Annotated in this window: 55 protein-coding genes and 1 riboswitch (1 of these 56 cut by a window edge); of the genes, 29 read left to right on the top strand and 26 right to left on the bottom strand. The window is 58.0% G+C overall.

The features are described from left to right. The 6 genes from rhtA to ybiO form a co-directional block, all read left to right on the top strand. Positions 1–660 carry the 3' portion of a threonine/homoserine exporter RhtA gene (rhtA, locus tag USF70_RS02535; RefSeq protein WP_023334998.1) on the top strand. Its footprint begins 228 nt before the window's first position, so 660 of the gene's 888 nt are visible here — the last part of the coding sequence; the start codon falls outside the window, past its left edge; it ends in the stop codon at positions 658–660. Between the two features lie 299 nt (positions 661–959). Further along, positions 960–1,463 (top strand): DNA starvation/stationary phase protection protein Dps, encoded by a 504-nt coding sequence (gene dps / locus USF70_RS02530; protein ID WP_010428924.1) that lies wholly within the window; start codon positions 960–962, stop codon positions 1,461–1,463. Between the two features lie 362 nt (positions 1,464–1,825). Then, positions 1,826–2,569 (top strand): glutamine ABC transporter substrate-binding protein GlnH, encoded by a 744-nt coding sequence (gene glnH, locus USF70_RS02525; RefSeq protein ID WP_033144999.1) that lies wholly within the window; start codon positions 1,826–1,828, stop codon positions 2,567–2,569. A gap of 84 nt (positions 2,570–2,653) precedes the next feature. Continuing rightward, complete coding sequence (gene glnP, locus USF70_RS02520; protein WP_003858462.1) at positions 2,654–3,313, top strand: glutamine ABC transporter permease GlnP; 660 nt, start codon at positions 2,654–2,656, stop codon at positions 3,311–3,313. Continuing rightward, positions 3,310–4,032 (top strand): glutamine ABC transporter ATP-binding protein GlnQ, encoded by a 723-nt coding sequence (glnQ, locus tag USF70_RS02515; protein WP_087822220.1) that lies wholly within the window; start codon positions 3,310–3,312, stop codon positions 4,030–4,032. The genes glnP and glnQ overlap by 4 nt, the downstream gene beginning before the upstream one ends. 124 nt (positions 4,033–4,156) lie before the next feature. Further along, a complete protein-coding gene (gene ybiO, locus USF70_RS02510) occupies positions 4,157–6,370 on the top strand; it encodes a mechanosensitive channel protein (RefSeq protein ID WP_320735240.1) in 2,214 nt (737 codons plus the stop codon). A gap of 48 nt (positions 6,371–6,418) precedes the next feature. Here ybiO and rlmF read toward each other — a convergent pair whose 3' ends face one another. After that, positions 6,419–7,330, bottom strand: coding sequence for a 23S rRNA (adenine(1618)-N(6))-methyltransferase RlmF (gene rlmF / locus USF70_RS02505; RefSeq protein ID WP_240607940.1), 912 nt, complete (start codon positions 7,328–7,330; stop codon positions 6,419–6,421). 243 nt (positions 7,331–7,573) lie between these two features. Between rlmF and mcbA the strand changes: the two genes are divergently transcribed. From mcbA to ybiJ, 3 genes are all read left to right on the top strand, one after another. Then, positions 7,574–7,840, top strand: coding sequence for a DUF1471 family periplasmic protein McbA (gene mcbA, locus USF70_RS02500; protein WP_032661263.1), 267 nt, complete (start codon positions 7,574–7,576; stop codon positions 7,838–7,840). 122 nt (positions 7,841–7,962) lie between these two features. After that, the gene (locus USF70_RS02495) at positions 7,963–8,229 is read left to right on the top strand and encodes a DksA/TraR family C4-type zinc finger protein (protein ID WP_033144995.1); all 267 of its coding nucleotides are present in this window, start codon (positions 7,963–7,965) and stop codon (positions 8,227–8,229) included. Positions 8,230–8,514: 285 nt separating this feature from the next. Beyond that, positions 8,515–8,775, top strand: coding sequence for a DUF1471 family protein YbiJ (gene ybiJ, locus USF70_RS02490; RefSeq protein WP_023310874.1), 261 nt, complete (start codon positions 8,515–8,517; stop codon positions 8,773–8,775). Positions 8,776–8,891: 116 nt separating this feature from the next. Here ybiJ and ybiB read toward each other — a convergent pair whose 3' ends face one another. The 3 genes from ybiB to rhlE all read right to left on the bottom strand — a co-directional run bounded on the left by ybiB (position 8,892) and on the right by rhlE (position 13,853). Then, positions 8,892–9,854 (bottom strand): DNA-binding protein YbiB, encoded by a 963-nt coding sequence (gene ybiB, locus USF70_RS02485; protein WP_167818304.1) that lies wholly within the window; start codon positions 9,852–9,854, stop codon positions 8,892–8,894. A gap of 353 nt (positions 9,855–10,207) precedes the next feature. Continuing rightward, positions 10,208–12,373, bottom strand: coding sequence for an ATP-dependent DNA helicase DinG (gene dinG, locus USF70_RS02480; protein WP_167818305.1), 2,166 nt, complete (start codon positions 12,371–12,373; stop codon positions 10,208–10,210). 97 nt (positions 12,374–12,470) lie between these two features. Then, the gene (gene rhlE / locus USF70_RS02475; RefSeq protein ID WP_320735239.1) at positions 12,471–13,853 is read right to left on the bottom strand and encodes an ATP-dependent RNA helicase RhlE; all 1,383 of its coding nucleotides are present in this window, start codon (positions 13,851–13,853) and stop codon (positions 12,471–12,473) included. Positions 13,854–14,060: 207 nt separating this feature from the next. Here rhlE and cecR point away from each other — a divergent pair, with 207 nt between their 5' ends. The 5 genes from cecR to USF70_RS02450 are packed head-to-tail and all read left to right on the top strand — an operon-like array spanning position 14,061 to position 19,701. Further along, positions 14,061–14,738 carry a transcriptional regulator CecR gene (gene cecR / locus USF70_RS02470; protein WP_064672132.1) on the top strand — a complete coding sequence of 226 codons (678 nt, stop codon included), beginning with the start codon at positions 14,061–14,063 and terminating at the stop codon, positions 14,736–14,738. Continuing rightward, positions 14,735–15,730, top strand: a complete 996-nt coding sequence (gene hlyD, locus USF70_RS02465) for a secretion protein HlyD (protein WP_320735238.1) — start codon at positions 14,735–14,737, stop codon at positions 15,728–15,730. Before cecR ends, hlyD begins: the two co-directional genes overlap by 4 nt. Continuing rightward, positions 15,723–17,462, top strand: a complete 1,740-nt coding sequence (locus tag USF70_RS02460; RefSeq protein WP_320735237.1) for an ATP-binding cassette domain-containing protein — start codon at positions 15,723–15,725, stop codon at positions 17,460–17,462. The genes hlyD and USF70_RS02460 overlap by 8 nt, the downstream gene beginning before the upstream one ends. Further along, on the top strand, positions 17,452–18,585 hold the full coding sequence (locus USF70_RS02455; RefSeq protein ID WP_045142921.1) for an ABC transporter permease: 1,134 nt from the start codon (positions 17,452–17,454) through the stop codon (positions 18,583–18,585). The genes USF70_RS02460 and USF70_RS02455 overlap by 11 nt, the downstream gene beginning before the upstream one ends. 9 nt (positions 18,586–18,594) lie before the next feature. After that, positions 18,595–19,701 carry an ABC transporter permease gene (locus tag USF70_RS02450; RefSeq protein ID WP_023310860.1) on the top strand — a complete coding sequence of 369 codons (1,107 nt, stop codon included), beginning with the start codon at positions 18,595–18,597 and terminating at the stop codon, positions 19,699–19,701. On the opposite strand, the gene USF70_RS02445 is transcribed toward USF70_RS02450, so the two are convergent. After that, a complete protein-coding gene (locus tag USF70_RS02445; protein WP_320735236.1) occupies positions 19,663–20,073 on the bottom strand; it encodes a YbhQ family protein in 411 nt (136 codons plus the stop codon). The genes USF70_RS02450 and USF70_RS02445 overlap by 39 nt on opposite strands. A gap of 133 nt (positions 20,074–20,206) precedes the next feature. On the opposite strand from USF70_RS02445, the gene USF70_RS02440 reads away from it, so the two are divergent. Genes USF70_RS02440 through USF70_RS02430 form a run of 3 tightly spaced genes read left to right on the top strand, consistent with a single transcriptional unit; the run spans position 20,207 to position 23,165 of the window. Then, complete coding sequence (locus USF70_RS02440; RefSeq protein WP_023334979.1) at positions 20,207–20,968, top strand: endonuclease/exonuclease/phosphatase family protein; 762 nt, start codon at positions 20,207–20,209, stop codon at positions 20,966–20,968. Next, positions 20,965–22,203: a cardiolipin synthase ClsB gene (clsB, locus tag USF70_RS02435; RefSeq protein WP_033144984.1), complete on the top strand. Its 1,239-nt coding sequence runs from the start codon at positions 20,965–20,967 to the stop codon at positions 22,201–22,203. The genes USF70_RS02440 and clsB overlap by 4 nt, the downstream gene beginning before the upstream one ends. Next, the gene (locus USF70_RS02430) at positions 22,203–23,165 is read left to right on the top strand and encodes a lysylphosphatidylglycerol synthase transmembrane domain-containing protein (protein ID WP_033144983.1); all 963 of its coding nucleotides are present in this window, start codon (positions 22,203–22,205) and stop codon (positions 23,163–23,165) included. The genes clsB and USF70_RS02430 overlap by 1 nt, the downstream gene beginning before the upstream one ends. A 105-nt stretch (positions 23,166–23,270) precedes the next feature. Here USF70_RS02430 and USF70_RS02425 read toward each other — a convergent pair whose 3' ends face one another. The 6 genes from USF70_RS02425 to moaA form a co-directional block, all read right to left on the bottom strand. Continuing rightward, entirely contained in the window at positions 23,271–23,978 is a 708-nt protein-coding gene (locus USF70_RS02425) for a Bax inhibitor-1 family protein (protein ID WP_033144982.1), read from the bottom strand. Between the two features lie 64 nt (positions 23,979–24,042). Further along, positions 24,043–24,495 (bottom strand): molybdopterin synthase catalytic subunit MoaE, encoded by a 453-nt coding sequence (moaE, locus tag USF70_RS02420; RefSeq protein ID WP_087822208.1) that lies wholly within the window; start codon positions 24,493–24,495, stop codon positions 24,043–24,045. Position 24,496: 1 nt separating this feature from the next. Continuing rightward, positions 24,497–24,742 (bottom strand): molybdopterin synthase sulfur carrier subunit, encoded by a 246-nt coding sequence (gene moaD / locus USF70_RS02415; RefSeq protein WP_025757247.1) that lies wholly within the window; start codon positions 24,740–24,742, stop codon positions 24,497–24,499. After that, positions 24,735–25,220: a cyclic pyranopterin monophosphate synthase MoaC gene (gene moaC, locus USF70_RS02410; RefSeq protein WP_008501142.1), complete on the bottom strand. Its 486-nt coding sequence runs from the start codon at positions 25,218–25,220 to the stop codon at positions 24,735–24,737. Before moaC ends, moaD begins: the two co-directional genes overlap by 8 nt. Positions 25,221–25,223: 3 nt before the next feature. Next, a complete protein-coding gene (gene moaB / locus USF70_RS02405) occupies positions 25,224–25,736 on the bottom strand; it encodes a molybdenum cofactor biosynthesis protein B (protein WP_024908761.1) in 513 nt (170 codons plus the stop codon). A 24-nt stretch (positions 25,737–25,760) separates the two neighbouring features. After that, positions 25,761–26,750, bottom strand: a complete 990-nt coding sequence (gene moaA / locus USF70_RS02400) for a GTP 3',8-cyclase MoaA (RefSeq protein ID WP_064672124.1) — start codon at positions 26,748–26,750, stop codon at positions 25,761–25,763. Next, positions 26,738–26,871: riboswitch (molybdenum cofactor riboswitch) on the bottom strand. It overlaps the preceding gene by 13 nt. Before the next feature lie 225 nt (positions 26,872–27,096). Here moaA and yvcK point away from each other — a divergent pair. Continuing rightward, entirely contained in the window at positions 27,097–28,005 is a 909-nt protein-coding gene (gene yvcK, locus USF70_RS02395; protein ID WP_039261383.1) for a uridine diphosphate-N-acetylglucosamine-binding protein YvcK, read from the top strand. A gap of 543 nt (positions 28,006–28,548) precedes the next feature. On the opposite strand, the gene uvrB is transcribed toward yvcK, so the two are convergent. Beyond that, positions 28,549–30,564, bottom strand: coding sequence for an excinuclease ABC subunit UvrB (gene uvrB / locus USF70_RS02390; protein ID WP_029742168.1), 2,016 nt, complete (start codon positions 30,562–30,564; stop codon positions 28,549–28,551). Between the two features lie 752 nt (positions 30,565–31,316). Between uvrB and USF70_RS02385 the strand changes: the two genes are divergently transcribed. Beyond that, a complete protein-coding gene (locus USF70_RS02385; protein WP_232938409.1) occupies positions 31,317–32,039 on the top strand; it encodes an ABC transporter ATP-binding protein in 723 nt (240 codons plus the stop codon). Here USF70_RS02385 and bioD read toward each other — a convergent pair. The 4 genes from bioD to bioB are packed head-to-tail and all read right to left on the bottom strand — an operon-like array spanning position 32,002 to position 35,629. Continuing rightward, positions 32,002–32,703 (bottom strand): dethiobiotin synthase, encoded by a 702-nt coding sequence (gene bioD / locus USF70_RS02380; protein WP_232938410.1) that lies wholly within the window; start codon positions 32,701–32,703, stop codon positions 32,002–32,004. The genes USF70_RS02385 and bioD overlap by 38 nt on opposite strands. Then, on the bottom strand, positions 32,696–33,451 hold the full coding sequence (gene bioC / locus USF70_RS02375) for a malonyl-ACP O-methyltransferase BioC (RefSeq protein WP_232938411.1): 756 nt from the start codon (positions 33,449–33,451) through the stop codon (positions 32,696–32,698). Before bioC ends, bioD begins: the two co-directional genes overlap by 8 nt. Beyond that, the gene (gene bioF, locus USF70_RS02370) at positions 33,435–34,592 is read right to left on the bottom strand and encodes an 8-amino-7-oxononanoate synthase (RefSeq protein WP_320735235.1); all 1,158 of its coding nucleotides are present in this window, start codon (positions 34,590–34,592) and stop codon (positions 33,435–33,437) included. The genes bioC and bioF overlap by 17 nt, the downstream gene beginning before the upstream one ends. Then, entirely contained in the window at positions 34,589–35,629 is a 1,041-nt protein-coding gene (bioB, locus tag USF70_RS02365) for a biotin synthase BioB (protein ID WP_023310845.1), read from the bottom strand. The genes bioF and bioB overlap by 4 nt, the downstream gene beginning before the upstream one ends. Positions 35,630–35,715: 86 nt before the next feature. Here bioB and bioA point away from each other — a divergent pair, with 86 nt between their 5' ends. Both bioA and USF70_RS02355 read left to right on the top strand, forming a co-directional pair. Then, the gene (gene bioA, locus USF70_RS02360) at positions 35,716–37,005 is read left to right on the top strand and encodes an adenosylmethionine--8-amino-7-oxononanoate transaminase (RefSeq protein WP_414464285.1); all 1,290 of its coding nucleotides are present in this window, start codon (positions 35,716–35,718) and stop codon (positions 37,003–37,005) included. Between the two features lie 48 nt (positions 37,006–37,053). Further along, complete coding sequence (locus USF70_RS02355; protein WP_008501131.1) at positions 37,054–37,530, top strand: kinase inhibitor; 477 nt, start codon at positions 37,054–37,056, stop codon at positions 37,528–37,530. 97 nt (positions 37,531–37,627) lie between these two features. Here USF70_RS02355 and hutH read toward each other — a convergent pair whose 3' ends face one another. From hutH to hutI, 5 genes are all read right to left on the bottom strand, one after another. Then, entirely contained in the window at positions 37,628–39,148 is a 1,521-nt protein-coding gene (gene hutH / locus USF70_RS02350) for a histidine ammonia-lyase (RefSeq protein ID WP_063440577.1), read from the bottom strand. After that, a complete protein-coding gene (gene hutU, locus USF70_RS02345; protein ID WP_196354695.1) occupies positions 39,148–40,833 on the bottom strand; it encodes a urocanate hydratase in 1,686 nt (561 codons plus the stop codon). The genes hutH and hutU overlap by 1 nt, the downstream gene beginning before the upstream one ends. A gap of 127 nt (positions 40,834–40,960) precedes the next feature. Continuing rightward, complete coding sequence (locus tag USF70_RS02340) at positions 40,961–41,695, bottom strand: histidine utilization repressor (RefSeq protein WP_023310841.1); 735 nt, start codon at positions 41,693–41,695, stop codon at positions 40,961–40,963. A 19-nt stretch (positions 41,696–41,714) separates the two neighbouring features. Continuing rightward, a complete protein-coding gene (gene hutG / locus USF70_RS02335) occupies positions 41,715–42,653 on the bottom strand; it encodes a formimidoylglutamase (RefSeq protein ID WP_320735234.1) in 939 nt (312 codons plus the stop codon). Further along, on the bottom strand, positions 42,650–43,873 hold the full coding sequence (gene hutI / locus USF70_RS02330; RefSeq protein WP_320735233.1) for an imidazolonepropionase: 1,224 nt from the start codon (positions 43,871–43,873) through the stop codon (positions 42,650–42,652). The genes hutG and hutI overlap by 4 nt, the downstream gene beginning before the upstream one ends. A gap of 226 nt (positions 43,874–44,099) precedes the next feature. Here hutI and USF70_RS02325 point away from each other — a divergent pair, with 226 nt between their 5' ends. Beyond that, complete coding sequence (locus USF70_RS02325; RefSeq protein WP_033144970.1) at positions 44,100–45,383, top strand: putative acyl-CoA thioester hydrolase; 1,284 nt, start codon at positions 44,100–44,102, stop codon at positions 45,381–45,383. A gap of 77 nt (positions 45,384–45,460) precedes the next feature. Here the strand turns inward: USF70_RS02325 and pgl are convergent, their stop codons facing one another. Then, positions 45,461–46,456 carry a 6-phosphogluconolactonase gene (gene pgl, locus USF70_RS02320; RefSeq protein WP_033144969.1) on the bottom strand — a complete coding sequence of 332 codons (996 nt, stop codon included), beginning with the start codon at positions 46,454–46,456 and terminating at the stop codon, positions 45,461–45,463. A gap of 140 nt (positions 46,457–46,596) precedes the next feature. Here pgl and USF70_RS02315 point away from each other — a divergent pair, with 140 nt between their 5' ends. Further along, positions 46,597–47,415, top strand: coding sequence for a pyridoxal phosphatase (locus USF70_RS02315; protein WP_320735232.1), 819 nt, complete (start codon positions 46,597–46,599; stop codon positions 47,413–47,415). On the opposite strand, the gene modC is transcribed toward USF70_RS02315, so the two are convergent. The 4 genes from modC to USF70_RS02295 form a co-directional block, all read right to left on the bottom strand. Continuing rightward, positions 47,416–48,474, bottom strand: coding sequence for a molybdenum ABC transporter ATP-binding protein ModC (gene modC, locus USF70_RS02310; RefSeq protein ID WP_320735231.1), 1,059 nt, complete (start codon positions 48,472–48,474; stop codon positions 47,416–47,418). A 2-nt stretch (positions 48,475–48,476) separates the two neighbouring features. Next, positions 48,477–49,166, bottom strand: coding sequence for a molybdate ABC transporter permease subunit (gene modB / locus USF70_RS02305; protein ID WP_033144966.1), 690 nt, complete (start codon positions 49,164–49,166; stop codon positions 48,477–48,479). Next, the gene (gene modA / locus USF70_RS02300; RefSeq protein ID WP_069303833.1) at positions 49,166–49,939 is read right to left on the bottom strand and encodes a molybdate ABC transporter substrate-binding protein; all 774 of its coding nucleotides are present in this window, start codon (positions 49,937–49,939) and stop codon (positions 49,166–49,168) included. The genes modB and modA overlap by 1 nt, the downstream gene beginning before the upstream one ends. 178 nt (positions 49,940–50,117) lie before the next feature. Then, on the bottom strand, positions 50,118–50,267 hold the full coding sequence (locus tag USF70_RS02295; RefSeq protein ID WP_023310811.1) for an AcrZ family multidrug efflux pump-associated protein: 150 nt from the start codon (positions 50,265–50,267) through the stop codon (positions 50,118–50,120). A 127-nt stretch (positions 50,268–50,394) separates the two neighbouring features. On the opposite strand from USF70_RS02295, the gene modE reads away from it, so the two are divergent. From modE to galM, 6 genes are all read left to right on the top strand, one after another. Then, positions 50,395–51,183 (top strand): molybdenum-dependent transcriptional regulator, encoded by a 789-nt coding sequence (gene modE, locus USF70_RS02290; protein ID WP_320735230.1) that lies wholly within the window; start codon positions 50,395–50,397, stop codon positions 51,181–51,183. A gap of 67 nt (positions 51,184–51,250) precedes the next feature. After that, positions 51,251–52,723, top strand: a complete 1,473-nt coding sequence (gene modF, locus USF70_RS02285) for a molybdate ABC transporter ATP-binding protein ModF (protein ID WP_262769046.1) — start codon at positions 51,251–51,253, stop codon at positions 52,721–52,723. 201 nt (positions 52,724–52,924) lie between these two features. Continuing rightward, positions 52,925–53,941 carry a UDP-glucose 4-epimerase GalE gene (gene galE / locus USF70_RS02280; RefSeq protein WP_023334950.1) on the top strand — a complete coding sequence of 339 codons (1,017 nt, stop codon included), beginning with the start codon at positions 52,925–52,927 and terminating at the stop codon, positions 53,939–53,941. 9 nt (positions 53,942–53,950) lie between these two features. Continuing rightward, positions 53,951–54,997 (top strand): galactose-1-phosphate uridylyltransferase, encoded by a 1,047-nt coding sequence (galT, locus tag USF70_RS02275; RefSeq protein ID WP_033144962.1) that lies wholly within the window; start codon positions 53,951–53,953, stop codon positions 54,995–54,997. Between the two features lie 4 nt (positions 54,998–55,001). Beyond that, positions 55,002–56,150, top strand: a complete 1,149-nt coding sequence (gene galK / locus USF70_RS02270; RefSeq protein ID WP_029739550.1) for a galactokinase — start codon at positions 55,002–55,004, stop codon at positions 56,148–56,150. Further along, complete coding sequence (galM, locus tag USF70_RS02265) at positions 56,144–57,184, top strand: galactose-1-epimerase (protein ID WP_143347376.1); 1,041 nt, start codon at positions 56,144–56,146, stop codon at positions 57,182–57,184. The genes galK and galM overlap by 7 nt, the downstream gene beginning before the upstream one ends. Positions 57,185–57,363 lie beyond the last annotated feature (179 nt).

Below are 57,363 nucleotides of genomic sequence, written 5' to 3'. Positions count from 1 at the left end.
TATGGACTTTCCCTCGGGGCAATGAACTATCTGTTCTACCTCTCTATTCAGACGATACCGCTGGGGATCGCCGTCGCGCTGGAGTTTACCGGCCCGCTGGCGGTGGCGCTTTTCTCCTCGCGACGTCCGGTCGATTTTATCTGGGTTGTGTTAGCCGTTCTGGGCTTATGGTTCCTGCTGCCGCTGGGCCAGAGCGTCGCTGAGATCGATCTGACGGGCGCAGCCCTGGCGCTGGGTGCTGGCGCCTGCTGGGCCGTCTATATACTTACGGGCCAGCGTGCAGGAGAAGAGCACGGTCCGGCGACCGTCGCGTTAGGTTCCCTGATCGCAGCCATCGTCTTCGTGCCTATCGGCATGGCGCAGGCGACCGAATCTATCTGGCAATGGTCCGTCATGCCCATCGGGCTAGCGGTCGCGATTCTCTCTACCGCACTCCCCTACTCTCTGGAGATGATTGCCCTTACGCGTCTGCCGACGCGCATATTTGGCACCCTGATGAGCATGGAGCCTGCGCTAGCCGCCATTTCCGGAATGGTGTTTCTCGGCGAAACCCTGACATTGACCCAGACGCTGGCGCTCTGCTCGATTATCGCGGCATCAATGGGCTCGACGCTCACCATGCGCCCGGAACCTAAAGTTGAGAAAGTGGATATCAGCTAAGGCCATATATTCTGCATGGCTTCCACGCCATGCAGAATAAAGGCCAGAAAGACAGACGTTATAATTTCTTACACACTTTGTTCTATTTTCGAAATATCCCTCTGCGTTTACATCCCCATCCAGCAATTAAGATTGATCTGTATCAATTTTAAAATTACCCATTTATTTCAATGAATTAAATTCACAAGCCACTTCTCGCTATTAAACCGATAGGCACAGCCAAACCGCAGAGAAAAAATCCGGTGCTATACTTAGTTCCGTAATTACCTGGGACATAAACATCAAGAGGATATGAGATTATGAGTACCGCTAAACTGGTGAAAACGAAAGCGTCTAATCTGCTTTATACCCGTAACGATGTATCGGATAGCGACAAAAAGGCGACCATTGAGTTGCTGAATCGCCAGGTGATCCAGTTCATCGATCTTTCGCTGATCACCAAACAGGCCCACTGGAATATGCGCGGTGCAAACTTTATTGCCGTTCATGAAATGCTGGATGGCTTCCGCACAGCACTCGTGACCCACCTCGATACGATGGCTGAACGTGCCGTTCAGTTAGGCGGCGTGGCGCTGGGTACCACGCAGGTGATCAACAGCAAAACGCCACTGAAGAGTTATCCGCTGGATATCCATACCGTTCAGGATCACCTGAAAGAGCTGGCGGACCGCTACGCGATTGTGGCCAATGACGTGCGCAAAGCGATCGGCGAAGCCAAAGACGAAGATACCGCAGACATTTTCACTGCCGCCTCCCGCGACCTGGACCAGTTCCTGTGGTTTATCGAATCTAACATCGAATAATTCATACGAATTTTCTATCAAACCCTCGCCCTCCGGTGAGGGTTTTGCACATCTATGGTGCACAGTTTTTGTCTGCACACCTGCAAAAGTGAACGAAATGTAATAATCACCTCACACAACCGTTAACGGAAGATTGTTTTTTCGTCAGAATTTACGCTAAATATCTCCCCGTCAGTTGAGCCAAACGAAGCGCACCAAAACGGTGCTCCACTTTGGTGCAATAAAGCCTCATTGCCCCATTTATTGTGCAATGCATGACATCATCCCCTTTGCAAAACAATAGCTTGTAAAGTTGGCACGATTTTTTCATTGTGCCACCTGTTCTCGCAGGGGATCGCCCCGTGGATATAAAAGGAAATGCTATGAAGTCTGTATTAAAAGTTTCACTGGCTGCACTTACCCTGGCTTTTGCAGTGTCCTCTCAGGCTGCCGACAAACTGGTTGTGGCGACCGACACGGCGTTCGTTCCGTTTGAATTCAAACAGGGTGATAAATACGTTGGTTTTGATGTGGATCTGTGGGCCGCTGTCGCAAAAGAACTCAAACTGGATTACACCCTGAAGCCTATGGACTTCAGCGGCATCATCCCGGCACTGCAAACCAAAAACGTTGATCTGGCGCTGGCAGGCATCACCATTACCGATGAACGTAAAAAAGCGATCGACTTCTCTGACGGCTACTACAAAAGCGGCCTGCTGGTCATGGTCAAAGCCGATAATAACGACGTAAAAAGCGTGAAAGATCTCGACGGCAAAGTGGTGGCAGTGAAGAGCGGCACCGGTTCTGTTGATTACGCGAAAGCAAATATCAAAACCAAAGACCTGCGTCAGTTCCCGAACATCGACAACGCGTACATGGAACTCGGCACCAGCCGTGCTGACGCTGTTCTGCACGACACGCCTAACATCCTGTACTTCATCAAGACAGCCGGTAACGGTAAGTTCAAAGCCGTTGGCGAGTCTCTGGAAGCGCAGCAGTACGGTATCGCGTTCCCGAAAGGCAGCGACGACCTGCGCACGAAAGTTAACGGCGCGCTGAAAACGCTGAAAGAGAACGGCACCTATAACGAAATCTACAAAAAATGGTTCGGTACCGAGCCTAAATAATAAGACGTAAAAATGACGTTCACTCGGGGGCGACCTTTCGCCCCTGCTATTTTTGAAACACGGTAACAGTAACAGGAAATTATCATGCAGTTTGACTGGAGCGCCATCTGGCCTGCCATTCCACTCTTGCTTGAAGGCGCTAAAATGACCCTGTGGATTTCGGTCCTGGGTCTGGTTGGTGGGTTGATTATCGGTCTTGTCGCCGGTTTCGCCCGCACCTACGGCGGCTGGATCGCAAACCACATCGCACTGGTTTTCATCGAAGTGATCCGCGGCACGCCAATTGTCGTGCAGGTCATGTTCATCTACTTCGCCCTGCCTATGGCGTTCACCGACCTGCGCATCGACCCGTTCAGCGCAGCCGTCGTCACCATTATGATCAACTCAGGCGCCTACATTGCGGAAATCACCCGCGGTGCGGTGCTGTCGATTCATAAAGGTTTCAGTGAAGCCGGTCTGGCGCTAGGTCTTTCTCGTCGCGAAACGATCCGCCACGTTATTCTGCCGCTGGCGCTGCGTCGCATGCTGCCGCCGCTCGGTAACCAGTGGATCATCAGCATTAAAGATACCTCGCTGTTCATTGTTATCGGCGTGGCAGAGCTGACCCGTCAGGGGCAGGAGATCATAGCTGGCAACTTCCGCGCGCTGGAAATCTGGAGTGCGGTAGCCGTTGTCTACCTGATCATTACTCTGGTTCTGAGCTTCGTTCTGCGTCGTCTTGAAAGAAGGATGAAAATCCTGTGATTGAATTTAAAAACGTTTCCAAGCACTTTGGCCCAACCCAGGTGCTGCACAATATCGATCTGAACATCAAACAGGGTGAAGTGGTGGTGATTATTGGGCCATCCGGCTCCGGTAAATCCACCCTGCTGCGCTGCATCAACAAGCTGGAAGAGATCACCAGCGGCGATCTGATCGTCGACGGCCTGAAGGTAAACGACCCGAAAGTGGACGACCGTCTGATTCGTCAGGAAGCGGGCATGGTGTTCCAGCAGTTCTACCTGTTCCCGCACCTGACGGCGCTGGAAAACGTGATGTTTGGCCCGCTGCGCGTGCGCGGTGCCAGCAAAGCGGCGGCGGAAGCGCTGGCAAAAGATCTGCTGGCGAAAGTCGGCCTGGCAGAACGTGCGCACCACTTCCCTTCCGAGCTGTCCGGCGGTCAACAGCAGCGTGTGGCGATTGCCCGCGCCCTGGCGGTCAAACCGAAAATGATGCTGTTTGATGAGCCTACGTCCGCACTCGACCCGGAGCTGCGTCACGAGGTGCTGAAGGTCATGCAGGATCTGGCGGAAGAAGGGATGACGATGGTTATCGTAACCCACGAAATCGGCTTTGCCGAAAAAGTGGCGTCCCGCCTGATCTTTATTGATAAAGGCCGTATCGCGGAAGACGGTAACCCGCAGGACTTGATTGCGAACCCGCCGAGCCAGCGTTTGCAGGAGTTCCTGCAGCACGTCTCCTGATCCATCGCTTTACGCTAAGCCGGGCTTGCCCGGCTTTTTTACGCCAGATTGTTCCCAAAAATCCCCCTCCTCGCCCCGACTTCTATACTTATCATTTTGTTCGACATTTTCACCGGAGGACGCCGTGCCGTGGATCCTGCTGCTGTTGATTAGCCTGTTTAGTGCGCCTTCGTTCGCCGTCGCGATCCCCGGCGTGACCACCGCAACCCCTGCGACCCAGCAAAATACGCCGCCTCCGGAACCCGATGTTGAACAGAAAAAAGCCGCCTACGGTGCGCTTGCCGACGTCCTTGAAAACGACACCTCCCGGCAGGAGCTCATTGGCCAGCTGCGCAAAGCCGCCGCCACGCCGCCGCAGGAGTCGGTGCCAACCCTCACCCCGCCGCAGGTTGAGGAGCAAAAAACGGTGCTGGAAAACGTCACCGACGTGAGCCGCCACTATGGAGAAGCGCTCTCCTCACGCTTCGCTCAGCTGTACCGCAACCTGATTGGCTCCCCGCACAAGCCGTTTAACCCGCAAACCTTTACCGCCGCCGCCACGCAGTTCCTGATGCTGGCGGGTGCGGTATTTCTTTTTTACTGGCTGGTACGCCTGTGCGCGTGGCCGCTGTACCGCAAAATGGGGCAATGGGGTCGCAGGAAGAATCAGCATAAAAGCAGCTGGCTGCACCTGCCGTTGATGATAGCCTCAGCGTTTATCATCGATTTACTGCTGCTTGCGTTGACGCTGTTTTTAGGCCAGATGCTGGCCGACAGGCTGAATGCAGGCAACAAAACCATCGCCTTCCAGCAGTCGCTTTTCCTGAATGCCTTTGCCCTGATTGAGTTCTTCAAGGCGCTGCTGCGGTTACTCTTTTGTCCGCACGTGCCGGAGCTGCGGCCTTTCTCCATTCGGGATGCGAGCGCGAAGTACTGGGCGCTGCGTCTGAGCGTGCTCAGCGGGCTGATTGGCTACGGCCTGCTGGTTGCCGTGCCGATCATCTCCAACCAGGTGAACGTCCAGTTTGGCGCGCTGGCAAACGTCCTAATCATGATCTGCATTACCGTCTGGTCGCTGTATCTGATCTTCCACAATAAAAAAACCATTACCCAAAGCCTGCTGAATCTGGCCGATCGCTCCCTCTCGTTCTTTAGCCTCTTTATTCGCGCGTTCGCCCTGGTGTGGCACTGGCTGGCAAGCGCTTACTTCATCGTGCTGTGCTTCTTCTCGCTGTTTGACCCGGGCAATAGCCTGAAATTTATGATGGGGGCGACGTTCAAAAGCCTGGCCATTATCGGCATCGCGGCCTTTGTGTCGGGGCTGCTGTCGCGCTGGATCTCGAAAACCATCACCCTGTCACCGCAGGTGCAGCGTAATTACCCGGAACTGCAAAAACGGGTAAACGGCTGGATGTCGGTATCGCTCAAAGTGGCGCGCATTCTCACCGTCTGCGTGGCGATTATGCTGCTTCTGAATGCGTGGAGCCTGTTTGATTTCTGGAACTGGCTGCACAACGGTGCGGGTGAAAAAACGGTCGACATCCTGATTCGCATCGCGCTGATTTTATTCTTCTCCGCCGTCGGCTGGACGCTGCTGGCGAGCCTTATTGAGAACCGTCTTGTCTCGGATATACACGGTAGGCCGCTACCCAGCGCGCGAGCAAGAACGCTGTTAACCCTGTTTCGCAACGCGCTGGCGGTCATTATCAGCACCATCACCATTATGATCGTGCTGTCAGAAATCGGCGTGAATATCGCCCCGCTGCTGGCGGGTGCCGGTGCCCTGGGGCTGGCCATCTCCTTCGGCTCACAAACGCTGGTGAAGGATATTATTACCGGCATCTTTATCCAGTTTGAAAACGGGATGAACACAGGCGATCTGGTGACCATCGGGCCGTTAACCGGCACCGTGGAGAGGATGTCCATCCGCTCGGTTGGCGTGCGTCAGGACACCGGGGCCTACCACATCATCCCCTGGTCTTCGATCACCACCTTCGCCAACTTTGTGCGCGGGATTGGTTCCGTTGTGGCGAACTATGATGTGGATCGCCACGAGGATGCAGATAAAGCGAAGCAGGCGCTGCGCGATGCGGTAGAAGAACTGATGCAGATGGAGGATATTCGCGGGCTGGTGATCGGAGAGCCGTCATTTGCCGGCATCGTCGGGCTGACGAACACGGCGTTTACCCTGCGCGTGTCGTTCACCACCCAGCCGCTGAAGCAGTGGACGGTGCGCTTTGCCCTCGACAGCATGGTGAAGAAACACTTCGATATGGCGAACGTGCGGATGCCCGTGCAGACGTATCAGGTATTGCCGCCGCCCGCATCGCCGCTCCCGCCGCAGGAGCCGACGCTGTAACCTGGTTGCCGGGGGGCGGCTTCGCCTTACCCGGCCTACGACGGAGTTCTATTTGCGACGTTTGTTGTTTTCCATAAACGTCCAGGCGATAAAGCGGCTCTGTTTCTGGCCCTGCGCCATCTCTTTTTTCACCACTTTTACGGCGCCCGCTTCGGTCAGCGCGCGGTAGAGCGGCGGCAGGTTATCCCCGCGGGAAACCAGCGTCGTGAACCACTTCACCTGACGGCCAAACTGTTTACTTTCCGCAATCATGCGCAGGATAAACGCCACTTCGCCCCCGTCACACCAGAGCTCCTGCTGCTGTCCGCCGAAGTTCAGCGCGGCATCTTCAGCCTGACCCAGGTTACGGCGCTTGCGCTCGCTGCCCGCACGGGCCGATGCCGCCGAATCATGGAACGGCGGGTTGCACATCGTGGCGTCATAGCTTTCGTTTTTGTGAATAATGCCGTTGAATATCGACGCCGCGTCTTTCTGACGACGCAGGCGAATAGCGCGGCTTAATCCCGGGTTAGCGCTGATAATCGCCTGAGCGCTGGCAAAGGCCTCGTCACCGATTTCGCTTCCGGTAAAGCGCCACTGATATTCATGCGCGCCGATCAGCGGGTAAATCAGATTCGCCCCGGTGCCAATATCCAGAATGGTGGCCTGCTGTGGAACGACACCCTCATTGCCTTCGGCAAGGAGGTCGGCAAGGTGATGAACGTAATCCGCGCGGCCCGGCACGGGTGGACAGAGAAAGCCTTCCGGAATATCCCAGTGAGCCACACCGTAAAAATGCGCCAGCAGGGCTTTGTTCAGCATTTTAACCGCCTGCGGGTCGGCAAAGTTGACCGAGGGCTCACCCGCTGGGGTCTGAACAAGATAGTCCTGCAGCGGCGGGCAGCTCAGGCATAACGCGTTCATGTCGTAGCGGCTGCGGTGGCGATTTCGCGGGTGCAATCCCGGCTTTTGGGCAGTCATGGCATTCTCCTTTAAACAGCGGCGTAAGATACCCTTTGCTGGCCCAACGGTAAATCTTTCTCTGCGCTGTTCAAAAAATCGCCATAAATCAAACACCTTTATGTCTATGATCCGTCAGCGAATTGTCAATTTATATCGTTCAAAAAATAAGCAGATCATCATCAAATATTTGCGCTAAGTCACACTCGTCAGGCTTCTAAACTTAAAGGGAATCACCTGTTGTTTCCTCATGAGGATGTGATTATGAAAAAGTACCTGACCCTTGCTGTTATCGCAGCCGCCCTCGCGACCGCGTCCTTCTCTGCCATGGCCGTCCAGTCGCTGACCCAGAGTACTGACACCAGCCAGCTACGCCCTGCGGGCACCGTTTCGGTAAGCCGTGCCAGTAACCTTGACGATCTGCAGGCTAAGCTCGCCGAAAAAGCCCGTCAGGAAGGTGCAAAAGGATTCGTAGTGAACTCCGCTGGCGGAGATAACCATATGTACGGCACTGCGACCATCTATAAATAACCTGTCTCTTCCGCAAGACTGCATCTGTCCAACGGGTGCAGTTCTCTTCTCCCTTCGCCTTGATTGTTCATTTTTTAACCCCATAGTAAACGTATGGCCTAAACCGATTTCAGGAGGACGCTATGGCTTCCGGCTGGGCAAATGACGACGCTGTTAACGAACAGATCAACAGTACAATTGAAGATGCGGTTGCGCGTGCCCGCGGTGAAATTCCGCGCGGCGAGAGCTTAACGGAATGCGAAGAATGCGGAGAACCTATTCCGGAGGCGCGCCGAAAAGCCATTCCCGGCGTACGGCTTTGCATTACGTGCCAGCAGCATAAAGATTCGAAAAACTCATCTCACTCAGGATATAATCGCAGAGGTTCGAAAGACAGCCAGTTGCGTTGACTTTACTTTACCCAAGCTAACCGAGCCCGCACGTTCCTTTACGCTCACGGTTTTTAGCCAGACGCGTAGCAAAACGTGCCCTTCGTATTGCTTCTGTAAAGCGCATCCACAAGAAGTGTAAAGCGGCACTTTGAATTTATTAATATTCAATAAGTTATTTGTCATTCAATTTTTTTGAGCAACCACGTCAATTCTCTTCGATTTTATCTCTCGTAAAAAACCGTGATACTTATCACATCGACGGAACATCGTCCCCTTAACAGAAACACCTGCGAGAGATTAATTATGAAAACCATCAAATATGCTGTAGCTGCTGTTGCCCTGTCCGCTCTGTCTTTCGGCGCTTTCGCCGTAGAGCCTGTCTCTTCTACTCAGGCACAGAACATGAACAAAGTTGGTGTGGTCAGTGCTGATGGCGCCACCACGCTGGACGGTCTGGAAGCCAAACTGGCTGAGAAAGCCGCTGCTGCCGGTGCAAGCGGATACACCATTACCTCCGCTAACGGCAATAACAAGCTGAGCGGTACTGCGGTTATCTACAAATAATCGACTGAATGAATGCTGTACCCTCGCCATACCCTCTGGTGAGCTGCTCCACCCTCATTGACCCTGTTGTTGTTACCCTTGCTTGCCCGTCCGCCACTGGACGGGCTTTTTTTTGTCTAAAACGCCTGCGCCACGCGTTCAAGCCCGGCCTGAACGGATTCCACTTCTCCGGTAGCCAGCAAACAGCAGGCCATCTGCAGCTTGATCGAATGCGGAACAGGAACATTTCCGGCAAGGCACTGCTCAATCCAGTGGGCTGTAGTATGCGGATCTTTTGCCTCAGGCAGTATCACACCGGTATTCTCTTCCCCGCGCTCAAGAATGGCGCGCGTGCCTGCAGAATCAATCAGCATCACCTGCGGGCAGCGCTGCGGGTTCGCATAAACCTCGCCCTCCGTGCCGTGCATCAGCAATGCCCTTCCGCCAATAGCCTCAAAGAACTGCCCCACGCGCGCCACGTATTCCGGGTGCGAAACGCTGGAGAGACGCAGGGCGGCATCTTCGCCAAACGGCGTGGCCAGTTTCGCCAGCGTGTGCGCGCTGTTGCGCACGCCCATGCGCCAGCGCATATCGAGCTGCTTTTCCAGCGGCGGGCAGAGCGTGCCGACCGGGATATAAACAGGCTGATGACCATCCAGCTTCGCCTGCGCCTGGCCGGCATGACGCGTTGGCTCGATGCCCAGCATCCCGAAAATGGTCTCCGTCAGCACGCGAGTGGGATCTTCGCTAACGCCGTGCACCACCACCGGGAACCCCAGCTTGTGTAACAGGATAGCGAGCAGCGGGGTTAAGTTTGCCTGCTTGCGCGCGCCGTTATAGCTCGGGATCACAATCGGCATCGGTTTCGCCACCGGCGGCGTTAAGCGCAGCGTTTGCGCCTGCATGGCATCATAGAAACCGCGCATCTCCGCTTCACCTTCGCCTTTGATACGCAGCGCAATAAGTATACCGCCCAGCTCCAGCTCCGGTACCTCGCCGTTAAGCATGCGGGTATAAAGCGCACGCGCGGTTTCATGGTCCAGATCGCGGGCGTGGTTTTTGCCTCTGCCTACCTCTTTGATAATTTTACGATAATCCACGGCATCACTCCTGAAAAAATCATCTTGTTAACAATATAGCCCTGTTGAATATCCGGAGGTTAGTTTTTTCTCCAGAATCAAGGTTCTGTTTTTATGACAAAAAAGACATGCTGGACTTATTCCAGCTAGTTGCGATTTCTACAGTAGATTCTTGACGCTTCATTATTTGTCTAAATAAAGAGTGGAAAGTCATTAAGGGTCACGATGAGATATCCAGGCAAGGCAGCCTGTCACCGCGTATACATCGTCTCAGCAAATCCATTGCACGGTGGTTAGCGCTCTGGGGTTCGGCGTACGCTATATCCAAACGAGGACCGCAGTTACCACAGGCCCCGCGATGTCTGGATCGGCCTTTACCTGCGCCCCTTAGCACGGAGGCTTTTCTTGCGCCCGGAAGTCAGTTTGACCGGCGGTTTTTTTACCTCGGGCACCTCCGGCTGTTCGATCGGGAAGATCGGCAGCGCGTTCAGGAGCCGTTGGCCGTAATTTTTGGTGAGCAGACGTTTGTCATAAATCACCACCTCGCCCCAGCAGCCGTGGCTACGAATCAAGCGCCCGACCTGCTGAATCAGGTTAAACGACGCCGCAGGCAAACTCTGCACCTCAAACGGATAGCGGTTGAGGCTTTTCAGCCACTCCCCCTCGGTAATCACCACCGGGCTGTCGATAGGCGGGAAGGCGATTTTATGGATATGCACCTGCGTCAGGTAGTCGCCTTTCAAATCCAGACCTTCAGCAAACGACTGCAACCCCACCAGCACGCTGCGCTCGCCGTTATCAATGCGCTTACGGTGGGTTTCCACCAGCCGGTAGCGCGGCTGATCCCCCTGCACCAGCAGGAGTAAACGCAGATCGGTGACGTGTTCGAGGAAACGCTGCATCGCCCGCCCGCTGGCAAACAGCACCAGCATACCGGGGTACTTTTTACTCTCGACCTGCTCGCGGAAGTAGGCCGCCATTTCCGCGATGTGCTGCTCTTCGTTGTCGATGAGCGGCTCGAATTTCATGCGCGGAATGACCAGCTTGCCCTGCTCGCAGTGGTTAAACGGCGAGTCCAGCGCCACGAAACGGTCGCCCGCTTTCTCTTTTAGCCCGCTCATCTCCTGCAGCCTTGAGAAACTGTTCAGGGAACGCAGCGTGGCAGAGGTGACAACCACGTGCGGCACGCTGCGCCAGATCAGCTTTTCCAGCTGATCGGCCACGCGGATGCCCACGCAGTGGAAAAAGAGGTGCACCTGCCCGTCGCGCACGTCGCGGGTCGCCCATTTGGTGACCGGCGCGCCGGACGCCTGCGCCATCGAGGCCAGCCGCCAGAGCTTGCTCTGCGCTTCGAACATCCCCAGCGCGCGGTTCATCTGCAGCAGAACGCGGTGCAGACGCACCACGTCATGCGAGCCGGTTTTCTCGCTGAGATCGTTTAAGAACATCTCCGCCAGCCCGCGCAGCTTTTCCAGATGTTTCGCCAGCTGCTGGCAGATCTCCATCACCTCTTCCGGTAGCTCACCCATCGCAAAGCGGTGTTCGGCTTCCTGGGTTGCTGGAAGATAAAGATTCAGGATGTTGTTCAGGGATGAAATGAGGCTATAGACCTCTTCACAGTGGTCGCTCAGCCGCTCCGGCACCGCCAGCGGCGGCGTGGTTTTCGGGCGGAACTGCTCCATGCAGGTCGCTACCAGCTTGCAGAAGAGATCCAGCTGCAGGCGGAACCACGGAGCGGTGATTTCGGCGCTCATCTCCAGCGCATCCCGCGCCACGTCCGGCAGATGGTGGCCTTCGTCGAGCACCAGCAGCAGGTTTTTGGGCTCCGGCAGCACCGCTTCGCTCTCCAGCGCCGCCATCACCAGCGCGTGGTTTGCCACAACCACTTCCGCCTCCTGAATCTCGCGCCGGGCGACAAAGAACGGGCACTCGCGGTAGTAGTGACAGTTGCGGTTCAGGCAGCTCGCTTTGTCGGTGCTGAGCCTGCGCCACAGGTCGTCGCTGATGGCCTGGCTGGTGTGATCCCGCAGGCCGTCCCACTTATAGCCGTCAAGCTCGACTTTGAGTTTTGCACACTGCTCCTGCTCGGCCTTATTGTTTGGCGTTAGCTCGTCATCCAGAAACGCGAGCAGATCCTGCTGATTCGGCTCGCTGCTGGCCAGCGCCGCCAGGTTGCGCGGGCACACGTAACGCCCGCGCCCAAAGGCTGCCGTAAACCGCAGGTCGGGGATGATTTTGCGCAGCAGGGGTAAATCCTTGCTGAAGATCTGGTCCTGCAGCGCCACGTTGGCGGTGCTGACCACCAGCGTTTTGTCCTCTTCCCGCGCAATCGCGATGCCGGGAATGAGATACGACAGGGTTTTCCCGACGCCGGTTGGGGCTTCAATCGCCAGATGTCGCCCGTCGTCCCCGGCGAGCGTTTTTGCCACGTCAGCAATCATCTGCCGCTGCGGCGCTCGGGGGATAAAGTCGGGGATCTGCTGCTGTAGCGCCTTATACCATGCGCCAATTTGCGCCTTGAGCGCAGCGGTTAAAGCCATTGGAAAACCTGAAATACTGTATAAACAGCCACTATTGTGGCACTTTCTCTTCGCTGCCGCAAAAAGAAAAGCCCGGCTTTACGACCGGGCTTCCAGATTACTGCGGGTTAGCAGGCTTGCGCGGGCGGCGTCGACGCTGCCCTTCTCCTGCCGGTTTCCCTTCGCCGCTGCGCCACGGGTTTTCACCCGCCGGTTTGCTGTCGTTGTTACGACGCGGCGGTTTGCCGGATGATTTCGGCGCGCCGCCTTCGGCACGACGCGGCTGCTGACCGCGACCGCCGCCCTGACCACGTCCACCGCCGCCCTGACGACCGTTCTGAATCGGCTCGGCTTTGATCGACGGATCCACTTCGTAACCCGGGGTTTCGATGCGCGGGATCTCTTTCTTCAGCAGGCGCTCGATGTCGCGCAGCAGCTTGTGCTCGTCCACGCAGACCAGAGAGAGCGCTTCACCGGTTGCCGCCGCGCGGCCGGTACGGCCGATACGGTGAACGTAATCTTCCGGCACGTTTGGCAGCTCGTAGTTCACCACGTGCGGCAGCTCTTCAATGTCAAGGCCACGGGCGGCGATGTCGGTCGCCACCAGCACGCGGATGTCGCCGGATTTGAACTCAGCCAGCGCACGGGTACGCGCGCCCTGGCTCTTGTTGCCGTGGATCGCCGCACTGCGAATGCCGTCTTTGTTCAGCTGTTCCGCCAGGTGGTTGGCGCCGTGCTTGGTGCGGGTAAAGACCAGCACCTGCTGCCAGTTGCCCTGGCCGATCATCTGGGAGAGCAGTTCCCGCTTGCGCTTTTTATCCACAAAGTGAACGTGCTGCGTCACCTGCTCGGAGGCGGTGTTGCGGCGCGCCACTTCCACTTCCAGCGGGTTATGCAGCAGCTTTTCCGCCAGCGCCTTGATCTCGTCGGAGAAGGTCGCAGAGAAGAGCAGGTTCTGACGACGCGCGGGCAGCTTGGCCAGCACGCGACGAATATCGTGGATAAAGCCCATGTCGAGCATGCGGTCGGCTTCGTCCAGCACCAGAATTTCAACCTGGTCCAGCTTCACCGCATTCTGGTGCTCCAGATCCAGCAGGCGACCTGGAGTCGCAACCAGAACGTCGACGCCGCTGCGCAGCTTCATCATCTGCGGGTTGATGCTTACCCCGCCGAAAACCACCAGCGAACGAATGTTGAGATAGCGGCTATAGTCACGCACGTTCTCACCAATCTGCGCCGCCAGCTCGCGGGTTGGGGTCAGGATCAGGGCACGAACCGGACGACGGCCTTTGGCGTGCGGCTGGTTTTTTACCAGCAGTTCCAGCAGCGGCAGGGTAAAACCAGCGGTTTTGCCGGTACCGGTCTGGGCGCTCGCCATCAGGTCACGGCCCTGCAGAACGGCGGGGATCGCCTGCTGCTGGATTGGGGTTGGCTCAACGTAGCCCTGCTCTGCGATCGCGCGCAGAATTTCCGGGTTCAGGCCAAGGGAATCAAAAGACATAAAAACTCCGAACCGCCCCGACCATCACAGGTGTAGTTTTCAGGGAGATATAACGAATAGGGGAGGACAAAAACCACAATGTCGCGAAGGAGCGGAGTGTAGCAGCTTTTGTGACGTGGCGCATAAAATATCCCTCAGCGTTCCCTCGACGTTAGCGTGAATCAGGCATAATCTTAATCAATCGATTGATTAATTCTTAATGCCGCCATGAATACGACCCCCACAACAACCAAAGGTGAACAGGCCAAAAATCAGCTTATCGCCGCCGCGCTGGCGCAGTTTGGTGAGTACGGGCTGCATGCCACCACGCGCGATATTGCCGCGCTGGCCGGGCAGAACATTGCGGCGATTACCTACTATTTTGGCTCAAAAGAGGATTTATACCTCGCCTGCGCCGAGTGGATCGCCGATTTTATCGGCACGCAGTTTCACCCGCACGTTGAGGAAGCCACCGCGCTGCTCGGCCAGCCGTCGCCCGATCGCGCCGCCGTTCGCCAGCTTATTCTCAATGCCTGCCACGATATGATCCGCCTGCTGACGCACGACGATACGCTCAACCTGAGCAAATTTATCTCCCGGGAGCAGCTCTCCCCGACCGTCGCCTACCAGCGTGTACACGATCGGGTGATTGAGCCAATGCACTCGCACCTGACCCGGCTGATCGCCGCCTATACCGGGCGGGACGCCAGTGATACCGAGACAATTTTGCATACCCACGCCCTGCTGGGTGAAATTCTTGCCTTCCGTCTGGGCAGGGAAACCATCCTGTTACGCACCGGCTGGACACAATTTGATGAGGATAAAGCCGCGCAGATTAGTAAGGTCATCGCCTGTCACGTCGATCTGATCCTGCAAGGCTTAACGCAAAGGAGCCTGAAGTCATGAAAAAAACTGTCGCCATCATTCTGGTGGTTGTTGTTTTGCTTGCTGCCGGAGTCGGTGGATGGCTGTGGTATCAGAGCCATCAGGATAAAGGCCTGACGCTGTACGGCAACGTGGATATTCGCACGGTGAACATGAGCTTCCGCGTGGGCGGTCGTCTCGCCTCGCTGAGCGTTGACGAAGGCGATGCCATTAAAAGCGGGCAGACGCTGGGGATGCTGGATAAAGCGCCCTATGAGAATGCGCTGCTGCAGGCCAAAGCGGGGGTGTCCGTCGCCCAGGCGCAGTATGACCTGATGCTGGCAGGCTATCGCGACGAAGAGATCGCCCAGGCCGCCGCTGCCGTTAAGCAGGCGCAAGCCGCCTATGACTACGCGCAGAACTTCTACGCGCGCCAGCAGGGGTTGTGGAAAAGCCGCACCATTTCCGCTAACGATCTGGAAAATGCGCGCTCGTCCCGCGACCAGGCGCAGGCAACGCTGAAGTCCGCGCAGGATAAGTTAAGCCAGTACCACACCGGTAACCGCCCGCAGGATATCGCCCAGGCGAAAGCCAGCCTTGAACAGGCGCAGGCGCAGCTGGCCCAGGCAGAGCTTGATCTGCACGACACCACCTTAATCGCGCCGTCTGACGGCATGCTGATGACCCGCGCCGTGGAGCCGGGCAGCATGCTCAGCGCGGGCAGCGCCGTCTTAACGCTATCCCTGACCCGCCCGGTCTGGGTACGCGCCTACGTTGACGAGCCCAATCTCGGCCAGATGCAGCCGGGCCGCGAACTGCTGCTTTATACCGACGGTCGCCCGGACAAGCCGTATCACGGCAAAGTGGGCTTTGTCTCCCCTACCGCCGAATTCACGCCGAAAACCGTTGAAACACCTGATCTGCGTACCGACCTCGTGTATCGCCTGCGCATCATCGTGACCGATGCGGACGACGCGCTGCGTCAGGGCATGCCCGTCACCGTAAAAGTGAACAACGGGGAACGACATGAATGACGCGGTTATTCAGCTCAACAATCTGGTTAAACGCTTCGCGGGAATGGACAAACCGGCCGTCGCGCCGCTGAACTGCACTATCCAGAAAGGCTATGTGACCGGGCTGGTCGGTCCGGACGGCGCGGGAAAAACCACGCTGATGCGGATGCTGGCGGGGCTGCTGAAGCCGGATGAAGGAAGCGCCAGCGTGCTCGGTCTTGACCCGATCGAGGATGACGGAGCCCTTCACGCCATGCTCGGCTATATGCCGCAGAAGTTTGGCCTGTATGAAGACCTGACGGTGATGGAAAACCTGAACCTGTACGCCGACCTGCGCAGCGTCACCGGCGAAACGCGGCAGAAAACCTTCACGCGCCTGCTGGAGTTTACCTCCCTCGGCCCGTTCACCGACCGGCTGGCGGGCAAGCTCTCCGGCGGGATGAAGCAGAAGCTGGGGCTGGCCTGCACGCTGGTTGGCGAGCCGAAAGTGCTGCTGCTGGACGAGCCCGGCGTCGGCGTAGACCCGATTTCGCGCCGCGAACTGTGGCAGATGGTGCACGAGCTGGCGGGCGACGGGATGCTGATCCTCTGGAGCACCTCCTACCTCGACGAAGCGGAACAGTGCCGGGACGTGCTGCTGATGAACGAAGGCGAACTGCTTTATCAGGGCGAGCCGACGACGCTGACGCAGAGCATGGCCGGGCGCAGCTTCCTGCTGCACAGCCCGCAGGAGTCTAACCGCAGGCTGCTGCAGCGGGTGCTCAGGCTGCCGCAGGTCAGCGACGGGATGATCCAGGGCCGCTCGGTACGGGTGATCCTCAAAAAAGAGGCCACCGTCGACGATATTCGCCAGGCGCCCGGCATGCCTGAGATCGAGATGGAAGAGACCGCGCCGCGCTTTGAGGACGCGTTTATCGACCTGCTGGGCGGCGCGGGTACCTCAGAGTCGCCGCTTGCCGCCATTTTGCATACGGTGGAAGGCACGCCGGGCGAAACGGTGATTGAAGCCAAATCCCTCACCAAAAAGTTCGGGGATTTCGCCGCTACCGATAACGTCAATTTTTCGGTAAAACGCGGGGAGATTTTTGGCCTGCTCGGGCCGAACGGCGCGGGAAAATCGACCACCTTTAAGATGATGTGCGGCCTGCTGGTGCCGACGTCCGGCAAGGCGCTGGTGCTGGATATGGACCTGAAGGTCAGCTCCGGCAAGGCGCGCCAGCATCTCGGGTATATGGCGCAGAAGTTTTCGCTGTACGGCAACCTGACGGTCGAACAGAATCTGCGCTTTTTCTCCGGCGTGTACGGCCTGCGCGGGCGGGCACAGAACGAGAAAATCCGCCGCATGAGCGACGCCTTCGCCTTAACCAACATTGCCTCCCACGCCACCGACGAGCTGCCGCTCGGCTTTAAGCAGCGGCTGGCGCTGGCCTGCTCGCTGATGCACGAGCCGGATATTCTGTTTCTTGATGAGCCGACATCAGGCGTTGACCCCATTACCCGCCGTGAGTTCTGGCTGCACATCAACAGCATGGTGGAAAAAGGCGTGACCGTGATGGTGACCACCCACTTCATGGACGAGGCGGAGTACTGCGACCGCATCGGGCTGGTGTATCGCGGCAAGCTGATTGCCCACGGTACCCCGGACGACCTGAAAAATCAGGCCGCCGACGATGAGGTTCCGGATCCGACCATGGAGCAGGCGTTTATCACCCTCATCCACGACTGGGATAAGGAGAATGCCCATGCGCAGTAATGCCATTTCCTGGCGCAGGGTGCGCGCGCTGTGCATTAAAGAGACGCGGCAGATCGTGCGTGACCCCAGCAGTTGGCTGATTGCGGTAGTCATCCCCCTGCTGCTGCTGTTTATCTTTGGCTACGGCATTAACCTGGACTCCAGCAAGCTGCGGGTCGGGATATTGCTGGAGCAGCAGAGTGAGGATGCGCTGGACTTTACTCACGCCATGACCGGATCGCCCTACATTGACGCCACCATCAGCGATAACAGGCAGGAGTTGATCCAGAAAATGCAGGCCGGGAAAATTCGCGGCCTGATCGTCATTCCGGTGGATTTCGCCGCCAACATGGCGCGGGCGAATACCGACGCGCCGATCCAGGTGATTACCGACGGCAGCGAGCCAAACACCGCCAACTTTGTACAGGGCTACGCGGAGGGGATCTGGCAGCTGTGGCAGATGCAGCGGGCGGAAGATCGGGGCGAAGAATTTAAACCGCTGATCGACGTGCAGACGCGCTACTGGTTTAACCCCGCCGCCATCAGCCAGCACTTTATTATTCCGGGCGCGGTGACGATTATCATGACGGTGATTGGCGCGATCCTGACCTCGCTGGTGATCGCCCGCGAGTGGGAGCGCGGGACCATGGAGGCGCTGCTCTCTACCGAAGTGACGCGCGTCGAGCTGCTGCTGTGCAAGCTCATCCCCTACTATTTCCTCGGCATGCTGGCGATGCTGCTCTGTATGCTTGTCTCGGTCTTTATCCTCGGCGTGCCGTATCGCGGCTCGCTGGTGGTGCTGTTTTTTATCACCAGCCTGTTTTTACTCAGCACGCTGGGCATGGGGCTGCTCATCTCCACCATCACCCGCAACCAGTTCAACGCCGCGCAGGTGGCCCTCAACGCCGCCTTTTTACCGTCGATTATGCTGTCCGGGTTTATCTTCCAGATAGACAGTATGCCTGCGGTGATCCGCGCCGTGACCTATGTTATTCCGGCTCGCTACTTTGTGAGCACGCTGCAAAGCCTGTTCCTGGCGGGGAATATTCCGGTGGTGCTGATCGTCAACACGCTGTTTTTAATGGCGTCAGCGGCGATGTTTATTGGGTTGACGTGGATGAAAACCAAACGGCGACTGGATTAAGGAGCGAACATGTTTCACCGATTATGGACGTTGATACGCAAAGAGCTGCAATCCCTGCTGCGCGAGCCGCAAACCCGCGCCATTCTGGTCTTGCCGGTGCTGATCCAGGTTTTACTGTTCCCGTTTGCCGCCACCCTTGAGGTGACCAACGCCACCATTGCCATTTACAACGAAGATAACGGCAAACATTCCGTCGAGCTGACGCAGCGCTTTGCGCGTGCAAAAGCCTTTACCCACATCCTGCTGCTGAAAAGCCCGCAGGAGATCCAGCCCACCATCGACACGCAAAAAGCGCTGCTGCTGGTGCGGTTCCCGGCGGATTTCTCCCGCAATCTGGATACCTTCCAGACCGCGCCGATGCAGCTGATCCTCGACGGGCGTAACTCCAACAGCGCCCAGATAGCCGCCAACTACCTGCAGCAGGTGGTGAAGGATTACCAGCAGGAGCTGATGGAGGGCAAACCGAAGCCCAACAACAGCGAGCTGGTGGTGCGTAACTGGTACAACCCGAACCTGGACTACAAGTGGTTCGTGGTGCCGTCGCTAATCGCCATGATCACCACTATCGGGGTGATGATCGTGACTTCCCTTTCCGTCGCCCGCGAGCGCGAACAGGGCACGCTGGACCAGCTGCTGGTCTCCCCGCTCGCCACCTGGCAAATTTTCGTCGGCAAAGCGGTCCCGGCGCTGATCGTCGCGACGTTTCAGGCCACTATCGTGCTGGGGGTGGGAATTTGGGCCTATCAGATCCCGTTCGCCGGTTCGCTGGCGCTGTTTTACTTCACGATGGTCATTTACGGGCTGTCGCTGGTGGGATTTGGACTGCTGATCTCGGCGCTCTGCTCGACGCAGCAGCAGGCGTTTATCGGGGTCTTCGTCTTTATGATGCCCGCGATTTTGCTCTCGGGGTATGTTTCACCCGTCGAGAACATGCCGGTGTGGCTTCAGGATCTGACGTGGGTAAACCCGATTCGGCACTTTACGGACATCACCAAGCAAATCTATCTGAAGGATGCGAGTCTGGATATTGTCTGGGGAAGTTTGTGGCCGCTACTGGTCATAGCGGCCACGACGGGCTCAGTGGCGTACGCGATGTTTAGACGCAACATTGCGTAGCTTTTTCTCTTTGGTCAGCAGCGAGACCACCGCAGGCCCTGCGAGGATAGCCAGACCGGCCAGGGCCAGCAGCAGGTTGTTTTGCAGCACGCGCGACAGCAGCCAAAGCACGATCATCGCCGCGCCAAAATACCAGGTGGTGGTGAGCTCTTCGAGCACATCACCCACCTCGCGCCAGCGCGCTTCATGATGGCGCTGTAGGAACAGCATCGACAGCACGGTGACGCAATAAAGGACGCATAGCCCCAGGCCAACACGCACCAGCGTGCCGCTCATCCAGCCCATCACCAGTACGGCCACGACCAGTAAATGCAACATTATCTGCCAGCAACTCAGGCCAGTTGCGACACGAACACGTTGTTGCCACTTCATGGCTTCTCTCCTGAAGGATTTTTCTCTGCTTAATCAGACTACCGCACTTTACGGAAAATTCCGTAACGCCGCATCTTTTTGTGACGACGACTACACTTTATTTTCATTGGGATAGTCACTCAGGAAGGAGCTTATGACTCAAAAAATGCAGCATTTCTCGCTTAAGGTGCTGACGATAAACATTCATAAGGGCTTCACAGCATTTAATCGCCGCTTCATTTTACCGGAGCTGCGCGACGCGGTACGCACCGTCAGCGCGGATATTGTCTGCCTGCAGGAGGTGATGGGCGCACACGAAGTGCATCCGCTCCACTTTGAGAACTGGCCCGACACGCCGCACTATGAATTTCTGGCCGACACCATGTGGAGTGACTACGCCTATGGCCGCAACGCGGTCTATCCGGAAGGGCATCACGGAAACGCGGTGCTGTCCCGCTACCCCATTGAACATTACGAAAACCGCGACGTTTCCGTCGGGGAAAGCGAAAAACGCGGCCTGCTTTACTGCCGCATTACGCCGCCAGACCTCGAGCGACCTGTCCATGTCGGCTGTGTTCACCTGGGCCTTCGCGAAGCCCATCGTCAGGCGCAGCTGAAAATGCTGGCCGAATGGGCCAACGCGCTTCCCGAAGGTGAACCGGTGGTGGTAGCGGGCGATTTCAACGACTGGCGACAGAGGGCAAACCATCCGTTGAAAGTGGATGCCGGGCTGGAGGAGATTTTTACTCGCGCCAACGGCAGGCCTGCGCGCACCTTCCCGGTCCGTTTCCCGCTGCTTCGGCTTGACCGCATCTACGTGAAAAATGCCCACGCCAGCAGCCCGACCGCCCTGGCGCTCCTTAACTGGCGACATCTTTCCGACCATGCCCCGCTCAGCGCGGAGATCCACCTATGAAATGTTCCTGGCAGGAAGGCAACCGAATCACGCTGCTGGTCAACGGGGACGAGTATTATCCGGCCGTGTTTAAAGCGATTGACCATGCACAGCAGAAGGTGATCCTCGAAACCTTTATCTGGTTCGAAGACGACGTCGGCAAACAGCTGCACGGCGTGCTGCTGCGCGCCGCCCGGCGCGGCGTCAAAATTGAAGTGCTGCTTGATGGCTATGGCTCGCCGGATCTCAGCGATACGTTTGTGAATGAGTTGACCTCCGCGGGCGTGGTGTTCCGCTACTACGATCCCGGCCCTCGCCTGTTCGGCATGCGGACCAATCTTTTCCGCCGGATGCATCGCAAAATAGTGGTGGTGGACGAGACGGTGGCGTTTGTCGGCGGCATTAACTACTCCGCTGAGCATATGTCCGACTACGGCCCGGAGGCGAAGCAGGACTACGCTATTCGCATTGAAGGCCCGGTGGTGCAGGACATCTTACTGTTTGAGCTGGAGAACCTGCCGGGTAAAGAGGCCGTTCGCCGCTGGTGGAGACGCCGCCATCGCCCGGAAGAGAACCGGAAGCCCGGCGAAGCGCAGGCCCTTTTCGTCTGGCGGGATAACGGCGAGCACCGGGACGACATTGAACGTCATTATCTCAAGATGCTCGCCAACGCGAAGCGCGAAGTGATTATTGCTAACGCCTACTTTTTCCCCGGCTATCGTCTGCTGCACGCCATGCGCAATGCGGCCCGGCGCGGGGTACGCGTGAAGCTGATTGTGCAGGGCGAGCCGGATATGCCGATTGTCAAAGTGGGCGCACGCCTGCTGTATAACTATCTGGTGAAGGGCGGCGTACAGATCTACGAATATCGCCGCCGACCGCTGCACGGCAAAGTGGCGCTGATGGACGATCACTGGGCCACCGTGGGCTCCAGTAACCTCGATCCGCTGAGCTTATCGCTCAATCTCGAAGCTAACCTGATCATTCACGATCGCCAGTTTAACCAGACCCTGCGGGATAACCTGCAGGCGCTGATCGTTAACGACTGCGTGCGCGTGGACGAGTCCATGGTCCCCAAACGCACCTGGTGGAACTTGGGCATCAGCGTGGTGGTGTTCCACTTTCTGCGTCATTTCCCGGCCATGGTCGGCTGGCTGCCGGCGCATACGCCTAAGCTTGCGCAGGTGGACCCGCCGGTACAACCCGAAATGGAAACCCAGGACCGTATTGAAGCGGAAGACGGAGGCAAACCCTGATGTCGAAATCGCATCCACGCTGGCGGCTGGCAAAAAAGATCCTGACCTGGCTATTTTTTATTGCGGTCGCGGTTCTGCTGGTGGTCTACGCGCAGAAAGTTGACTGGGAAGAGGTGTGGAAAGTCATCCGCAACTATAACCGGATGGTGCTGCTGGGCGCTGTGGGGCTGGTTATTGTCAGCTACCTGATGTACGGCTGTTATGACCTGCTGGGCCGTGCCTACTGCGGCCACAAGCTGGCCAAACGTCAGGTTATGCTGGTGTCGTTTATCTGCTACGCCTTCAACCTGACGCTGAGCACCTGGGTCGGCGGCATTGGCATGCGCTATCGCCTCTACTCGCGGCTCGGCCTGCCGGGCGGGACCATCACGCGCATTTTCTCGTTAAGCATCACCACCAACTGGCTGGGCTATATTTTGCTCGGCGGGGTGATCTTCACCATCGGCGTGGTGCAGCTGCCCGCGCACTGGTATATCGATGAGGCCACGCTGCGCATTCTGGGCATCGTACTGCTGCTGATTATCGCCGTTTATCTGTGGGCCTGCGCCTTTGCCAGACGCCGTCATATGACCATTAAAGGGCAAAAGCTGGTGCTGCCCTCGTGGAAGTTTGCGGTGCTGCAGATGGCCGTCTCCAGCGCCAACTGGATGGCGATGGGGGCCATTATCTGGCTGCTGATTGGCGAGGACGTCAATTACTTCTTCGTGCTGGGCGTGCTGCTGGTGAGCAGTATTGCGGGCGTGATTGTGCATATTCCGGCGGGGATCGGCGTGCTGGAGGCGGTGTTTATCGCGTTGCTGGCCGGGGAGCACGTCTCTCAAGGAACGATTATCGCCGCACTGCTGGCGTACCGCATGCTGTATTACTTCCTGCCGCTGGCCCTGGCAACGGTGTGTTATCTGGTGCTGGAGAGTCGGGCGAAAAAGCTGAGAGCGAAGAACGAGAAGGCGTTAGCGAAATAAAAGCAAAACGGCAACGATGTTGCCGTTTTTAGTGTTTGTTCCCTCTCCCGTGGGAGAGGGTCAGGGTGAGGGCACCAGACCGCACCGCCACCCGGCAAAACAACCTTAGCGACGGTTGCCGAAAATTCGCAGCAGCATCAGGAACAGGTTGATGAAGTCCAGATACAGCGTCAGCGCGCCCAGAATCGCGTATTTGCGCAGGTTCGAACTGTCGCGTACGTCGATCTGCTCGCCGATGTTTTTCAGCTTCTGGGTGTCATACGCCGTCAACCCAACGAAGATCACCACCCCGATGTAGGTCACGGCCCACATCAGCGCGTCGCTCTTCAGCCACAGGTTTACCAGCGACGCCAGCACAATCCCAATCAGCCCCATAAACAGCATGCTGCCGAAACCGCTCAGATCGCGCTTCGTGGTGTAACCGTACAGGCTCATCGCGCCGAACATCCCGCCGGTGACCACGAAGGTGCTGGCGATGGAGGAGTAGGTGTAAACGATGAAGATACTGGAAAGCGTCAGCCCGGTTAGCGCCGAATAGAGCATAAACAGCGTAGTCGCCATTCCGGCACTCAGCTTTTGCACCAGACCCGAAAGCACAAACACCAGCGCCAGCTGCGCGATAATCAGCCCAAAGAAGGTGATTTTGCTGGAGAAGATAAACATCATCAGTTCAGGCGTGTTCGCCGCATACCACGCGATAAACGCGGTAAGCAGCAGGCCAACCGTCATCCAGCCGTACACCTGAGCCATATACGTCTGCAGGCCGCTACGGGTCTGCTGTACTATTGAATCGGAACGCGGAAATCGGTCCATGATTCACTCCTGATTAAGTTTAAGTAGACACACACGTTAAGATTAACACATCCACGTAAACCGACTACCAACGGCTGGCGGCTTGTTTATCGCTGTCGCGCGATTCTACCCAGCGGTCACCTTCCGGCGTGGCTTCGCGCTTCCAGAACGGCGCTTTGGTTTTGAGGTAATCCATAATGAACTCCCCTGCCGCAAACGCGCTGCTGCGGTGCGCGCTGGTCACCCCGACGAAGACAATCTCTTCGCCAGGCCACATCTCGCCGATGCGGTGAATAACCGTGACGCGACCAAGCGGCCAGCGGCCCCGTGCCTCGTCGACAATCTCCGTCAGCGATTTCTCGGTCATCCCCGGATAGTGCTCCAGCGTCAGTGCCTTCACGCTGTCACCGAGGTTGTGGTTGCGCACCTTGCCGGTGAAAGTGACGACCGCGCCTTCTTCATCACGTTCCGCCAGCCAGCTGTATTCTGTCCCCACGTTAAAACGCTCGGGACTCACCAGAATTCGGGTTTCAGCCATCTTAGCCCCCCGTAACCGGTGGGAAGAAGGCCACTTCATCTCCTGCCTTCAGCGGATGGGTGAATTCCACCAGCGTCTGGTTAACGGCGGCCAGCAGCTTGCCTTCGTCCAGCGCCAGCGCCCAGCGGTCGCTTTGTGCCGCCAGATGCGCGCGCAGGGCCGCGACGTTTTCGAAGGACGCATCCAGCGTCAGGCTGTCGGTATTCACCAGCTCGCGCACCTGCGCAAAAAAGAGCACCTTAATCATGGCTGTCCACCTTAAAATCACCGGATTTGCCGCCGCTTTTTGCCAGCAGGCGAACCGGGCCAATCACCATATCTTTCTGCACCGCTTTGCACATGTCGTAGATGGTCAGCGCGGCGACTGAGGCCGCCGTCAGCGCCTCCATCTCCACGCCGGTTTTGCCGGTTAAGCGGCAAAGTGACTCAATGCGCACGCGATTATGCTCCGGCTGTGCCTGCAGGTTCACTTCCACCTTGCTCAGCATCAGCGGATGGCACAGCGGAATGAGATCCCAGGTCCGTTTGGCGGCCTGAATACCGGCGATGCGGGCGGTGGCAAAGACGTCGCCCTTGTGATGGCTGCCGTCGATAATCATCGCCAGCGTCTCCGGCAGCATGGTGACGAACGCTTCCGCGCGCGCCTCGCGCACCGTTTCGGCTTTGGCGGAGACGTCCACCATATGCGCTTCGCCGGCGGCGTTAATGTGGGTCAGTTGTGACATAGCTTATTTCTTTAAATGGGGATGGAAATTACACGGACGGGTACGGGCGTCCAGCTGCGGGGCGATGATGTTTTCCCAGGCGGTGCGGCAGGCTTTGGTCGAGCCCGGCATAGCGAAAATCAGGGTTTTGTTAGCCACCCCGGCAACGGCACGCGACTGGAGCGTGGAGGTACCAATCTCTTCAAAGGAGAGCATGCGGAACACTTCGCCGAAGCCTTCCACCTCGCGGTCGAACAGCGGGATCAGCGCTTCAGGGGCCTGATCGCCTGCGGTAAAACCGGTGCCGCCGGTAATCAGCACCACCTGCACCTCATCACTCGCAATCCACTGCGAAACCTGAGCGCGAATGGCGTAGCGGTTCTCCTTCACGATCGCTTTATCGACGATGTGATGCCCCGCGTCATGGGCCGCCTCGCGCAGCCAGTGGCCGGAGGTATCATCCTCTTCGCCACGGCGGTCGGAAACGGTAAGGATAGCAATGCGTGTCGGGATAAATTCTGCGCTTACCTGACTCATCTTCTGATTCCTTCTTAAGCCTGATTACCCGCCGATGTAGGACAGGTTCTGAGTAATACCGGTATTGCCCTGATGCAGGAAGTGGGTCTGTTTTTTATGCGTCAGCGCGTCAGAAATGCGTGCTTCAAGCGCGGCCTGCTGCGCATCGTCTTCCAGCAGATCGCGAAGATCTACGCCGCCGTCGCCGAACAGGCAAAGATGGAGCTTGCCAACGGAGGAGACGCGCAGGCGGTTGCAGCTGGCGCAGAAGTCTTTCTCATAGGGCATGATAAGCCCAATCTCACCTTCGTAATCCGGGTGGCAGAAGACCTGCGCCGGGCCGTCGCTGCGCTGGCGGATTTGATGGATCCAGCCGCGTTTCAGCAGCTCGTCGCGCAGCACCATGCCGGAGATGTGATGGCGACGGAACAGTTCGCTGCCCTCGCCGGTTTCCATCAACTCGATAAAACGCAGCTGTATAGGGCGGGATTTGATCCACGCCAGGAAGGTATCGAGCTGGTGATGGTTCACATCACGCATCAGCACCGTGTTGACTTTGACCTTCTCGAAACCGGCCGCAAATGCCGCGTCGATGCCGTCCATGACCTGCTGAAATTTATCCTGGCCGGTAATGGCGTGGAACTGACGAGCGTCCAGGCTATCGACGCTGACGTTGATCGCCGTCAGCCCCGCATCGCGCCAGTTCGCCACGTCACGCGCCATGCGGTAACCGTTGGTGGTCACCGCAATCTGGCGGATACGTTCGTTTTCACGCACGGCGGCAATGATGTCGGGGAAATCGCGGCGTAGGGAGGGTTCGCCGCCGGTCAGACGCACTTTTTCGGTGCCGAGCTCAGAGAAAGCGCGCGTGACGCGGCGCACTTCATCCACGGAGAGAAAGCCGTTATTGGTGACGCTGCCCGGTTTGTAGCCATCGGGCAGGCAGTAGGTGCAACGGAAGTTGCACACATCGGTAATCGACAGACGTAAGTAATAAAACTTACGCGCGAAAGCATCAGTAAGTTGTGAAGCCATGTACACCTTTCCAGATCGGGAGGCACAGTCATTTCTTTCTGTACCCTGGTGGCAAATTCGCCACGGCCAGAGCGCCATATCTTTCGACACAGGCACAAGGGCTAGAGTGTATGTTTTCAATTTTGAAAACGTGGTTAGGGCGATAGTAGCGCGGAAATTCTGACGACGCCATTATCGCCTCACGCTATATAATTATCTATATAGCGAATCGTTCCTGCATTTTCGCTACAGAATACCTAAAAACCGCATTTTCACATTGATATACGTCATTTTGCATCCGGTGAGGCATCGTCTTTTAGGGGTAGTTAGGTTACTGTTACGCGATCGAACGTGATAAGGAATACGTATGCGCAATCGCACTTTTGCGGATCTTGACCGAGTGGTCGCTCTTGGCGGAGGACACGGCTTAGGCCGGGTTATGTCCTCTTTGTCGTCACTCGGCTCAAGGCTGACAGGGATAGTGACCACCACCGACAACGGCGGCTCAACCGGGCGCATTCGACGTGCCGAAGGCGGCATTGCCTGGGGAGATATGCGCAACTGCCTTAACCAGTTAATTACCGAGCCGAGCGTCGCGTCGGCGATGTTTGAGTACCGTTTTGGCGGTAATGGCGAACTTTCCGGGCATAACCTCGGAAATCTGATGTTAAAGGCGCTCGATCACCTGAGCGTAAGGCCTCTGGAAGCCATCAACTTAATCCGTAATCTGCTCAAAGTGGACGCATTCCTGATCCCCATGTCAGAACAACCGGTTGACTTGATGGCAATCGACGCCGAAGGGCATGAAGTGTACGGCGAAGTGAATATCGACCAGCTCATCCTGCCGCCAACGGAGTTAATGACCTATCCGAGCGTGCCCGCCACGCGAGAAGCGGTGGAGGCCATCGGGGAAGCGGATCTTATCCTGATCGGTCCGGGCAGTTTTTACACCAGCCTGATGCCCATTCTGCTGGTAAAAGAGCTGGCGCAGGCGCTGCGCCGCACCCCTGCCCCGATGGTTTACATCGGTAACCTGGGACGTGAACTGAGCCCGGCGGCGGCGAGCCTGTCGCTGGCTGACAAACTGGAATTAATGGAGCATTACGTCGGCAAGAAAATCATTGACGGCGTAGTCGTGGGCCCAAAAGTGGATGTGTCAGGGATTGGCAATCGTCTGGTGGTGCAGGAGCCGCTGGAGGCCAGCGATATCAAGTATCGCCACGATCGTCACCTGCTGCGCGAGGCGCTGGAGAAGGCGATTCAGGCGCTGGGCTAGGTTCGTTTTGTGCGGCCTGATGCCCTCATAATAATGCCCGCACGGACGACCCCCTCTCCCTTGAGGGAGAGGGCTGGGGTGAGGGGGAACATACGACTCTGGTGGTCATTCCGTTCACTTTATGTTCCTTGCTACTCTGTAACGATATGGCCTGTGAACGTGCCAGGGTGGCTCAATCGCCACCACCCTGGCGACCCGGGCTCCCGGCGGTATATCGCCGCTTCGCGGATTGTTCGCCCCATCCCTGGGGCTCACCCCTTCGGGGCCAGCGCAAGCGCTGTCCAAAATTGCTCCCGGCAATTTTGTCATCGGCTTATTCCTTTCGGCTGATCGGGTACGGGCGGAGGTAACGTCCCTGTAAAGCCCGCCCTCTCGGCGCATCCCTGCGCCTCGCCCCGGCCTGCATGAAACGCCTCAGCGATTTACAGCCAGACCAGAGCATCGCTGATAGCCTTCAATCGCTTTGAAACAACATTATTGCTTCTGTTCAAAAATTACTGGGGATCCCTCTCCCACCGGGAGAGGGAGAAAACAACGCTTTACTCACGATGCCGCGATGAAAAGATCCCGCAGCTGATGAAGCTGGTCGCGGATCTGCGCCGCCTCTTCGAACTCCAGATTCTGCGCGTGCTGCATCATCTGCCCTTCCAGCTCGTGGATTTTCTGCTGCAGCGCTTTCGGCGTCAGCACGACGGTATCCTCTTCCACCACTGAACGCGCCTTGCCGCGACCCTTCGCTTTGGTTTTGGCGATGTTCTGACCCAGCGCCAGAATATCCACCACCTTCTTGTTCAGCCCCTGCGGGGTAATGCCGTGCTCTTCGTTGTAACGCTGCTGTTTCTCGCGTCGGCGCTCCGTTTCGCCAATCGCTTTCGCCATCGACGGGGTGATTTTGTCACCGTACAGAATCGCTTTACCGTTGACGTTACGCGCCGCACGGCCGATGGTCTGGATCAGGGAGCGTTCAGAACGCAGGAAGCCCTCTTTGTCCGCATCCAGAATCGCCACCAGCGAGACTTCCGGCATATCCAGACCTTCTCGCAGCAGGTTGATCCCCACCAGCACGTCAAACTCGCCCAGACGCAGATCGCGGATAATCTCCATGCGCTCCACGGTGTCGATATCCGAGTGCAGATAACGTACCTTCTCGCCGTGCTCTTCGAGATATTCAGTGAGGTCTTCCGCCATACGCTTGGTGAGCGTGGTCACCAGCACGCGCTCGTTGATGGCGGAACGGGCGCGGATTTCCGAGAGCAGATCGTCCACCTGCGTAGCCACCGGACGAACTTCAATAATTGGGTCAAGCAACCCGGTCGGACGCACAACCTGATCGACAACGTCTTCACCGGATTTCTCCAGTTCGTAGTTGCCCGGCGTGGCCGAGACGTAAATGGTTTGCGGCGCTAATGCCTCAAACTCTTCAAACTTCATCGGACGGTTATCCAGCGCTGACGGCAGGCGGAAGCCGTACTCCACCAGCGTCTCTTTACGCGCCCGGTCACCGCGGTACATCCCGCCGATCTGCGGGATCGTGACGTGGGATTCGTCGATCACCAGCAAACCGTCTGCCGGCAGGTAATCAAACAGCGTTGGCGGCGGCTCGCCCGGCCCGCGTCCGGAGAGGAAGCGCGAGTAGTTTTCAATGCCGGAGCAATAGCCCAGCTCGTTCATCATCTCAAGGTCAAACTGGGTACGTTGGCTCAGGCGCTGCTCTTCCAGCAGCTTATTGTTCGCCAGCAGCACCTTACGGCGCTCGGCCAGCTCCACTTTGATCTCTTCCATCGCCTGCACGATACGCTCGCGCGGCGTCACGTAGTGCGTTTTCGGGTAGATGGTGAAGCGCTGGATCACCGACTCAACGTGTCCGGTCAGCGGGTCGAAGAGCGACAGGCGTTCAACCTCTTCGTCAAACAGCTCGACGCGCAGCGCCATATCGTCCGATTCCGCCGGGAAGATGTCGATCACCTCACCGCGTACGCGGAACGTCCCGCGCTGGAACGCCTGATCGTTACGGGCGTACTGCAGCTCTGCCAGACGACGGACGATGGCGCGCTGGTCGATGATCATCCCCTGCGTCAGGTGCAGCATCATCTTGAGATAAAGATCCGGATCGCCCAGACCGTAGATCGCGGAAACCGACGCGACGACGACCACATCGCGACGCTCCAGAAGCGCCTTCGTGGCCGACAGACGCATCTGCTCGATGTGTTCGTTCACCGAGGCATCCTTCTCGATGAAGGTGTCAGAGCTCGGCACGTAGGCTTCAGGTTGGTAGTAGTCGTAGTAGGAGACGAAATACTCCACCGCGTTTTCCGGGAAGAACTCTTTCATCTCGCCGTAAAGCTGCGCGGCCAGGGTTTTGTTGGGTGCCAGCACCATCGTTGGGCGCTGGAGATCCGCAATCACGTTGGCGATGGTGAACGTTTTACCCGAGCCGGTTACCCCCAGCAGCGTCTGGTGCGCCAGCCCGTCTTCCAGCCCCTCTTCCAGACGACGGATCGCCTCAGGCTGATCGCCAGATGGACGGAAAGCAGAATTCAATTTGAACGGTTTACTCATGGGCGACGACCTGATGACGTTATAAGCGGCAGGTGAGTAATTTTACTCGTTGTTGCCAGGAATGCCAGTAAAAAACACTGGATGAAAAACCAGTAGCATGTCAGGATATTTAGCATAGCGCCTGAATGATTAGCGCGATAGCGGCCAAAATTTGGACTGTGACAATATAAAACACCAGTCAGGTCAGGTTATCCCCAGAACTTTTTCTTTTTTAACATTTGTCAAGCCAGGTAATGATAGTTTTGTGGCAACGGGTGACACTTTCATGACGGGAATTGCTTTTATCTAAGCAATTAAATAATAAACGATATTTTCTAAAGCCGCGTTTCGCGCCAATTTGGGCGTAAGCCGCGTCTTCTCTCGCTTATCGCGTGTTTTCTAACTCTAATGCACATGGTTATCCACAGGAATAGTGGATAACTGCTTCCAGCCCATACAGACTGGCGCTCGGCAAATTCCCGGTTTTTCCCACGAGACGGCAGTAAAAAATTTTTATAGCTATTTTTTGATGATTAACAGTTGCGTCATTCATAACCAGTCGATGGGATCTTGCTCACATTTTCATCATTTTGGGTTCTGCACCACAACTCACCACCTCCAGCACCGTCGCTGTGCAATCCGGTTTTTTATAAACCGCTTTCTGGTGATTCATTCCTAAAAAAGCCGTTTTTTTGAACACTTTTCGGTTTCTGGCAGGGGTTTTGCAGATTCAAACATGAGCCTCACCTACACACATTTTTAAGGAGAAAAAGATGTTGAGTCTGCGTGCTGTGAATCAGTTTTACGGAAGCCAACATACGCTATGGAACGTGAATTTGGATTTTCCGCAAGGGATGTGTACAGGCGTCGTTGGCCTGCCGGGGATGGGGAAAACCACCCTCATGAATTGCATCGCCGGGAGAGTGCCCGTTGAAAGCGGCAGCATCATCTGGCACGAGGCGGGCGCGCCGCCGCGCGATTTGCTTAACCTGCCGCCAGAACAGCGTTCAGGACCGGGGATAGGCTATGTCCCGCAGGACAGGCGGATCTTCTCCCAGCTAACGATTGAGGAGAATCTGCATATCGCCATGCGGGCGATGGGGAAACCCAACCGGGAGGCGAAAAGTGACGTTTACGACCTGTTTCCGACGCTCTACGCATTGCGGCAGGCCCGCGCCAATACGCTCTCTCCGGACGATCAGTATCAGCTGGCGCTGGCTAATGCGCTGGTGAACCGTCCGCGCCTGCTGATCCTTGATGAGCCCCTGCACGGCGCAGGACAAAGCTTCGCCCAGAAGCTGGGGCAGCTGCTGGCGCGCTTAAACCGGGAGTTAGGTATGACGGTGCTGCTAGCGGAGCAGCAGCTGTCGTTTATCCGCCGGGTTGCGGACCGTTTCTGCATGCTCTATCGCGGGCGTAACGTGGCGCAGGGCCACGTTAACGAGCTGGATGACGAGCTTATCGCGCACTGGATGTCGCGGGAAGCAAGACGCTGAGATCCAGATAACGCCCGGTGTCGGCATTTTCCGCGCCGTCAGCAAGCCAGGGAATTTCCCCGAGGCACGGGGCGGGAAGTACGCGCCTGAGCGTCGCCAGATACTCCTGGTGTCGTTTACCCGGCGCAACCACGTCGTTGGCTATCCAGCCCGCCAGACGCAGCCCGGCCTGCTGGACGGCCTGCGCGGTCAACATGGCGTGATTGATGCAGCCCAGCCTGACGCCGACGACCAGAATGACCGGAAGCTGCTCGGCCTGCACCCAGTCAGCAAACGTCTGCGTGTCCGAAAGCGGCGTAAACCAGCCGCCCGCACCTTCCACCAGCACCCAGTCGGCCTGGCTTTCCAGCGTCCGTAACCCGGCTGACAGCACGGTGAAATCAATCGGACGATCTTCGTCAGCGCTGATGATGTGCGGCGAGGTCGGCTCGGCAAAGGTGTACGGATTGACCGCTGAATAGGCGAGTTCAAGGGTGCTGTTACGCTGGAGCGCCAGCGCGTCGGTGTTGCGTAATCCTTCCGCCGTCACCTCGCTGCCGGAAGCAACGGGCTTATATCCGGCGGTGTTTTTTCCGAGCAGTCGTGCCGCCTGCAGCAGCGCCGAGCTGGCCACCGTTTTGCCCACTTCCGTATCCGTGCCGGTAACAAAATAACGTTCAGTCACGTTCGATAATCCCATGAAAAAGTTGATAAGAGAGCGGGAAATGCCCCCGCTGCTGCGGCCAGGCCAGCTCCAGACGCTGCAGCTGGCCCCGGGTCAGCGGTTTTTTCTCCCGCCCGGCGTGCAGGTGCGTGGCGCCGATACCCTTCAGCGAACGCATGGCGCTGAACGCATTGCTAAAATTGAGGGTGATGGTCTGCACCGTGCTGCGGTAGCGCCAGCCTGCCAGCGCCTGCGTCACCTGGTCATGCGATAAAAAGCGGTTAGCGTGCGGCTGCTCATCCACCGCTTTCCACGCCTGATTCAGCTCCGGCAGCGAACTTTCCAGCAGGGTAGTAAAGGCCACCTTCCCGCCCGGTCGCGCCACGCGATAAAGCTCGCGCAAGGCCTGCGGCAGGCTGCTGCACCACTGGACCGCCAGATGACTCCAGACCAGATCGAACTGCGCATCCGCCAGCGGGATCGCCTCGATATCCGCCAGCAGATAATGGTCCGCTGCCTGCCGCTGTCGCGCCTCGTCGAGCATCTGCTCCGAGAGGTCGATAGCCGTGACCTGGCTTCCCGTCCCGCGCCAGTAGCGGCTGTTGCTGCCGGGACCACAGCCGGCGTCCAGCACCTGCGGAAAGCGGTTGTCGCCAAGCGCGGCCAGAAGCCCCTGCGCGCTCTGACGCTGCAGTTCATCGTGCTGAGAATAGCTCTGCGCGGCCCGACCAAATGCCGCCGCGACGGCCTGCTTATTCACCGGCGTCATTGAGCGCCTCCAGCAGCGTCTGGATATCCCGAGCGTCATGCGCCGCCGTCAGGGTTAAACGCAGCCGCGCGGTGCCCGGCGGGACCGTTGGCGGGCGAATGGCGGTCACCCACATCCCGCGCTCGCGCAGCGCCTGTGCCAGCGCCAGCGCGCGACCGTTTTCGCCGACAATCACCGGCTGGATGGCGCTTTGCGAATCGGGACTGTGGAAGGGCAGCGCCGCTAACCCCTTGCGGAAGCGGGAGATATGCTCTGCCAGCCGCTGACGACGTTCATCCCCTTCTGCGCTGCGGATCACCGCCAGCGACGCAGACAGCGCCACGGCCTGCGCCGGAGGCATGCTGGTGCTGTAGATCAGGTGTCGGGCAAACTGCAGCAGATAGTCAGCGACGGACTCGCTGCACAGCACGGCGGCGCCGATGGCGCCAAAGCCCTTGCCGAAGGTGACGATCAGCAGCTCCGGCTTCACGTTTTGCTGGTATGCGCTGCCGCGACCTTCGTCGCCCATTACGCCAATGCCGTGGGCATCGTCGACCAGAAGCCAGGCGTTTTGCCGCTTTGCTGCCTCGTGCAGCGCGGCAAGCGGCGCGCTGTCGCCGTCCATGCTGAACACCCCTTCCGTAACCGCCAGCTGTTGTCCGTCGCAGGGTTTATCCAGCAGCGCGGCGAGCTGCCCCGCATCGTTATGGGCAAAGCGGCGCAGCTGCGCCGGGCTTAAACTTGCCGCCTCCAGCAGCGAGGCGTGGCTCAGGCGGTCGGCGACAATACGGTCCTCTTTTCCCATCAGGGCGGTAATGACCGCCTGGTTGGCGGCAAAGCCGGAGATGAACAGCAGCGCGCGCGGGTAGCCGAGCCAGTCGGCAAGCGCCTCTTCCAGCGCCTGATGCGCGGTGGTATATCCGCTGACGTGTCCCGAGCCGCCGCTGCCCACGCCAAACCGCTCCGCACCCTGCTGCCAGGCGCGGATGATGGCCGGATGCTGGCTCAGCCCGAGATAGTCGTTGCTGGAGAAATTACAAAACTGCCGCCCCTCGCGGGTAAGAAAACGGCCCGCGCCGTTTTCCACCACCCTGCGAACGCGAAACGCCTCTGCCGCCCGGCGTTCGTCCAGCGCGGTATTGATGCGTGCCTGCCAGGTCATACGGCTGCCGCGTTGTAGAACTGGTCGGTGTCGGCGTTGAAAATCTGCTGCTCCAGCTGCTGCTGTTGCTCGTTATCGCCCTTCAGCACCTCGGTCTGATGCGGGTTAAGCCCCAGCTTGCGGAACAGCTGAACGTCTTTGTCCTCTTCCGGGTTCGGCGTGGTCAGCAGCTTGCAGCCGTAGAAGATGGAGTTGGCTCCGGCCATAAAGCACATCGCCTGGGTCTGCTCGTTCATCTGCTCGCGACCGGCAGAGAGGCGCACGAAAGAGGTCGGCATCATGATGCGCGCCACCGCGATGGTGCGAATAAAATCAAACGCATCCACGTCGTCGTTATCCGCCAGCGGCGTTCCCTTAACCTTCACCAGCATGTTGATCGGCACGCTTTCCGGCGGGGTCGGCAGGTTCGCCAGCTGCAGCAGCAGGCCCGCGCGGTCTTTCACCGTTTCGCCTAAGCCCACGATACCGCCCGAGCAGACCTTGATCCCCGCGTCACGCACTTTATCCAGCGTGTCCAGACGCTCCTGATAGGTCCGCGTGGTGATGATGTTGCCGTAAAATTCCGGCGAGGTGTCGAGGTTGTGGTTGTAGTAGTCCAGCCCTGCGGCGGAGAGGCGCTGCGCCTGCTCCTCGTTCAGCGTGCCGAGCGTCATACAGGCTTCGAGGCCCATCTCCTTCACGCCCTTCACCATCTGTTCCAGATACGGCATGTCGCGGTCGTGCGGGTTCTTCCACGCTGCGCCCATGCAGAAGCGGGTTGAACCGGCGTTTTTCGCCTTGCGAGCCGAGTCGAGCACCTGCTCCACTTCCATCAGCCGTTCGGACTCCAGGCCGGTTTTGTAGCGCGCGCTCTGCGGGCAATATTTGCAGTCTTCAGGACAGGCACCGGTTTTGATCGACAGCAGCGTGCTGACCTGAACATGGCGCGGATCGAAGTGCTGACGATGCACCTGTTGGGCTTCGAACATCAGCTCAAGGAAAGGTTTGTTAAATAATTCAGTGACTTGCGACATCGTCCAGCGTGCGTGGTGAGCCATCGGGCTTCTCCAAAGGGTTTTGTTAATTTTCGGTTCGGTTTATACTCGTAAACCTAAAACTTTTCAAAATGGTTTACAAGTCGATTATGACCCAGGACGATCTCGCCTTCGACAAGCAGCATATCTGGCACCCTTACACCTCCACTACCCGCCCTCTTCCCGTTTATCCGGTGGCCTCGGCCCACGGCTGCGAGCTGCACCTCGCCAGCGGCGAGCGGCTCGTTGACGGGATGTCTTCATGGTGGGCGGCCATTCACGGGTACAACCACCCGCGCCTGAATGCGGCGATGAAGGCCCAGATTGACCAGATGTCGCACGTGATGTTTGGCGGGATCACCCATCAGCCCGCGGTGGATTTATGCCGTCGTCTGGTGGCGATGACGCCTGAATCGCTGGAGTGCGTGTTCCTGGCCGATTCCGGCTCCGTGGCGGTGGAAGTGGCGATGAAAATGGCGCTGCAGTACTGGCACGCGAAAGGTGAAACGCGCCAGCGGTTCCTCACCTTCCGCAACGGCTATCATGGGGATACCTTCGGGGCGATGTCGGTGTGCGATCCGGACAACTCCATGCACAGCCTGTGGAAAGGCTATCTGCCGGAAAACCTGTTCGCCCCGGCCCCGCAGAGCCGTTTCGACGGCGAGTGGAACGAGATGGACATGGTCGGTTTCGCGCGGCTGATGGCGGCGCATCGCCAAGAAATCGCCGCCGTGATCCTGGAGCCGATTGTGCAGGGCGCAGGCGGAATGCGGATGTACCACCCGGAATGGCTGAGGCGTATTCGCAAGATGTGCGACCGCGAGGGCATTCTGCTGATTGCCGATGAGATCGCCACCGGCTTTGGCCGCACCGGCAGGCTGTTTGCCTGCGAGCATGCAGGCATTGCGCCGGATATTCTGTGTCTGGGTAAAGCGCTGACCGGCGGCACCATGACGCTCTCCGCCACGCTCACGACCCGCCAGGTGGCCGACACCATCAGCGACGGCGAGGCGGGCTGCTTTATGCACGGCCCGACGTTTATGGGCAACCCGCTGGCCTGCGCCGTCGCAAGCGAAAGCCTTGCCATTCTGGAGAGCGGCGAGTGGCAGACGCAGGTTGCGGCGATTGAGGCGCAGCTGAAACATGAACTGAATGCCGCCTCGGGCGCGAATTTTGTGGCAGACGTGCGCGTGCTGGGCGCCATCGGCGTGATTGAAACCACCCATCCGGTGAATATGGCGGCGCTGCAGCGCTTCTTCGTTGAGCAGGGCGTCTGGGTGCGGCCTTTCGGCAAGCTTATCTACCTGATGCCGCCGTACAGCATTACGCCGGAGCAGCTGCGTAAATTAACCGACGCGGTTGTAACAGCCGTTAACATTCCCGCGCATTTCACGATGTAACCCTATGCATTACACTTGCTGGACGAGCGATCAACGAGGGTAAACCGTATGAAAATCATCAGTAAAGATCTGCGCGACGGTGAAAAACTGCCGGAACGCCACGTATTCAACGGCATGGGGTATCAGGGAGACAACATCTCCCCGCACCTGGCGTGGGATGAGGTTCCGGCCGGAACAAAAAGCTTTGTCGTGACCTGCTACGACCCGGATGCACCTACCGGCTCCGGCTGGTGGCACTGGATTGTGGCGAACCTGCCTGCCGACACGCGCGTCCTGCCGCAGGGTTCCGGTTCAGACCTGGTTGCCCTGCCTGAAGGCGCCATTCAGACGCGCACTGACTTTGGTAAAGCGGGCTACGGCGGCGCGGCGCCGCCAAAAGGGGAAACCCACCGCTATATCTTCACGGTGCACGCGCTGGATGTGGAGAAGATTGAGGTCGATGAAGGGGCGAGCGGCGCGATGGTCGGGTTTAACGTGCATTTCCATTCGCTGGGGAGCGCGTCGATTACGGCGATGTATTCATAATAGTGCGGGCTGATGCCCTCACCCCGGCCCTCTCCCGCAGGGAGAGGGAGAAAACCGGGCAATTCCCTCTCCCTTTGGGAGAGGGTTAGGGCAAAAATCACAGCACTGAAGGTAGCAGTCCTACAAGGCTTCCCTCTTCCAGAAGCTGCATCGCCTTATCAATATCCGGCGCAAAGAAGCGGTCGTCATCGTAGTGCGATACGTGCTCGCGCAGCACATGACGCGCCTGCTCCAGCAGCGGGCTGGATTTTAGCCCTTCACGCAGATCGACACCCTGACATGCCGCCAGCCACTCCACCGCCAGCACGCCGCGGGTGTTGGAAGCCATTTCCCACAGACGACGCCCGGCAGCCGGCGCCATCGAAACGTGATCTTCCTGGTTCGCTGACGTTGGCAGGCTGTCCACGCTGTGCGGGTGCGACAGGGCTTTGTTCTCGCTCGCCAGCGCCGCTGCGGTCACCTGGGCAATCATAAAGCCCGAGTTGACCCCGCCGTTACGCACCAGGAACGGCGGCAGCTGGGACATATGTTTATCCATCATCAGCGCGATGCGGCGCTCGGACAACGCGCCGACTTCGGCAATCGCCAGGGCGATATTATCCGCCGCCATTGCCACCGGCTCGGCGTGGAAGTTGCCCCCGGAGACCACCTCGTTTTCCTGGGCGAACACCAGCGGGTTGTCGGACACCGCGTTGGCCTCCACCAGCAGCACTTCTGCCGCCTGGCGCAGCTGCGTCAGGCACGCGCCCATCACCTGAGGCTGGCAGCGCAGGGAATACGGATCCTGCACCTTTTCACAGTTGTGGTGTGAATCCGCGATCTCGCTGGTGTCGGTAAGCACGTGACGGTACATCGCGGCGGCATCAATCTGCCCGCGCTGACCGCGCACCTCGTGGATGCGGGCATCGAACGGGCGACGCGAGCCCAGCACGGCTTCGGTAGTCAGCGCACCGCACACCACCGCCGAGGCAAACAGATCTTCCGCTTCAAACAGGCCGCGCAGCGCGAAGGCGGTCGATGCCTGCGTGCCGTTCAGCAGCGCCAGCCCCTCTTTCGCCGCCAGGGTGATCGGGTTTAGCCCGGCTTTTTTCAGCGCCTCTTTCGCAGGAAGCCACTCGCCCTGCCAGCGCGCTTTGCCTTCCCCCAGCAGCAGCAGCGACATGTGCGCCAGCGGCGCAAGATCGCCGGATGCGCCAACGGAACCTTTTGCCGGGATCCACGGATAGACTTCCGCATTGACCAGCGCCATCAGCGCCTGAATCACGCTCAGGCGAATGCCGGAGAAGCCGCGGGCCAGGCTGTTGATTTTGAGCACCATCATCAGACGGACAATCTCATCGTCCAGCGGCTGACCCACGCCCGCCGCATGTGACAGCACCAGCGAACGCTGTAAGTTTTCCAGATCGTGTGTCGCGATGCGGGTCTGCGCCAGCAGGCCAAATCCGGTGTTAATCCCGTAGGCGGTGCGCCCTTCGGCAACGATGGCTTCGACGCAGGCGACGCTGTCGTTAATGGCGGCGTGGGCACTTGCATCCAGCGAAAGGGTGACCGGCTTGCGCCAGACGTTACGCAGCTGCTTGAGCGTCAGCGAGCCGGGAGTGAGTGTTAATGCGTTCATTAATGCTTTCCTTGTGTGGCAGGGATCATCGGCAGGTTAAGGCCCTGCTCTTTGGCACAGTCAATGGCAATTTCGTAACCCGCATCCGCGTGACGCATCACGCCGGTGGCCGGGTCGTTGTGCAGCACGCGAGCGATACGCGCGGCGGCTTCATCGGTTCCGTCGCAGACGATGACCATCCCGGAATGCTGGGAGAAGCCCATCCCCACGCCGCCGCCGTGGTGCAGCGACACCCAGGTCGCGCCGCTGGCGGTATTCAGCAGAGCGTTCAGCAGCGGCCAGTCAGAGACCGCATCCGAGCCATCGCGCATGGCTTCGGTTTCGCGGTTCGGGCTGGCGACGGAGCCGGAGTCCAGGTGGTCGCGGCCGATGACGATCGGCGCGGAAACTTCACCGCTGCGCACCATTTCGTTGAAGGCGAGGCCGAGTTTTTGACGCCACTCCAGCCCTACCCAGCAGATACGCGCCGGCAGGCCCTGGAAGTTAATGCGCTCGCGGGCCATGTCCAGCCAGCGATGCAGGTGTTCGTCATCGGCGACGATCTCCTTCACTTTGGCGTCAGTTTTGTAGATGTCCTCCGGGTCGCCGGACAGGGCAACCCAGCGGAACGGACCGATGCCGCGGCAGAACAGCGGGCGGATATAGGCAGGAACGAAGCCCGGGAAGTCAAAGGCGTTATTCACGCCCATCTCTTTCGCCATCTGGCGGATGTTGTTGCCGTAGTCGAAGGTCGGAATGCCCATCTGGCTGAAGGCCAGCATGGCGGAGACGTGCTCGGCCATGGATCGTTTCGCAGCAAGCACCGTGCCTTCTGGGTCGGTTTCCGCTTTTTGCTGATATTCTTCCCACGTCCAGCCTTTTGGCAGGTAACCGTGCAGCGGGTCATGGGCGCTGGTCTGGTCGGTGACCAGATCCGGACGCACGCCGCGGGCGACGAGCTGCGGGAGAATGTCCGCCGCGTTGCCGCACAGGGCAATCGACACCGCTTTGCCTTCGGAAGTGTATTTTTTGATGCGCGCCAGCGCATCGTCCAGATCGGTTGCCTGCTCATCGACGTAGCGGGTGCGCAGACGGAAATCAATGCGGCTCTGCTGGCACTCAATGTTAAGCGAGCACGCACCGGCAAGCGTGGCGGCCAGCGGCTGCGCGCCGCCCATGCCGCCGAGACCCGCGGTCAGCACCCAGCGGCCTTTGAGCGAGCCGTTATAGTGCTGGCGACCGGCTTCCACGAAGGTTTCGTAGGTGCCCTGCACGATCCCCTGGCTGCCGATGTAGATCCAGCTACCCGCGGTCATCTGGCCATACATCGCCAGCCCTTTCGCGTCCAGTTCGTTGAAATGTTCCCACGTGGCCCAGTGCGGCACGAGGTTAGAGTTAGCGATCAGCACGCGCGGCGCGTTTTTGTGCGTTTTGAACACGCCAACCGGCTTGCCGGACTGTACCAGCAGGGTTTCGTCGTGTTCGAGTTCGGTCAGGGATTTTACAATTGCGTCATAGCATTCCCAGTTGCGCGCGGCGCGGCCAATGCCGCCGTAGACCACCAGCTCGTGGGGGTTTTCCGCCACCTCAGGGTCGAGGTTGTTCATCAACATGCGCAGCGGGGCTTCGGTGAGCCAGCTTTTGGCGGTAAGCGTGGTGCCGCGCGCGGCGCGGACGTCCTGCTGGCGGTATTTACCTGACGACATTGTGTGCTCCTCATAGGGGACAGATGATGCATTTAGATATACTTGTATAGACAAGCACACACAAGGTCAGATTTAACAAAAAAGATACAATTTTGTTATATTGCGTTAGCGATCACGCTTATAAAACTTATGACATGAAGTGGCCCTGCAGCCGGTAGCGATTCCCCGGGAAAAGCAGCCGGGCATGCGACACAATGTGCGACGAGGACCAGGTTCGACGGCGGATCAGCAGGCACGGATCGTGCTCTTTAATGCGTAGCCTTTCGCACTCCTGCGGCGTGGCGCGCACGGCCTCCACAATGTGCTCCCCTTCCGTCAGCGGTGCGACGAGCGAGAGATAGGCATGCGGCGTGGTCTGGGTGTAATCCTGGTTCAGATAGTCCGGTATCCGCTCAGCGTTCACGCAGCGATCTTCAATCTGCACCGGAATGTCGTTTTCGAAATGCACCATCACGGAGTGGAAAATGCGGCTTCCCTCCTTGACGTTAAGCTCTGTGGCCTGCTCGGCGCTGGCCTGGGTCTCTTCGAGCACCAGCACCTCGCAGCGGTGCTGATGATTACGCGCGGCTATCTCGTCCGCAATGCTGCGGATTTCAAACAGCGCCGACTGTCCTTTCGGTTCCGCCACAAACGTCCCCACGCCCTGCAGGCGCACCAGAAGCCCTTCGTCGGTCAGCTCGCGCAGCGCCCGGTTGACGGTCATCCGGCTAAAACCAAACTGCGCTACCAGCTCGGCCTCCGAAGGAATGCGATCGTGCGGGCGCCAGACGCCGGTAGCGATTTTTTCGCTGATCGCCTGCTTCACCTTTTCATAGAAAGGCGCGGGAGGGCTCGACTGCGGCAGAGGTGAGCGTGAAAACATCGTGACTCCTTGAATAGTGTTATGCCCACCAGTGAGCAATTTGCCAGGCCAGGCGGGCGGCTAGCTTAGCGCCCTGCCCGTCCCGATCGTACTGCGGGTTAAACTCTACCAGATCGGCGGCCTGTAGCTTACCGCTACGGCAGATTTGTTCGATAACCGGCAACAGATCCAGCGCCGGTATGCCTAACGCAGCCGGTGCGGACACGGCAGGCATTTCGCTGGCGGGCAGGACGTCCAGGTCGATCGTCAGATAGATACGATCGGCCTGCGCCAGCACCCTTTCCAGGGCGGATAGCGCATCGCGCCTGAAATGGAGATCTTCCACCAGCGTGACGTTCAGGCGTTCGGCCTCGTCCCACAGCGCCAGCGTGTTCGCCGCCCGGCTCACGCCAAGGCAGGCGTAGTGAAATTCCCGCCCGCGCTCATCGCAGTAGCGCGCCAGCTGGCGAAACGGGGTGCCGGATGTGGCCTGGTCGGCCTTGCGCAGATCGAGATGGGCATCAAGGTTGATAATGACAACCCGCTCGTTCGGGAAGGCCTCCAGCACGCCGCGACCTTGCGCCCACGCGGTTTCGTGCCCGCCGCCAAACACCAGCGTGCGCATCCCGGACTGCTGGCAGGCCGTGACGGCATCGCTTAACGCCTGCTGTGCCGCTTCCAGCTCGTGGCCTTCAACGTACACCGAGCCCATATCCGTCAGCCGGTCATGCCCCTGATGGCTTGCCATATTTGCCAGCGCTTTTCGCAGCATATCCGGTGCCTGCACGGCGCCGGGCCTGCCCTGATTGCGTTTTACCCCTTCATCACATTCAAAACCTATCAGCGCGATGCCGGATGAAAGCGGCGTGAACTGGCCCTGCTGCTTTATCGTCTGGAAAATGCGCTTTGCACTGCTGGCCTCGGCGCTGTCATCGCGCCCCTGCCAGACGGTTTCGGCTACGGGCCGCCATAACCTCATACTGCCTCCCCACGGAAAATACGTTGATACAGCGGATTGCGTCCCGGCTCGTAGACCATCTCAACCGGATGATGTGCATCCCAGACGATAAAATCGGCGACAAACCCTGCCCGCAGCTGCCCGTGGGTTGCGCCACGGCCCAGCGCCTGCGCGGCATGCCGCGTGACGCCAGCCCAGGCCTCTTCAGGGGTCAGACCAAACTGGACGCAGGCCATGTTCATCGCCAGGTGCAGGCTCGCAAACGGGCTGGTGCCGGGGTTATAGTCGGTGGCGACGGCCATCGGCACGCCCTGTTTTCTGAGCTGTTCAACTGGCGGACGCTGGCGCTCCTGCAGAAAATAGAACGCACCCGGCAACAGGACGGCAACCGTGCCGCTTTCCGCCATCGCCTGAACGCCTGCGTCGTCGAGATATTCGATATGATCGGCGGAAAGGCCCTTATACTGGCTGACCAGCGCCGCGCCGCCCTGATTCGACAGCTGTTCGACATGCCCTTTCACCGGGATACCCAGCGCGGCGGCGGCCTTGAAGAGGCGCTCGGTCTGCGACGGGGTAAAGCCGACGTTTTCACAAAACACGTCGACTGCTTCATATAACTCTTTTTGCCACAGCGTAGGCAGTATCTGCTCGCAGATCAGCGTGAGGTAGGCATCCGGATCCTGCCGGTATTCCGGCGGAACCGCATGGGCCGCCAGCAGCGTTGGGCTGATATCAATCGGATTATTGAGGCCCAGCTGGCGGGCAACCTGCAGCATCTTCTCTTCGGCCTCGGCGTTGAGCCCGTATCCCGATTTGATTTCAACGGTCGTCACGCCTTCATTCATGAGACGCTGGAGCCGCTGCTGCGCCAGTTTCAGCAAGGTTTCGGCTGAGCTGCTGCGCGTCGCCGTCACGGTAGCGTTAATCCCGCCCCCCTGGGCGCTGATGGTTTGATAAGAGACGCCGTTCAGACGCTGCTCCCACTCCGCCGCGCGGTCGCCGCCAAATACCAGGTGGGTATGGCAGTCAATCAGGCCAGGCGTGACCAGACGCCCCTGAAGATCGACGCAGTGTCGGTGTCCGGAAGGAATGTCAGATTCAGGGATCGCGGCCAGAATAGTGTGGCCGCGCACGACCAGAGCGTGTTGCTCTTTCAGTCCATAAGACGCAGGTACGTCCGGCGCCATCGTAGCCAGTCGCGCATTTCGCCATATTACATCGTCGGGATGAATCTGCTGCATGGGGCATTCCACTTGTCTTAGGTTGTATAGACATTTATTTGCATCCACCGTCTACTGTCAACCGCCTTAACGGAAAATGTTATTTATTTGTGATCACCTACCTGCCGCTCCGGGGCTAAAAATGCAACTTTTACCCTTTTTATCTTCCCGTTTCGCTCAACTTAGTATAAAAAAGCAGGCTATTTCGTCTATCCCGTTTAAGACTTGCATACCCAGGAGCTCTACCTTGAACATTTCCAGGATTTCCCGTCTGGCGTTAGCACTCGCCTTTGGCGTGACCTTATCCGCATGCAGTTCAACACCACCGGATCAGCGCCCTTCTGAGCAGGTTGCGCCCGGTACCGCCTCCCGCCCGATTTTGTCCGCTGATGAAGCGAAGAACTTCGATCGTGCGCACTACTTCTCAGCGATGGATCCTAACGCTGCGCCGTGGACACCGTCGTCTATTAACCTGCCTAAACAGCCTGACTTCGTGGTTGGCCCGGCGGGTGCGCAGGGCGTAACGCATACCTCTATTCAGGCTGCGGTTGATGCTGCCATCACTAAACACAGCGCGTCTCGCCAGTACATCGCGATCCTGCCGGGTGAATATGAAGGCACCGTATATGTTCCGGCGGCCCCTGGCAGCATTACGCTTTACGGTCTGGGCGAAAAAGCGATCGACGTAAAAATTGGCCTGGCGATTGATTCCGAAATCGACAGCAACACCTGGCGTCACCTGGTGAATCCGGCCGGTAAATATATGCCGGGCAAACCTGCGTGGTATATGTTTGATAACTGCCAGAGCAAGCGTTCCGCCACCATTGGCGTGATGTGCTCGGCGGTATTCTGGTCTCAGAATAACGGTCTGCAGCTGCAGAACCTGACCATTCAGAATACCCTGGGCGACAGCGTTGATGCCGGCAGCCACCAGGCCGTTGCGCTGCGTAGCGATGGAGATAAGGTGCAGATTAACAACGTCAACATTCTGGGCCGCCAGAACACCTTCTTCGTGACCAACAGCGGCGTGCAGAACACCCTGCAGAATAACCGCCTGACCCGTACTCTGGTGACCAACAGCTACGTTGAAGGTGACGTGGATCTGGTGTCCGGTCGCGGCGCGGTGGTGTTTGATAATACCGATTTCCGCGTGGTGAACTCCCGCACTCAGCAGGAAGGTTACGTGTTTGCTCCGGCAACCCAGTCTAACCTCTTCTACGGCTTCCTGGCCGTGAACAGCCGCTTTAATGCTGCCGGTGACGGCGTGGCACAGCTGGGACGCTCCCTGGACGTGGACTCTGCGACCAACGGCCAGGTCGTGATTCGCGACAGCGTGATCAACGAAGGCTTCAACATGGCGAAGCCGTGGGCTGATGCCGCAATCTCCAAACGTCCATTCTCCGGCAATACCGGCGCAGTGGATGATAAAGGGAACGTGCAGCGCAACCTGAACGACGCTAACTTCAACCGCATGTGGGAATACAACAACCGCGGTCTGGGTAGCAAAGTGGTTGCTGAGCCGAAGCAGTAAGCTGTTTTGCCCGGAGGCGCTGCGTTTACCGGGCATAAAAAAACCTCGCATTCGCGAGGTTTTTTGTTTTTAGCCGCTTAGTGAGCGTTGACCACCACCCACATTGGCCCCTGGCCTACGGCGTAACGCCCTTTCTCTTCCAGCAGCCCCTGCTCGCCTTTAATTTCATACAGCGCGATGTGGTGGGATTTCTGCCCCGCCGCAATCAGGTATTTACCGCTGTGATCGATATTAAAGCCGCGCGGCTGGGTTTCCGTTGGCTGGAACCCTTCAATCGCCAGCACGCTGCCGTCTTCAGAGATGCTAAAGACGGTAATCAGGCTGGAGGTACGGTCACAGGCGTACAGATGGCGGCCATTTGGCGTAATGTGGATATCCGCCGCCCAGCGGGTATCGGAGAAATCAGACGGCATCATGTCCAGCGTCTGCACGCACTCAATCTGACCGTTTGGATCTTTCAGCTCCCATACGTCCACAGAGCTGTTCAGCTCATTGACCACGTAGGCGTACTGCTGGTTCGGATGGAAGACCATATGGCGCGGGCCCGCGCCTTCAACGGTAGTCACTTCGGCAGGATTCTGCGCCACCAGGTGACCATCGTCGCTCAGGGTGAACAGGCAGATACGATCCTGCTTCAGCGCAGGCACCCACAGCGTGCGGTTATCCGGAGAGATATTCGCCGAGTGGCAGCCTTCAAGCCCTTCCACCACATCCACGGTTTCGACCGGAATACCATCTTCCAGACGCGTTACGCTGACGCAGCCCGCGTTATACGAGCCGCTGAAGACAAAGTTGCCTTTACGATCGGTCGAGATATGGGTTGGACTGCCCGGCAACGGGGCTTCGGCAGTGTACGTCAGCGCGCCATCGTCCGGAGAAATGCGATAGGCCAGCACGCGGAACTCCGGGCGCACACCCACGTACAAGAAACGTTTATCCGGGCTGATGACCATCGGTTGCACCTGGCCTGGCACATCAACAACCTGAACCAGCGTGAGTGTCCCTTCGGTATTTAAACGCCAGACGTGGATCTGCTGGCTTTCAGGACTGGCGGTATAAACGGTTTGTTTCATGAATATTCACTCCTCACTGCGCATGAAAGTAGTTAACTTTTGACGGTGAATGCTGAATTGTCGACAGGAGTTTTGAAGCGTTCGCCTCTCGGTGTACCATCCCATCAAAACGTAAATTCAATATTAACCCGGGAAAACAGATGACCTCGCGTGTGATTGCTCTGGATTTAGACGGTACCTTACTGACGCCGCAAAAAACCCTTCTCCCCTCCTCCCTTGAGGCGCTAAAACGCGCGCAGGAAGTGGGATATCAACTCCTTATCGTAACGGGTCGACATCACGTTGCCATTCACCCTTTTTATCAGGCACTGGCGTTAGATACACCTGCAATTTGTTGTAATGGCACTTATTTGTATGATTATCAGGCAAAAAAGGTTTTAGAATCCGACCCGCTGCCGGTTCCCCAGGCGCTGCAGCTGATCGATCTTCTGGATAAGCATGCCGTTCACGGCCTGATGTACGTGGATAACGCGATGGTGTACGAGCGCCCTACTGGCCATGTAGTGCGCACCAGCAACTGGGCGTTGTCCCTGCCTGAAGCGCAGCGTCCGGTCTTTACCCAGGTTTCCTCCCTGCGTCAGGCAGCCCAGGACGTTGAGGCTATCTGGAAATTCGCCCTGACCGATGAAGACACCACCAAACTGAATACCTTCGCAAAACACGTGGAACACACGCTGGGTCTGGAGTGCGAATGGTCCTGGCATGACCAGGTGGATATTGCCCGCAAAGGCAACAGCAAAGGCAAGCGCCTGTCGCAGTATGTGGAATCACAGGGCGGGTCGATGCGTGACGTGATCGCCTTTGGCGACAACTACAACGACATCAGCATGCTGGAAGCCGCCGGTACCGGCGTGGCGATGGGCAATGCCGACGACGCGGTAAAAGCCCGCGCCAACGTGGTGATTGGCGACAACACCACCGACAGCATCGCGCAGTACATTTATACCCACCTGCTGTAATCAGGCGGTAATCGAGACGCTCTTAATTTGCGCGTAAAGCCACAGGCCGGGTTTGATCCCTAACTCATCCCTCGCCCACGGGCTAATGCGCGCCCAGAGCGTCCTGCTGCCGACTTCAAGCTTCACTTCCACCTGCCCGTTATCATCAAAACACTCCGCCACTTTGGCGCGCAGAATATTTCGAATACTGGTTTGCAGCGGCGGCTGTAGCACCAGCGAGACGTCCGATGCCTGGATGCGAATTCGCAGCGCGGACTGTAACGGTTTGTCGATCTTATTGACCCACAGATGCTGGTCGCCCAGCGCCAGGGCGGTCATCGCGTAGTGCGGGTGATGTTCCAGAACGCTCACTTTAAGAATGCTGCTCTGCTGTTCCCTGGGTAACCAGGGGTGCATTACGCTGCTGCCCCACACCTCTTCCAGGTTGCCGAAGGCCTTCACGCTGCCCTCTTCCAGCACCAGCACCTTGTCGGCCAGATGGAGGATCTCATCCAGCGAATGGCTGACGTAGAGCATAGGAATATTAATTTCCCGCGTCAGGCGCTGTAGATAAGGCAGAAGTTCGCGTTTACGCGGAATATCGAGCGAGGCCAGCGGTTCGTCGAGCAGCAGCAGCTCGGGGGCTGTGAGCAACGCGCGGCCAATGGCCACACGCTGTTTTTCTCCGCCGGAAAGCGAGGATGGAAGCCTGTCGAGCAGAGGTTCAATGCCTAAAAGCGTCACCAGCTTATCAAACTGCCCGGCCATGCTTTTCGCCATGCCGTAACGCAGGTTGCCGCGCACGCTGTAGTGCGGGAACAGGCGCGCGTCCTGGAAAACATAGCCGATGCGGCGCTTATCCGGCGAGAGGTAAACCTTATTCTCTACGTCATTCAGGACGCGGTCATTCAGGACAATACGGCCAGACTGCGGGCGGGTCAGGCCGCTGATGGCATTAATCAGCGACGTTTTTCCCGCTCCCGACACGCCAAAGATGGCGGTGATTCCGCTTGCCGGCAGCATTTCGTTAAGCGTCAGGGTATGGTTTCCCAGCGTCTGGGTAAAATGGAGTTCCAGCATGCTTATTTCCCCATCCGCTCGCGGCTGAGCCGCGCCAGCCATTCAGACACCATCAGCGATACCAGCGCCAGCACAATTGAAATAATACACAGCCGCGCCGCCGCGCCTTCACCGCCCGGCGTTTGAATCAGAGTATACATTGCCGACGGGATGGTTCGCGTCTCGCCGGGGATGTTCGACACAAAGGTGATCGTCGCGCCAAACTCGCCCAGCGAGCGGGCGAAGGCCAGCACCGTCCCGACAATAATGCCCGGCAGCGTGAGCGGAAGCGTGATGGTGAAAAAGACGCGCCAGCGCCCTGCGCCCAGCGTGCGGGCCGCCTGTTCGAGCTTCATGTCCACGCCTTCCAGCGCGAGGCGGATCGCCCTCACCATCAGCGGGAATGACATCACCGCCGCCGCCAGTACCGCACCGCGCCAGCTAAACGCAAACGTCAGCCCAAACCAGTCGTAGAGCTTCTCTCCGATAAAACCGCGTCGCCCCATCGAAATCAGCAGCAGGTAACCGACCACCACGGGCGGCAAAACGAGCGGAAGATGCAGCACGCTGTCGAGCAGCGTTTTGCCGGGAAACTGACAGCGAACCAGTAGCCAGGCAAAGAAGATCCCAAAGGGCAAGCTCAGCGCAACCGCCAGGGAAGAGACTTTTAGGCTCAGCAGAACAGCCTGCCATTCAGGATCGGTCAATATCATCAGTGAGTCGTAAATCCATAACGTTTAAAGATTGCGGACGCCTCCGGCCCTTTCAGGTAATCGCGGAAGGCCGTCACGGCCGCATTTTTATGTCCATCAACAATCGCAACAGGATATTCCACTTTCTTGTGGGAGTCTTCCGGGAACGTTGCGACCACTTTTACACCTTTACTGGCAACGGCATCAGAGCCATACACAATGCCCAGCGGGGCTTCGTTGCGTTCTACCAGCGCCAGCGCGCCGCGCACGTCTTCCGCCGGGGCCAGCTTCGGTGACAATGTCTCCCATGCACCCAGCTTTTGCAGCGCTTCTTTGGCATAAATCCCGGCCGGAACGTGCTCCGGGTCGCCCACGGCCAGACGGCCACCGTTCAGCAGGCTCGTCCAGTGGGTCTCTTTGTTGATGGTGAAGTCCGCCTGCGCGCTGGCTTTTGGCGCCACGACAACCAGGCTATTCCCCAGCAGCGTTTCGCGGGTTGTCGCATCAATCGATTTCTTCTCCGCCGCGTAATCCATCCACTTCTGGTCAGCCGAGATGAACAGATCCGCCGGTGCGCCCGCTTCTATCTGGCGCGCCAGCGTCGAGGAAGAGGCAAAAGAGGAGACCACCTCGACGTTTTTCTCTTTTTTATACGCCGCCGCGATGTCCTGCAGCGCGTTGGTCAGCGACGCCGCGGCAAAGACGGTGATTTTACCCTCGTCCGCCAGCGCGTGTCCGGTAAGTGAAAGCGTCAGCGTTGCCCCTGCGAAAAGGCGTATCCATGAACGTGCCATCTGTAACTCCTGTGAGTAGCGTTATATACATCTTAATATAACGATAACGTCAGGGAGATCCCAGCGTTTAATCGTACCGCTGAAGGGGTAAACCGGTGTGATGCGTTAAATAATATCGGCGTAGACGGGAAAATCTTGAGAGCAAAACGCCCGGACTGGCCGGGCGTTTTGTGGGGAATCAATGCTGCTTTTTAGCCTGGTCTTTGTGACCAATGTTCGAAAAGACGTTGAACACTTCACCCAGGCCGTAGATGGCACCGAGGATGATGGCCATCACTACTGGTACCATGATCACGGCGAATACCAGACTTTTCAACAACTCTAACATGGTTTTCTCCAGATATTGTGAACGGCTCATTCTACCCTTTCAAGTGAGAAAAACATCCCCTTTTGTGCGGTACCCTTTGCGCCCTGCACCATTTGGGTCACAATACTCTTTTTGCCAGGACACTGTTATGCAGGCCGAAATTCTTCTCACTCTACGACTTCAGCAAAAGCTTTTCGCCGATCCGCGACGTATCGCCCTGCTTAAACAAATAGAACAAACGGGCTCAATTAGCCAGGGGGCGAAAAACGCGGGCATCAGCTACAAAAGTGCCTGGGACGCCATCAACGAAATGAACACCCTGAGCGAACACCCGCTGGTGGACAGAGCCACAGGCGGCAAAGGCGGCGGCGGTGCGATCGTGACGCGTTACGGCCAGCGCCTTATTCAGCTTTACGATCTGCTGGCCCAGATCCAGCAAAAGGCGTTCGATGTGTTGAGCGACGACGATAACGTTCCGCTGGACAGCTTGCTGGCCGCCATTTCCCGCTTCTCGTTACAAACCAGCGCCCGCAACCAGTGGTTTGGAACGGTGACGGCGCGCGACAATCTCCAGGTACAGCAGCATATTGAGATCCTGCTTGCCGATGGCACCACCCGTCTGAAGGCCGCAATAACGGCGCAGAGCGCAGAGCGCCTTGAGCTCGATGAAGGAAAAGAGGTGCTGGTGCTGCTGAAAGCGCCGTGGGTCAATATCACGCGCGATCCCGACGCCGCAAAGGCGGCCGATAACCAGCTCCAGGGCGCAATCAGCCTTATCGAACGCGGCCAGGCGCAGTGCGAAGTGCTGATGACCCTCGCAGACGGGCAACCGCTTTGCGCGACGATACCGCTTAGCGAAGCGGACGGTTTAGAAGAAGGTTCTGTCGTTACCGCCTGGTTCAACGCAGACCGGGTGATTATCGCCACATTGTGCTGAGCGCATTGACAATCGCGCCGACAGTGCGTATCCCTGATATCTGTTGCTGCAAAAACAGGGATAAACCATGTCATCATTGCATATTTCGCAAGGCACGTTTCGTCTTAGCGATACCCGAACGCTGACGATTGCTGATTTGACGATACGCGCGGGTGAAAGCTGGGCGTTTGTCGGCACTAACGGCAGCGGTAAATCCGCGCTGGCCCGCGCGCTGGCCGGCGAGCTCCCCCTCCTCAAGGGCGAATGCCAGGGCGACTTTACGCGCCTGACGCGCCTGTCATTTGAACAATTGCAAAAGCTGGTAAGCGACGAGTGGCAGCGCAATAACACTGATTTACTCAGCCCTGGCGAAGAAGATACCGGCCGTACGACGGCGGAAATTATTCAGGATGAGGTGAAAGATCCCGCCCGCTGTCAGCGCCTGGCAGAACGGTTCGGCATCACCGCCCTGCTCAACCGGCGCTTTAAATACCTTTCAACCGGCGAGACGCGAAAAACGCTGCTTTGCCAGGCGCTGATGAGCGAGCCCGAGCTGCTTATCCTCGACGAACCCTTTGACGGCCTTGACGTGCAGTCCCGTGCGCAGCTGGCGGCCCTGCTGGAGTCGCTTAATCAGCAGGGCTATACCCTGGTTTTGGTGCTTAACCGCTTCGATGAAATTCCGGACTTTATTCAGCACGCGGGCGTACTGGCCGACTGTAACCTGACCGAGACCGGTGAAAAAACCGCGCTGCTTAAGCAGGCGCTCATCGCCCAGCTCGCGCACAGTGAACAACTCGACGGAATTACGCTTCCGGAACCTGACGCCCCTTCGGCCCGCCATGCGCTCGATCCCCACCAGCCGCGCATCGTGCTGCGGGATGGGATAGTCTCTTATGACGATCGCCCGATCCTCAACCGTCTTAGCTGGACGGTCAATCCCGGCGAACACTGGCAGATTGTCGGCCCTAACGGCGCGGGAAAATCCACGCTGCTGAGCCTTATCACCGGCGATCACCCGCAGGGCTATAGCAACGATCTGACGCTGTTCGGTCGGCGTCGCGGCAGCGGCGAAACCATCTGGGATATTAAAAAACATATCGGCTACGTCAGCAGCAGCCTGCATCTGGATTACCGGGTCAGTACCACGGTACGCAACGTGATCCTTTCCGGGTATTTTGATTCCATCGGTATTTATCAGGCGGTGTCTGACAAACAGCACAAGCTGGCCCAGCAGTGGCTGGATATTCTGGGCATGGACAACCGGGTCGCTGACGCGCCGTTTCATAGTCTGTCGTGGGGGCAGCAGCGTCTGGCCCTGATCGTTCGCGCGCTGGTGAAACACCCTACGCTTCTGATCCTCGACGAACCGCTGCAGGGACTCGATCCGCTGAATCGCCAGCTTATCCGCCGCTTTGTGGACGTGCTGATTAGCGAAGGTGAAACGCAGCTGCTGTTCGTTTCACATCATGCCGAAGATGCCCCCGCCTGCATCACGCATCGCCTGGAGTTTGTGCCGGACGGTGAGGGTTATCGCTATCTTCTCAGCAACGTCGATTAACCGTGGAGGGCTCTGCCCTCCTCTTTTTCAGATAACTTGCATCAATACATCGCTATCTCTTTGATCTAGAATGCACTCAGTCATTAAAAAAGCGAGTGTGAAAACGAGTGTAAACGATTCCACTATTTTATCCCATGTCACACTTTTCGCGTCTCTGTTATGCTATGGTTATTACATACCATAAGCCCAATGGAGCGAAATATGCGAGTTCTGGTAACAGGTGGTAGCGGTTACATAGGTAGTCATACCTGCGTGCAACTGCTGCAAAACGGTCACGACGTCATCATCCTCGACAACCTGTGCAACAGTAAGCGCAGCGTGCTGCCGGTGATTGAACGCCTTGGCGGTAAACAACCGACTTTCGTGGAAGGCGACATCCGCAACGAAGCGCTGATGACCGAGATCCTTCACGACCATGCCATCGAAGCGGTGATCCACTTCGCGGGTCTGAAAGCGGTCGGTGAATCCGTTGCGAAGCCGCTCGAGTATTACGACAATAACGTCAACGGTACTCTGCGTCTCATCTCCGCCATGCGCGCGGCGAACGTCAAAAACTTCATCTTTAGCTCCTCCGCCACCGTCTACGGCGATCAGCCCAAAATCCCTTACGTTGAAAGCTTCCCGACCGGTACGCCGCAAAGCCCGTACGGCAAAAGCAAGCTGATGGTGGAACAGATCCTGACCGACCTGCAAAAAGCACAGCCGGAGTGGAGCATCGCCTTACTGCGCTACTTCAACCCGGTCGGCGCGCATCCGTCAGGCGATATGGGGGAAGATCCGCAGGGCATCCCGAACAACCTGATGCCGTATATCGCCCAGGTTGCCGTGGGTCGCCGCGACTCGCTGGCGATTTTTGGCAATGACTATCCGACCGAAGACGGTACCGGCGTGCGCGACTACATCCACGTGATGGATCTGGCCGACGGTCACGTTGCGGCCATGCAGCAGCTGGCCAACAAACCGGGCGTGCATATTTACAACCTCGGCGCCGGGGTCGGCAGCAGCGTGCTGGACGTGGTTAACGCCTTCAGCAAAGCCTGCGGCAAGCCGGTGAACTATCACTTCGCTCCGCGTCGTGATGGCGACCTGCCTGCTTACTGGGCCGATGCCACCAAAGCCGACAAAGAGCTTAACTGGCGTGTGACGCGCACGCTTGATGAAATGGCACAGGATACCTGGCACTGGCAGTCACGCCACCCGCAAGGCTATCCGGACTAAGGATCCGTCATGACGCAATTTAACCCCGTCGATCATCCGCATCGTCGTTTTAACCCGTTAAGCGGGCAATGGATTTTGGTTTCTCCGCATCGCGCCAAGCGCCCCTGGCAGGGCGCGCAGGAGACGCCTGCAAAACAGACGCTGCCACAGCACGACCCGGACTGCTTCCTCTGTCCGGGCAACACGCGCGTCACCGGGGATAAAAACCCGGACTACAAAGGCACCTTCGTGTTCACCAACGATTTTGCCGCGCTGATGACCGACACGCCGGACGCGCCGCAAAGCCACGATCCGCTGATGCGCTGCGAAAGCGCGCGCGGAACCAGCCGCGTGATCTGCTTCTCGCCGGATCACAGCAAAACGCTGCCGGAGCTGAGCGTGGACGCGCTGAAAGAGGTCGTCAGCACCTGGCAGGCGCAAACCGCAGAGCTGGGGCAGAGCTATCCGTGGGTGCAGGTGTTCGAAAACAAAGGCGCGGCCATGGGCTGCTCTAACCCGCACCCGCACGGCCAGATCTGGGCGAACAGCTTCCTGCCTAACGAAGCCGAGCGTGAAGACCGTCTGCAGAAAGCGTATTTTGCTGAAAACGGTTCGCCGATGCTGGTGGACTACACCCAGCGCGAGCTGGCCGACGGCAGCCGCACCGTGGTGGAAACCGAACACTGGCTGGCCGTCGTCCCCTACTGGGCCGCCTGGCCGTTTGAAACGCTGCTGCTGCCGAAAGCGCACGTGCAGCGCATCACCGATCTTAGCGACGCGCAGCGCGACGACCTTGCCCTGGCGCTGAAAAAGCTCACGAGCCGTTACGACAACCTCTTCCAGTGCTCTTTCCCGTACTCCATGGGCTGGCACGGCGCCCCGTTTAACGACGAAGAGAATCAACACTGGCAGCTGCACGCCCATTTCTATCCGCCGCTGCTGCGCTCTGCGACGGTACGTAAATTCATGGTGGGCTATGAAATGCTGGCGGAAACCCAGCGTGACCTGACGGCGGAACAGGCGGCAGAACGTCTGCGTGCCGTTAGCGACGTCCACTATCGCGAATCAGGAGTCTAAAAAAATGAGTCTGAAAGATAAAACACAATCCCTGTTTGCTGAGAAATTTGGTTACCCTGCCACCCACGTTATTCAGGCGCCAGGCCGCGTTAACCTGATCGGTGAACACACCGACTATAACGACGGATTCGTGCTGCCGTGCGCCATCGATTACCAGACCGTCATCAGCTGCGCGAAGCGCGACGACCGTAAAGTTCGCGTGATTGCGGCGGATTACGGTAATGAGACGGACGAGTTTTCCCTCGATGCCCCGATTGTGACGCACGACAGCCAGCAGTGGTCTAACTACGTGCGCGGCGTGGTGAAACACCTTCAGAAGCGCAACAAGAACTTTGGCGGTGCGGATTTAGTTATCAGCGGCAACGTGCCGCAGGGTGCGGGCTTAAGCTCCTCTGCGTCGCTGGAAGTCGCGGTTGGTACCGTATTCCAGCAGCTTTATCATCTGCCGCTGGACGGCGCGCAAATCGCCCTGAACGGTCAGGAAGCAGAAAACCAGTTCGTGGGCTGTAACTGCGGCATTATGGACCAGCTGATCTCCGCGCTGGGCAAAAAAGAGCATGCCCTGTTAATTGACTGCCGTTCGCTGGGTACCAAAGCCGTTCCCCTGCCGAAAGGCGCGGCTGTGGTGATCGTCAACAGCAACTTTAAGCGCACGCTGGTGGGCAGCGAATACAACACCCGCCGCCAGCAGTGCGAAACCGGCGCCCGCTTCTTCCAGCAGCCTGCCCTGCGCGACGTGACGCTCAATGAATTTAACAAAGTGGCGCACGAGCTGGATCCGGTTGTCGCCAAACGCGTTCGTCACGTGCTGACGGAAAATGCCCGTACCGTTGAAGCCGCGTCCGCGCTGGCGAAAGGTGACCTGAAACGCATGGGTGAGCTGATGGCGGAATCTCACGCCTCCATGCGCGATGATTTTGAAATCACCGTTCCGCAGATCGACACCCTGGTGGACATCGTTAAAGCCACCATCGGCGACAAAGGCGGCGTGCGCATGACGGGCGGCGGTTTTGGCGGCTGCATCGTTGCGCTGGTGCCAGAAGAGCTGGTCCCTGCCGTACAGGATGCCGTGGCGAAGCAGTACGAAGCAAAAACGGGTATCAAAGAAACCTTCTATGTTTGTAAAGCATCACAAGGAGCCGGACAGTGCTAAACGAAACACCTACCCTTGCACCGGATGGTCTGCCGTATCGCCTGTTAACCCTGCGCAACAGCGCGGGGATGGTCGTTACGGTGATGGACTGGGGGGCAACCCTTCTTTCTGCCCGCGTACCGATGCCGGACGGCAGCGTGCGCGAGACACTGCTCGGCTGCGCCTCGCCTGAGCAGTACGTCAATCAGTCCGCCTATCTGGGCGCGTCCGTCGGGCGCTATGCTAACCGCATCGCGAAGAGCCGTTTTGAACTCGACGGCGTGCAGTACACCCTGCTTCCAAGCCAGGGTGAGAACCAGCTGCACGGCGGACCGGACGGGTTTGATAAACGCCGCTGGAAGATTGTTCGTCAAAACGATGGCGAAGTGCTGTTCTCGCTGGATTCGCCTGATGGCGATCAGGGCTTCCCGGGGAACCTTGTCGCGTCCGCGCGCTTTACGCTGACCGACGACAACCGTATCGCCATTGAATACCGTGCGACGGTCGACAAGCCGTGTCCGGTCAACCTGACCAACCACGCGTACTTTAATCTGGACGGTAACCAGTGCGACGTGCGTGAGCACAAGCTGCAGATCCTGGCGGATGCGTATCTGCCGGTTGACGAGATGGGCATTCCGTATCAGGGCCTTAAAGACGTGAGCGGCACCAGCTTTGACTTCCGCAGCGCGAAGTCCATCGCCCAGGATTTCATGAGCGATGACGATCAGCGCAAGGTGAAAGGCTACGACCACGCTTTCCTGCTGCAGGCCAAAGGCGATGTGAAACAGCCTGCCGCGCAGGTCTGGTCTGCGGATGAGAAACTGCAGATGACGGTTTATACCACTGCCCCTGCCCTGCAGTTTTACTCAGGCAACTACCTCGGCGGGACGACGGCGCGCGAACACGATGAGTACAGCGACTGGCAAGGCCTGGCGCTGGAGAGCGAGTTCCTGCCGGACAGCCCGAACCATCCGGAATGGCCGCAGCCAGACTGCGTGCTGCGTCCGGGTAAAGAGTACGTGAGCGTGACGGAATATCATTTTATTCCACATTAATATCCAGCCCTCCCTCCGGAGGGCTTTTTTCTGCGCGCCTTGCTGAAAATAGCGCCGATCGCAGACAAAATCATAACCCTGGATTCACAAGCATCTTACACTCAGAGACTATTTTCGCTATGGTTAGGGTTAAGCGTTGCTGGTGGCACGGCCACGGCAATATAATGAGAATTGTTATC

Source organism: Enterobacter sp. 237C8, from assembly GCF_034106865.1.
In the GTDB taxonomy this organism is placed as follows: Bacteria; Pseudomonadota; Gammaproteobacteria; order Enterobacterales; family Enterobacteriaceae; genus Enterobacter; species Enterobacter asburiae_B.
Note: the sequence above shows the minus strand (reverse complement) of the source record. Positions and strands in the feature narration are given on the sequence as shown.

Coding starts and splice junctions, on each gene's coding strand:
- dps (WP_010428924.1), top strand. CDS start 960: ATGAGTACCGCTAAACTGGTGAAAACGAAAGCGTCTAATCTGCTTTAT.
- glnH (WP_033144999.1), top strand. CDS start 1,826: ATGAAGTCTGTATTAAAAGTTTCACTGGCTGCACTTACCCTGGCTTTT.
- glnP (WP_003858462.1), top strand. CDS start 2,654: ATGCAGTTTGACTGGAGCGCCATCTGGCCTGCCATTCCACTCTTGCTT.
- rlmF (WP_240607940.1), bottom strand. CDS start 7,330: ATGACTGCCCAAAAGCCGGGATTGCACCCGCGAAATCGCCACCGCAGC.
- mcbA (WP_032661263.1), top strand. CDS start 7,574: ATGAAAAAGTACCTGACCCTTGCTGTTATCGCAGCCGCCCTCGCGACC.
- USF70_RS02495 (WP_033144995.1), top strand. CDS start 7,963: ATGGCTTCCGGCTGGGCAAATGACGACGCTGTTAACGAACAGATCAAC.
- ybiJ (WP_023310874.1), top strand. CDS start 8,515: ATGAAAACCATCAAATATGCTGTAGCTGCTGTTGCCCTGTCCGCTCTG.
- dinG (WP_167818305.1), bottom strand. CDS start 12,373: ATGGCTTTAACCGCTGCGCTCAAGGCGCAAATTGGCGCATGGTATAAG.
- rhlE (WP_320735239.1), bottom strand. CDS start 13,853: ATGTCTTTTGATTCCCTTGGCCTGAACCCGGAAATTCTGCGCGCGATC.
- cecR (WP_064672132.1), top strand. CDS start 14,061: ATGAATACGACCCCCACAACAACCAAAGGTGAACAGGCCAAAAATCAG.
- hlyD (WP_320735238.1), top strand. CDS start 14,735: ATGAAAAAAACTGTCGCCATCATTCTGGTGGTTGTTGTTTTGCTTGCT.
- USF70_RS02460 (WP_320735237.1), top strand. CDS start 15,723: ATGAATGACGCGGTTATTCAGCTCAACAATCTGGTTAAACGCTTCGCG.
- USF70_RS02455 (WP_045142921.1), top strand. CDS start 17,452: ATGCGCAGTAATGCCATTTCCTGGCGCAGGGTGCGCGCGCTGTGCATT.
- USF70_RS02450 (WP_023310860.1), top strand. CDS start 18,595: ATGTTTCACCGATTATGGACGTTGATACGCAAAGAGCTGCAATCCCTG.
- USF70_RS02445 (WP_320735236.1), bottom strand. CDS start 20,073: ATGAAGTGGCAACAACGTGTTCGTGTCGCAACTGGCCTGAGTTGCTGG.
- USF70_RS02440 (WP_023334979.1), top strand. CDS start 20,207: ATGACTCAAAAAATGCAGCATTTCTCGCTTAAGGTGCTGACGATAAAC.
- clsB (WP_033144984.1), top strand. CDS start 20,965: ATGAAATGTTCCTGGCAGGAAGGCAACCGAATCACGCTGCTGGTCAAC.
- USF70_RS02430 (WP_033144983.1), top strand. CDS start 22,203: ATGTCGAAATCGCATCCACGCTGGCGGCTGGCAAAAAAGATCCTGACC.
- USF70_RS02425 (WP_033144982.1), bottom strand. CDS start 23,978: ATGGACCGATTTCCGCGTTCCGATTCAATAGTACAGCAGACCCGTAGC.
- moaE (WP_087822208.1), bottom strand. CDS start 24,495: ATGGCTGAAACCCGAATTCTGGTGAGTCCCGAGCGTTTTAACGTGGGG.
- moaD (WP_025757247.1), bottom strand. CDS start 24,742: ATGATTAAGGTGCTCTTTTTTGCGCAGGTGCGCGAGCTGGTGAATACC.
- moaC (WP_008501142.1), bottom strand. CDS start 25,220: ATGTCACAACTGACCCACATTAACGCCGCCGGCGAAGCGCATATGGTG.
- moaB (WP_024908761.1), bottom strand. CDS start 25,736: ATGAGTCAGGTAAGCGCAGAATTTATCCCGACACGCATTGCTATCCTT.
- moaA (WP_064672124.1), bottom strand. CDS start 26,750: ATGGCTTCACAACTTACTGATGCTTTCGCGCGTAAGTTTTATTACTTA.
- yvcK (WP_039261383.1), top strand. CDS start 27,097: ATGCGCAATCGCACTTTTGCGGATCTTGACCGAGTGGTCGCTCTTGGC.
- uvrB (WP_029742168.1), bottom strand. CDS start 30,564: ATGAGTAAACCGTTCAAATTGAATTCTGCTTTCCGTCCATCTGGCGAT.
- USF70_RS02385 (WP_232938409.1), top strand. CDS start 31,317: ATGTTGAGTCTGCGTGCTGTGAATCAGTTTTACGGAAGCCAACATACG.
- bioC (WP_232938411.1), bottom strand. CDS start 33,451: ATGACGCCGGTGAATAAGCAGGCCGTCGCGGCGGCATTTGGTCGGGCC.
- bioF (WP_320735235.1), bottom strand. CDS start 34,592: ATGACCTGGCAGGCACGCATCAATACCGCGCTGGACGAACGCCGGGCG.
- bioB (WP_023310845.1), bottom strand. CDS start 35,629: ATGGCTCACCACGCACGCTGGACGATGTCGCAAGTCACTGAATTATTT.
- bioA (WP_414464285.1), top strand. CDS start 35,716: ATGACCCAGGACGATCTCGCCTTCGACAAGCAGCATATCTGGCACCCT.
- USF70_RS02355 (WP_008501131.1), top strand. CDS start 37,054: ATGAAAATCATCAGTAAAGATCTGCGCGACGGTGAAAAACTGCCGGAA.
- hutH (WP_063440577.1), bottom strand. CDS start 39,148: ATGAACGCATTAACACTCACTCCCGGCTCGCTGACGCTCAAGCAGCTG.
- hutU (WP_196354695.1), bottom strand. CDS start 40,833: ATGTCGTCAGGTAAATACCGCCAGCAGGACGTCCGCGCCGCGCGCGGC.
- USF70_RS02340 (WP_023310841.1), bottom strand. CDS start 41,695: ATGTTTTCACGCTCACCTCTGCCGCAGTCGAGCCCTCCCGCGCCTTTC.
- hutG (WP_320735234.1), bottom strand. CDS start 42,653: ATGAGGTTATGGCGGCCCGTAGCCGAAACCGTCTGGCAGGGGCGCGAT.
- hutI (WP_320735233.1), bottom strand. CDS start 43,873: ATGCAGCAGATTCATCCCGACGATGTAATATGGCGAAATGCGCGACTG.
- pgl (WP_033144969.1), bottom strand. CDS start 46,456: ATGAAACAAACCGTTTATACCGCCAGTCCTGAAAGCCAGCAGATCCAC.
- USF70_RS02315 (WP_320735232.1), top strand. CDS start 46,597: ATGACCTCGCGTGTGATTGCTCTGGATTTAGACGGTACCTTACTGACG.
- modC (WP_320735231.1), bottom strand. CDS start 48,474: ATGCTGGAACTCCATTTTACCCAGACGCTGGGAAACCATACCCTGACG.
- modB (WP_033144966.1), bottom strand. CDS start 49,166: ATGATATTGACCGATCCTGAATGGCAGGCTGTTCTGCTGAGCCTAAAA.
- modA (WP_069303833.1), bottom strand. CDS start 49,939: ATGGCACGTTCATGGATACGCCTTTTCGCAGGGGCAACGCTGACGCTT.
- USF70_RS02295 (WP_023310811.1), bottom strand. CDS start 50,267: ATGTTAGAGTTGTTGAAAAGTCTGGTATTCGCCGTGATCATGGTACCA.
- modE (WP_320735230.1), top strand. CDS start 50,395: ATGCAGGCCGAAATTCTTCTCACTCTACGACTTCAGCAAAAGCTTTTC.
- modF (WP_262769046.1), top strand. CDS start 51,251: ATGTCATCATTGCATATTTCGCAAGGCACGTTTCGTCTTAGCGATACC.
- galE (WP_023334950.1), top strand. CDS start 52,925: ATGCGAGTTCTGGTAACAGGTGGTAGCGGTTACATAGGTAGTCATACC.
- galT (WP_033144962.1), top strand. CDS start 53,951: ATGACGCAATTTAACCCCGTCGATCATCCGCATCGTCGTTTTAACCCG.
- galK (WP_029739550.1), top strand. CDS start 55,002: ATGAGTCTGAAAGATAAAACACAATCCCTGTTTGCTGAGAAATTTGGT.